We start from the raw sequence: 55,846 nt of genomic DNA, 5'->3' as shown, positions 1-55,846 counted from the left end.
GGGGACGGCATATTCGCCGGTCGCGGCCGGATCGCCGGGGCCGTTGGAGAGGAACACGCCGTCGGGCTGCTGCTCCATCACCTGCTCGAAAGTCGCGGTGGCGGGGAGAACGGTGACGCGGGCGCCTGCCTTTACAAGGTTGCGGAAGATGTTGTTCTTTGCGCCATAGTCGATGGCGACGACATGGGGGCGGTCGTCGGCCGCTTCATCCTTGCCGTAGCCGAAGCCGAGCTTCCACACGCCGTCTTTCCAGAGGCGGCTTTCCTTGCCCGTCACTTCGATGGCGAGGTCCATGCCTTCGAGGCCGGGCCAGTTCGCAGCTTTTTCCGCGAGGGCGGCGAGGTCGAAATTGCCTTCCGGATCGTGGGCGATGACGACGTTGGGCGCGCCCTTCAGGCGGATCATGCGGGTGAGCGCGCGGGTATCGACGCCGGAGAGGCCAATGCGGCCATTTTCCTTCATCCACTGGTCGAAGGGTTCGACGTTGCGGAAGTTGCTGGGCTCCGTCACGTCCTGCCGCACGACGCAGCCAAGGGCGAAGGGGTTGTCCGCTTCGACGTCATCCAGGTTCGTGCCGACATTGCCGATGTGGGGGAAGGTGAAGGTGACGATCTGCCCGGCATAGCTGGGGTCGGTCATCACTTCCTGATAGCCGGTCATGGCGGTGTTGAAACAGAGTTCGCCTACCGCTTCACCGACGGCGCCAAAGCCGCGCCCGAAAACCGCGGATCCATCAGCGAAAACCAATACCCCTGTCGCTCCTTTGGGCACGGTGAGGGTCTTGGCATCAGCCATGGTCGTAACGTCCTTCATGCTTTTTGCGGGAACCCGTCTGCAGCGGGTTAAACGGCCGGTCACCTATGCCTGTGAGCCCCCGCGGTCAACCACTGTAAAAAATCTCTTTTGGCGTTATATCTGGTCTTTTCCGTCAGAACAGGATTCGTATCGCCATGATTCGCGAGCAGGTTAAGAGCGCCCAGGTCGAAGCCATGAAGGCGGGGGACAAGGAACGCCTGGCCGCCGTGCGTTTGATCATGGCAAAGCTGAAGGATCGCGATATCGAACTGCGTACGGCTTCGAACGTGCCGGACGACGATACGGTCGTTGTCGAGGTGCTGCAGAAGATGGTGAAGCAGCGGCGCGAATCGATCGAGATGTTTCGCAATGGCGGACGCGATGAACTGGCGGCGAAGGAAGAGGCCGAGCTGCGTGTGATCGAGAGCTTCCTGCCGCAGCAGATGAGCGAGGATGAGACGCGCGCTGCGATCGAGGGGATCAAGGCGGAAGTCGGGGCCGCGAGCGTCAAGGATATGGGCAAGGTCATGGCCGTCCTGAAGGAACGGCATGGGTCGGTGATTGATATGAGCAAGGCCAGTGGGCTGGTGAAGGCGGCGCTTAGCTGACATTTAGGGGCAATGAGCCTCTCGCCCGCCTTTCTTGACGAACTGCGCATGCGGACTTCGCTGTCCACGCTGATCGGGCGGACGGTGAAGGTGCAGAAGGCTGGGCGCGAGTATAAGGCGTGTTGCCCTTTTCATAATGAGAAGACGCCCAGCTTCACCATCAATGACGAAAAGGGCTTCTACCACTGCTTTGGCTGTGGGGCGCATGGGGACGCGATCCGGTGGATGACGGACCAGCGTGGGCTACCCTTCATGGAGGCGGTGAAGGAGTTGGCGGCGACGGCTGGCATGGATGTACCTGCGCCCGATCCACGAGCGGCGAAGCGGGGGGAGCAGGCTAAGGGTCTGCATGACGTCATGGCGGCGGCTCAGGCTTTGTTCGAGGCGCAGCTTGGCGGGATCGAGGGTGCGGAGGCGCGGGATTATCTTGTCCGGCGTGGGATCAGTGAGGCTACGCGGCGGGCTTTTGGTTTTGGCTATTCGGCGGATTCGAAGGGGAAGCTAAAGGGCGCGCTGGCGGAATTTGGCGATCCGATGCTGATCGAGGCGGGGTTGCTGATTGATCCGGACGGCGCCGAGCCGGACGGCGGAAAAAGTAAGAAACGCGAGAGCTATGATCGCTTCCGGGGGCGGCTGATGCTGCCGATCCGGGATATTCGCGGGCGGGTGATCGCTTTTGGCGGGCGGATTCTTGGCACTGGCGAGCCTAAATATCTGAACTCGCCCGACACGCCGCTCTTCGACAAGGGGCGGACGCTTTACAATATCGATCGCGCCTCCCCTGCCAGCCGCCAGAGCGGGCGGGTGATCGTGGTCGAAGGTTATATGGACGTGATCGCGCTGGCGCAGGCGGGCTTTGGCGAGGCGGTGGCGCCGCTGGGTACGGCGCTGACGGAGCATCAGATCGAGCGGCTGTGGAAGATGGTGGATGTGCCGGTGCTGTGCTTCGATGGCGACGCGGCGGGGCAGAAGGCGGCGATACGGGCGGCTGTGCGGGCGCTGCCGCTGCTGCGGCCGGGGATGAGTTTGGCCTTTGCGACGCTGCCTGCGGGGCAGGATCCGGACGATCTGATCCGGGCGGAGGGGCCGGGAGCGATGGAGCGGGTGCTGGATGCAGCCGAACCGCTGGTGGAGCGGTTGTGGGCTTATGAGCAGAAGGCGGCGCCATTGGATACGCCCGAGCAGCGGGCGGCGCTGAAGCAGCGGCTGCGCACGATCACGGACGCGATCGCGCATCCCGATGTGCGGGCGCATTATGTGCAGATTTTCCGTGAGCGTTATGATGCGCTGTTCTTTGCGCGGCAGACGCAGGCGAGCGCACCCCGGCATCAGCGTGGGACGGGCGCCCGGCAAGGGTGGCAGCGCGACCGGCGCGGGAACTGGAAGCCTCCCCTGCCCCCGGTCGGTCACGAGGCGCGGGCGATTGGCGTCAGCGGCATGGAGCAGCGGCTGCTGCGCGCGGTTCTGGCGAGTTTGTTGCGGCATCCCGAGCAGATAATGATGCACCGGGAGATGCTTTCGGCGCTGCATATCGGCGATTCGGCGCTGGCCGAATTGATGCGGGCGATGATTGCCGCATCGTTCCGACAAGAAACAGTTGAAACAGAGGGCCTCCTTACCATATTGGGCCAAGGTGAAGTGTATAATATGGCGAAGGGGATGCTCCGGGCCGACACGTTCACATTCACCCCCAGCAGGATGAAGACCGATCCCGGTCGCGTTCAGCGCGATCTGGAAGAGGCTATCCGGGTGATGGCGCAGGGACCGGAGTTGGAGACGGCGCTGGCGGAGGCGACGAGGCGGGCAAGGGAAGACCTTAACGAGGAAACCTTTGCCGAGCAGCAGCGGATCCAGCGGTTGAAAATGGATCATGACCAGCGCCTGGCGGAACTGGCGCAGTCCGAAGATATTGTTTGATAGATCGTCCCCCGGCGGGATGATGGAGCTAAGGCGAATAAATGGCGAGCAAGGCGACAGGCAAGGGTGCGGGCGAGGATGTTGATAGCGGCGATGCACCGCTGCTCGATCTGAATGAGGCTTCGGTCAAGAAGCTGATCGCGCGCGCCAAGAAGCGCGGCTACATCACCTATGACGAGTTGAACGACGCCCTGCCGCAGGACCAGATGTCCTCCGAGCAGATCGAGGACATCATGGCCGCGCTCAACGAAATGGGCGTGAACATCGTCGAGAATGAAGAAGCCAGCGAGGACGGCGACGAGCAGCGCGAGCGCGAAGATGCCGAAGACGCCGAAGATGATTCGGGCGATGAAGAAGGCGCGCCCAAGCTCGTCACCGAGAAGAAGAAGGAAACGGTCGACCGCACCGACGACCCGGTGCGCATGTATCTGCGCGAAATGGGCGCGGTGGAACTGCTCAGCCGCGAGGGCGAAATCGCCATCGCCAAGCGCATTGAGGCTGGCCGCGACACGATGATCCTGGGGCTGTGCGAAAGCCCGACGACCTTCAACGCGATCATCGAATGGTCGACCGCCCTCAACAATGGCGAGATGCAGCTGCGCGAGATCCTGGACCTCGACGCGATGCTTTCCAAGGACCCGGCGCCCGAGAATCTGGAGGAAGGCGCCGAGGACGATGACGGCGAGATCAGCGAGAAAACCGCTGGCCCCAGCTTCAAGGAAGAGGAGGAGCCCGAGGAAGAGGCAGCCGATTCCGACGAGGATGAGGACGGCCTGACCGAACGCCGTGCCCGGCGCGTGGAAGAGGAAGAAGAGGAAGACAACACCCTTTCCCTCGCCCAGATGGAAGAAACGCTCAAGCCGATGGCGCTTGAGAAATTCGCGACCATTACGGAGATTTTCCGCGCCTTCTCGCGTGCGCAGGAATCGCGCATGGCCGCGATGGCCAATGGCGAAACGCTAAGCCAGAAGGCCGAGGACGATTATCAGGAGCTGCGCGAGCGGCTGACTGCCGAGGTCGAGAGCGTCCAGTTCCACCAGCAGAAGATCGAATATCTGGTCGATCAGCTCTATGCCTATAACCGTCGCCTGACCGCGCTGGGCGGGCAGATGCTGCGTTTGGCGGAACGGCACAAGGTCAGCCGCAAGGACTTCCTCGACCGCTATGTGAACCATGAACTGGACGACGCCTGGCTGGACAAGGTTCAGGGCCTCGACAAGAAATGGGCCGCTTTTGCGGCAGCCGAAGCACGCGCCGTCGAGCGTATCCGTACCGAGGTGAGCGAAATCGCGCAGGCGACCGGCATGTCGCTGGGCGAGTTCCGCCGGATCGTCAACATGGTGCAGAAGGGCGAACGCGAAGCGCGTATCGCGAAGAAGGAAATGGTCGAGGCGAACCTGCGGCTCGTCATCTCCATTGCTAAAAAATATACGAACCGTGGCCTGCAATTCCTTGATCTTATTCAGGAAGGCAATATCGGCCTGATGAAGGCGGTGGATAAGTTCGAATATCGCCGCGGCTACAAGTTCAGCACCTATGCAACTTGGTGGATCAGGCAGGCGATCACCCGGTCGATCGCGGATCAGGCGCGGACCATCCGTATTCCGGTCCACATGATCGAGACGATCAACAAGCTGGTGCGCACGTCCCGCCAATTCCTGCATGAGCAGGGCCGCGAACCGACTCCGGAGGAAATGGCCGAGCGCCTTTCCATGCCGCTGGAGAAGGTGCGCAAGGTGATGAAGATCGCCAAGGAGCCGATCAGCCTCGAAACGCCGATCGGCGACGAGGAGGATTCGCACCTGGGCGATTTCATCGAGGACAAGAATGCGGTTATTCCGGTGGACGCGGCAATTCAGGCAAACCTGAAAGAAACGGTCACCCGCGTTCTGGCTTCGCTGACGCCGCGTGAGGAACGCGTGCTGCGCATGCGTTTCGGTATCGGCATGAACACCGATCACACGCTGGAGGAAGTAGGCCAGCAGTTCAGCGTGACCCGCGAACGTATCCGCCAGATCGAGGCGAAGGCGCTCCGCAAGTTGAAGCACCCGAGCCGCAGCCGGAAAATGCGGAGCTTCCTCGACCAATAGGGTCCTGGATACGGTGAATTGATCAGGAAGGGCGGCTTTAGGGCCGCCCTTTTTTTCGTCTCATAAACCGCTCTTTTACCTCAACTTCCTATGGTCGTGGCAACAGACACACTGGCGCGGCGGCCGCAGGGGTTATCATGAACGAAGCAGCTACACGCTTGGCGACAGGCGACATATCTCAGGTGATCGAGGCGCTGGTGGCGGCTGATGGAACGGCCGCTCATGCTCATGCGAGCAGCGCAAGGACCATCATGAGCCGTGATGCTGTCCTGACATTGCCGGACCTCGCCGATGCCGCGCATTATCTTTGCCTGCTGCACGGACGTCATCCCGGCGTCATCGATCACGCGGCGAACCGATCGGCAGACAGCGCGGCTCGGAGCTGGCTAGTCCAGGCGGGGCAGGCGTTTGCGCGTGAGCGGGCCTATCTGACTCAAGTTGCGGTGGCGCTGGGCCCGATACCCAGCACGGCGGGGCAGAGCGATTGTGAGACGATCGTCAGCCAGCAACGTCATGCGCTGGATATGCTGGCTCAATCGGACAGGCGCGGATGTGCCATGGGGGCAGCCATGGCGCTGGTGCTGGACTGGCAGGCGGTACGCGACGTGCTCGACATGGCGGCGATTCGCGTGGGCCTTGAACCCACTCCATCCGATCTCCCCGACCGGGCGCAGACCTTTGCTGTAGCGCGAGCGATCGGCAGCGACGGAGCGGCCGATCGGGCCATACAATTTGGCGCGCGGCAGTTGCTCAGCCAGCAGCGTGGCCTTTGGGACCTGCTGAAGGCGCGTGCCGAGGTTCGGCGGCAGAAACCGTAGGAATAACCGATTGCGGCGCTGGATCGCTTTCCCTACTCGGGTGGCAGTAGAGGAAAGCGAAGATTCATGCGGTTTGAAGGTACGGAAGATTATGTCGCCACCGACGACCTGAAGGTCGCGGTGAACGCTGCGGTGCTGCTGCGCCGCCCGCTGCTAGTGAAGGGTGAGCCGGGGACCGGTAAGACCGTGCTGGCGCAAGAAATCGCCAAGGCACTCGACGCGCCGCTGATCGAATGGAACGTCAAATCGACGACCAAGGCGCATCAAGGCCTGTATGAATATGATGCCGTGGCGCGGCTCCGCGATGGCCAGCTTGGCGACCCGCGCGTGCACGACATCGGCAACTATATCCGCAAGGGCAAGCTGTGGGAGGCGTTCACCTCCCCCACCCTGCCCGTGCTGCTGATCGACGAAATTGACAAGGCCGACATCGAATTTCCCAACGACTTGTTGCAGGAACTCGATCGCATGGCTTTCCACGTTTACGAAACGGGCGAGACGGTCGCGGCGCAGGAACGGCCGGTGGTGGTCATCACGTCCAACAATGAAAAGGAGCTGCCCGACGCTTTCCTGCGGCGCTGCTTCTTCCACTATATCAAGTTCCCCGACCGGGAGACGATGCAGGCCATTGTCGATGTCCATTTCCCGGGCATCCAGAAGATTTTGGTCAGCCGCGCGCTCGACCTCTTCTACGAGATACGCGATGTGCCGGGCCTGAAGAAGAAGCCGTCCACCAGCGAGTTGCTCGATTGGCTGAAGCTGCTACTCAATGAAGACATGCCGCTGGAGGTGTTGCAGGATCGCGATCCGACCAAGGCCATTCCGCCGCTTCATGGCGCCCTGCTTAAGAATGAGCAGGATATCATGATGTTCGAACGTCTGGCATTCATGGCGCGACGGCAGGGGCGCTAAAGGCTGGGATTGCCCTGCCCGGCGCAATGACGGAGGCGCGCATGACGCATGAAGCGGGATGTCTGTGCGGAGCGGTGCGCATCAAGATCGATGCGGAACCTATGGCGGCGCGCATGTGCTGGTGCAGGCTGTGCCAATATCTCGGCGGGGGATCAGGCACGGTCAATGTCTGCTTTTCGACGGAGAAGGTGCAAAGCGAGGGCGAGGTTCGTTGGCATGAGAGCATTGCCGACAGCGGCAACAGGATGCGCCGTGGCTTTTGCCCCCAATGCGGAACACCCCTGTTCAGCATTGCCGAGTCGCGGCCGCACCTGACCTTCATCAGGGCTGGCGCGCTGGATGATCCGGACCTGCTGGGGCCGCAGGCGGTGATCTGGACGGATGCTGCCCCGCACTGGGCGCATCTGGACCCGGAACTGCCGCATTATCCGGCGCAGATTCCGCCGGTCGCATAAAAGGCCGCTTGCCTTAGCCTTGCGGTTTCGCTCAACCTTCCCCCATAAATTTCAGAGCCGCGACAAGACGGCGTGAAATGGGAAGGATGCCTATGCCGAAATTCTCCTTGTCGCTGTTGCCGATCCTCTTGGCTTTGCCGGTGCCCGCACTGGCGCAGGGTGCCGATGTGCAGGAAGCGTGGGTAGCGAGCGATGGGAGCCTTCGCGCCCGCGCCTCGGGGATCAGCCTGCCGCAGACCATCGCGGGGCTTTCCCTGTCCAAAAGTGGAGAGGTTACGAACGGCGGCAAGGGCATCGACAATTATGCCCAATATCTGTCGGAGGATGGGGCGGTGCAGGCGACTTTGTACGTCTATCTGCCCAGCTATGCCGACGCGTCGATCGCCGCTTACATGACCGACCGCGCGGTGACGGATCGTTTTGGACCGAAGACACGCCGCACTGCTTATGAAGGCGTTCCGTTGCAGGGCAAAGATGGCCGCGCGATCCGTGCTGTTTATGATGATGCGGCCGACGGGGCGCTGACCACGGCAGCAGCTTTTGCGCAGGCCGGACGCTGGCTCGTGAAGCTGCGCGTCACAGGTCCGAGTGAACGGCGCAAGGAGGTATTGGCAGGGCTGGACGGGTTGCTCGGCGGCTTGCATTTCGATGATGCGGCTGCGGTACGGCCAGTCTCTCCGGTGCGGTTCGCCGACTGCCCGGCGGGTGATGACCGGGATGCGCAACTTACCGCTTCCCTTCCTGTCGCAGCGGCTGATGTCCGCGCCGTTCGGGAGGTGGCCGGGTCCTTCTGCGTCCGGGGACAGGTGCAGACTAGCGAAGGCAGCTATGATGTTCTGGCGCAGCAGGGTGCGTCTGGCGGATCGGTCATCGTGCCGATCGACGATGCGGGCACGGTGCTTGCCTTCGATCCAGCAGTTGACGGCAAGGGCTATCAGCTATCGATACATTCGGTCGGCGAGACGAAGCTTTACGGCGTTTATGACCGCGTACCGAGTTCTCGGCAGATCGCAAAGATTCTCGATGGCAAGGACCCTCAGACGGCGCAGGCGCGGACGACTGCTGCCTACGCCGCCAATGGGGAGGTCATAGTGCGCCAGGGCGCGGCGAACTGACGGGATCAGATGAGGTAGCCGACCTCATACAGGCCCCAGCGGCGGCCTTCGAAGATTAGCGGAACGAACACGCTGCGAAGCGCGCGATAGCGGCCTTCGCCAAGGTCCTGACGATAGGTGAAAAGGAAAAAGTCTCCCTCACCATCGAGCGCGCGGCGGGTCTGGCTGTCCATGAAAATCTGCCGGTTACGGGCATATTCCATGTTCCATTCCGGCATGCCCGGCCGCTGAGGCTGGCTTCGCGACGTGATGTGCGTGGGCAGATAGCCGTTCATATCGATCAGGCAGCAACCGACGATGGCATTATCCTGCCCGGTCTGGCGATCCAGAATTGGGCGGAGGACGCGGTCGGCAAAGACCATGAAGCCATTTTCATATTGCGGCGGGTGGGAGCCTTGGATCGGGCGGTAATTGCTGTCGAATAGCGCCGATGGCGTCAGTTCACCCGCTGCCAGGGCGTCATTGATCAGGCGCGACACTTCTGCCGCGCCATCTTCGGCATAGGCAATGTAGCGACTGTTGCGCGTCTGATGCCCGCCATGAGCGGCGGTGTTGAGCATGTCGTTTGCCATGCCCTCAAGCTGCTCAAGCTGGGCCTTGGCCATTTCGACGCGCTGGGTGCTTTCGGCAGCGGAGTCGCTGAAGTTGGTAAGGCCCGCACGTAGCGCACCTACGTCGGCGTCGGCTTCATCGGTGCAGGTGACGATGGCGTGGGAACGCTCGCCAAATTGCGTCACGAGCGAGGCGATTTCCGCCATGGTGACGCTCAATGTGTCGATATGGGCGCTGACGTCCCGGCCACGTCCGATATTGGCTTCGACGCCGCTGATCAGATGGCGCGCGTCGCGGTCGAGCTGGCCGAGCTTGTCACCGACCGATGCCGCGGACTCGCCCGCTTGCCCGGCGAGGCGGCGGATTTCGTCGGCCACGACAGCAAAGCCCTGCGTCGCCTCCCCACCGCGCGCCGCTTCGATCGCGGCGTTGACGCCCAGCAGCCGCGTTTGGCGTGCGATCGCGCCGAGTTGATCGGATATGCCGCCGACGGCTTCGATGACCCCGAGAAACTGACGAAGCCTTCCCTCCAGCCCCGTGACATGGTCGACCAGCCCTGCAACCTGGGCGAGAGACTGGGTGATCGCTTCATGCCCTTCGGCAATGATGCGGGCAGCACGCCGGGACGTGAGGCTGAGTTCCTGAGCCGCCACCACGCTTTCATTCTGGCTGACCGCCAGAGCCTCCATATTGGTTTGCAACTGTGAGAGGCGGAGCGAGTCGGATTGAATGCGCCGAGTAAGTTCCCCGAGGAAGCCCGCCGTCTCGCTGCATTGCAGCGCAACGTCGCCGGAACGCTCACCCAGATCGGTCAATAAATGCTCATTTTTCAAGGAGTGCCACCCCAAACCGCCCGCCTGTGAATAGTGCCTTATTAACGATGCGATGCAACACTTAACATTTGATCAACCATGCGCAGCCCCTTGCATCCATGGCAGGGCTGTCAGACAAGGCGGTCATCATGATGCTGAACTTTCTCGACGCGCTCAGGGCTGCGGGCATTCCCGCTGGCATCAAGGAGCATCTGCTTTTGCTGGAGGCGCTGGACCGTGACGTGATCGGTCAACGGCCTGAAGAATTCTATTATCTCGCGCGGGCGACCTATGTGAAGGATGAAGGGCTGATCGACCGGTTCGATCAGGTCTTCGCCAAGGTCTTCAAGGGCGTGCTGGTTGCGAGCGGCGTCGAGGCCGAAATTCCCGAGGAGTGGCTGCGCCTCGTCGCGGAGAAATATCTGAGCGCTGAGGAGATGGAGAAGATCAAGTCTCTCGGCAGCTGGGACGAGATCATGGAGACGCTGAAGAAGCGTCTGGAGGAGCAGAAGGGACGCCATCAAGGCGGAAACAAGTGGATCGGCACAGGCGGGACTTCGCCCTTTGGCAATGGCGGTTATAATCCCGAAGGCGTGCGGATCGGCGGCGAGAGCAGGCACAAGCGCGCGATCAAGGTCTGGGAAAAGCGTGAGTTCCAGAACCTCGACAGCAGCAAGGAACTGGGCACGCGCAACATCAAGGTGGCGTTGCGGCGGCTGCGACGCTTTGCGCGCGAGGGGGCAGCGGATGAGCTGGACCTGGAAGGGACTATCCGGGGCACAGCTCGGCAAGGTTGGCTCGACATACGGATGCGGCCCGAGCGGCACAATGCGGTCAAGCTGCTGCTATTCCTGGACGTTGGCGGATCAATGGACCCGTTCATCCGGCTTTGCGAGGAACTGTTTTCCGCCGCGACGACCGAGTTCAAGAACATGGAGTTCTTCTATTTCCACAACTGCCTCTATGAAGGCGTGTGGAAGGACAATCGGCGCCGCTTTTCAGAGCGTATTCCAACATGGGATATCCTGCATAAATATGGGCATGACTATAAGGTCATCTTCGTTGGCGATGCGGCGATGAGCCCTTATGAGATCAGCTATCCCGGCGGTTCCGTCGAACATATGAACGAGGAACCCGGCGCGGTGTGGATGAGCCGGTTGCTGCATACCTATCCGGCTGCCGTGTGGCTGAACCCGACCCCGCGCGACCATTGGGACTATAGCCAATCGACGCGAATGATCCGGGAGATCATGAGCCAGCGCATGTATCCGCTGACCCTTGAGGGCATCGATGACGGGATGCGGGAACTGACGCGAAAGCGGTAAGCTGCGTCAGGCAGGATCGAAGAGGACGCCGCCCGTCATTGGGACGGGAACGCCGGTGGTGCCGGGAAAGCTGATCGGCAAGGATTTGAGATGGCGCACCGCCATATAGGCGAAGCCCTGCGCCTCAAGGGCGTCGCCATCCCAGCCGAGATCATCGACCGGGCGTACCTCTGCGCTGGTGAAAGCGGCCAGCATCCCCATCAGGGTCGCGTTGTGGCGGCCACCTCCGCCGACATAGATGGAGGACGGCCGGGACGGGAGATGGTCAAGCGCGCGGGCAACCGCCCTGGCGGTGAACGCGGTCAACGTCGCTGCACCATCCTCAAGCGACAAGCCATGCATCGCATCGAGGGTGAAGGCTTCACGGTCGATGCTCTTGGGAGGCAGCGTGTCGAACCAGGGGTCTGCCATCAAACTGTCGAGCCGCGCTTCATCGATTTGGCCGCGAGCAGCAGTGGCGCCATTTTCGTCGAAGGGCCGATCGCTATGCGTCTGCATCCAATTGTCGATCAGACCGCTCGCCATGCCGGTGTCGAAGGCGAGGAGTTCGCCATCATTTCCGATGGCGGTGATGTTGGCCACGCCGCCCAGGTTCAAGATAGCCGTCGGTTTGCGCAAATCGTTCGCCAAGGCCCGGTGATAGATAGGCATTAGCGGCGCGCCCTGCCCCCCTGCAGCAACATCGGCGCTGCGCAGGTCACCTACCACGGGAATTCCGAACGCTCCCGCCAACGCGGGGCCATCGCCGATCTGCCATGTCCAGCGCCATTCCGGCCGATGCGCAACCGTGTGACCGTGGAAACCGATAACGGCGATATCCTGCGCTATATGCCCGCTGCGCGCGAGGAGATCGGTGACGGCCTCGACATGAAGCTCGGTGAGTTCGGCTTCCACGGACTGAATGAGAGGCTCAAAGTCCGGCTTGTCCATCGCCATGGCGCGCTGGCACGCTTCGGCCAGGCGAATGCGAAAGCCCTCCCGATAGGGCATGGCATGGAAGGTGACGGGATTGCTGAAGCCCTCTCCGTCGGTTTCGATGAGCGCGGCGTCGATGCCGTCGCGCGAAGTGCCCGACATGAGGCCGATCGCCAGCATGGGTTGGCTGTGTGTCACCGCTTCGATCCTTTTGCTCTCCTCTATTCTGTGTAGCGGAATGGATCGAGACACAAGTTCAGGATGACGGGGAGTGACGTTGTTGTGTCGTGATGCTAGAGGGCGCCGCATTATGACCAGCTACTCGTCCGATCTGCTCCGCCTCCTGGAGGCACGTGGCTACATCCATCAACTGACCGATGCGGAGGGGCTCGACGGCCTTGCCGCCAAGCAGATCGTGCCGGGCTATATCGGCTTTGATCCGACGGCCCCGTCCCTGCATGTCGGGCACCTCGTTTCGATCATGATGCTGCGGCAGTTGCAGAAGGCGGGGCATAAGCCGATCGTCCTGATGGGCGGCGGCACGGGGAAGATCGGCGATCCGAGCTTCAAGGACGAGGCGCGCAAGCTGCTCACCACCGAGACGATCGCGGAGAATGTCGCGAGCATCAAGCGCGTGTTCGAACGGTTCCTGACCTTCGGCGACGGGCCGACCGACGCGATCATGCTCGACAATGCCGAATGGCTCGACCGGCTGGAATATATCCCGTTCCTGCGGGAAATCGGTCAACATTTCTCGATCAATCGCATGTTGAGCTTCGATTCGGTGAAGCTGCGACTGGATCGTGAGCAGTCGCTGTCCTTCCTTGAATTCAACTATATGATCCTTCAGGCCTATGACTTTCTGGAGCTGTCGCGGCGGTCGAGCTGCCGGTTGCAGATGGGCGGATCAGACCAGTGGGGGAATATCGTCAACGGCGTCGAACTGGCGCGCCGGGTGGATGGGACGCAGGTGTTCGGGCTGACCACGCCGCTGCTCACCAATGCCGATGGCACGAAGATGGGCAAGACGGTGGGTGGTGCGGTCTGGCTGAACGAAGATCAGCTTTCCACCTATGATTATTGGCAGTTCTGGCGGAACACGGCAGACGCGGACGTCGCCAACCGGCTGCGGCTGTTCACCGACCTGCCGATGGACGAGGTCGCACGGTTGGCCGCGCTTCAGGGCGCGGAGATCAATGAGGCGAAGAAGGTTCTGGCCAATGAGGCGACGGCGCTGTGCCGGGGCACTGATGCTGCGCTTGCTGCCGCAGAAACGTCGCGCAAGACCTTTGAAGAGGGCGCTTCGGACGCCAATCTGCCGACGATCAGTGTGGGGGCCGACGGGCTAACCATTGTTCAGGGCACCTCAGCACTAGGCTTTGCCGCTTCCAACAAAGAGGTCCGGCGCAAGCTGGCCGAAGGCGCCATTCGCGTCAATGGCGAGGTCGTGAGCGACCCCATGCTGGCGCTGAAACCCGGAGACAAGGTGAGCTTCGGCGCTAAGAAACATGGGCTGGTAACTGCTTGAAACTTTAGAGAGTTAAAGGCGGATTAAGTAAAGCTGGTAAGGAAGGCGCCACCTTCCTCACCTTAAGCTCCGGTCATGTCTTCGGTGCTCGCCAGCCTCGCCCAGGTCGCCCGTTCACGGGACCCTTCCATCAATCAGCGCCGCACGCCCCGCGTGCTGGTGGATATGGTCAGCCATATCTCTGCCCGAGGCCGAACCCATGGCGTCCGGGTCATCAACATCTCTGAACTCGGCTTGATGTGCCGAACCGATGCAGAGATCACGATTGGCGAACGGGTCGCCATCTGGCTGCCCGTCGTCAAGGACGTTCAGGCCGATGTTCGATGGTCAGAGGATGGCCGGGTCGGGGTGGAGTTTTGCCAACCCATTGATCCGCAAGTCTATGAGGCCATGCTGTCGCTCATCCCGCCACGGCAGACCGCCTGGTAAGGAGCTGCTCAAAGCCCTGATCCGCTTCGATCCGTTGACGTGACCGGACTAGCGCCTCCGGCATTTCGGTGCGCAGGAAGTACATCATTGCCTCGCGCAGGTCGAAGGCGATCCCCGCATTGCGCGCGCTGAGCAGGCCGCGCGAATTAGCCGCTTCGGAGCAATCCCACCGCAGCATCTCGTTCGAACAGGTAAAGGCAGGTTCTGGCCGCTTGACCGCGCGCTTCGTTCAGTCCGCCGTCCCGGTCAATCAAGAGGTGTGCGTCATCGCGTGCGCTGTCGAGCAGGGCGGACAGATGTTCCGGCGTCGCGATCTTCAGCTGCGCTTCGCCTGATTGCCGCGTACCGAGGATTTCGCCTGCGCCACGGAGGCGGAGGTCCTCTTCGGCGATGCGAAAGCCGTCATTGGTTTCGCGCATGAGCGCTAGCCGAGCACGGCTGGTTTCGCTCAAGGCTCCGCCTCGCAGCAGGATGCAGACGCTGTGGTTCTGGCCGCGCCCTACCCGGCCGCGCAGCTGGTGGAGCTGCGCGAGGCCGAAGCGGTCGGCGCCTTCGATGATGATGAGATTGGAATTGGGGACATCGACGCCGACTTCGATGACGGTGGTGGCGACGAGGATTTTTGTGCAGGCGGTGGAAAAAGCCTCCATCGCGGCGTCCTTTTCCGGGCCTTTCATGCGGCCGTGGACAAGGCCGACGAGATCGCCAAAGCGCATTTTCAGCATTTCGGCGCGGGCTTCGGCGGCGGCCTGATCGCTGGTTTCGCTTTCCTCGACCAAGGGGCAGACCCAATAGGCTTGGCCGCCGGTTTCGATGTGGCGGGCGAGTGCTTCGACCACTTCATCGAGACGGTTCGCGGACATGACGACGGTCTGGATCGGCTGGCGGCCGGGAGGCATTTCGTCCAGGCGGGAGACGTCCATTTCGCCATAATAGGTGAGCGTCAGCGTGCGGGGGATCGGGGTGGCGGTCATCACCAGCAGGTGCGGCGTGCGCTCGGCCTTGGCGGCCAGCATCATGCGCTGGGCGACGCCGAAGCGGTGCTGTTCGTCGATCACCGCGAGGGCGAGATTTTTGTAGCGGACGGCGTCCTGGAAGATGGCGTGGGTGCCGACGAGGATGTCTATGCTGCCATCGGCGAGACCCATCAGGGTGGATTCGCGCACCCTGCCCTTTTCGCGGCCGGTGAGAATGGCGATGCTGACCGGGAGGCCGGACGCCATCTTGCGCAGCGTTTCATAATGTTGGCGCGCGAGGATTTCTGTCGGAGCGAGGAGTGCGCCTTGAGCGCCTGCCTCAACCGTGTTGAGGAGGGCCATGAGGGCGACAAGGGTTTTGCCCGAACCGACGTCGCCTTGCAGGAGGCGGAGCATGGGGACGGGCTGCGCCATGTCGCCTTCAATCTCTCCGAAGGCGCGGCGTTGCGCGCCGGTCGGGGCGAAGGGGAGTTCGAGCATGGCGCGAAGACGGCCGTCCCCCTCGATGGGGATGCCCCGGCGCTTGCGGGAGGATTGGCGGACCAGCATGAGCGCGAGTTGGCCTGCGAAAATTTCATCATAGGCGAGGCGCTCGCGGGCCTTGGCATCGCTGGGGTCGGCGTGGATGCGGGTGAGCGCCTCGTGCCATGTCGGCCAGCCCTTTTGGGCGAGCAGGCTGGGTTCGATCCATTCGGGGAGATCTGGGGCGCGGCTCAGTGATTGCCCTACGAGGTCGCGCAGGCGGTTATTGGTGAGCCCTTCGGAAAGGCCATAGACTGGCTCTCGCGCCGGGATGGTGGAGGCTTCCTCAGGCGGAAGGACATAGTCGGGGTGGACGATCTGGAGATTTTCGCCATAGGCCTCCAGCTTGCCGGAGATGAATTTGGGTTCGTTCAAGGGCAGCAGCTTGCGGGGCCAGGCGCTGTTGCGGCCGAAATAGACCAGCGCGACCGTATTGCCGTCCCTGTCCTGCGCGATGACGCGGAAAGGCGCGCGGGCGCTGCCGGAGGCGCGGTAGTCGGTAGGCGTGAGTTCTATGCCGATGACCCGGCCTGAGTCGGACAGGATCAACTCGTCCACCATGCGGCGATCGACAAAGCTGACCGGCAGGTGGAATAGGACATCGACGGCGCGGGCCAGCCCCAAGCGCTCCAGCGGCTTGGCAAGCGCGGGGCCGACGCCCTTCAGGGCTTCGATTTCGGTGAAGAGTGGGTTGAGGATATCGGGTCGCATGGCTATCTGACGCCATCTAGCCCAGCCGGGACGATGCGCAAACATCTGATCGGTGTATTCGGCATGTCCGCGCAAGGAACAAATTGTGAACGAAGATCCCCGCATCCGCCGCCTGCAATTCCGTGCCTGGCATCGCGGCATCAAGGAAGCGGACTTGGCGGTGGGTGGATTTTTCGATCGCTACCATGCCGAGTGGGGCGCGGAGGAGATCGACTGGTTCGAGCGGTTTATCGAGGAACAGGATGCCGACATCATGGCTTGGGCCTTGGGGACGTTGCCGTTGCCCGAGCAATGGCGCGGACCAATGTGGGACAAGTTTGTGAAGATGGATTTTGTGGAGATTGGGAGGAAGTGACTTCTTCTCCCCTCCCGCAAGCGGGAGGGGCAGTGAGACTTGCCGGGCCACAGGTTCGGCTAGTCGCAGCGGGGTGGGCCTGCGCCGCCTCTGCTGGATTGCCCACCCCTAGCCCCTCCCGCTTGCGGGAGGGGGACTGAGATGTAGATGACCGACCTTCTGAAAATCCTCAAAGCCTCCTCCCCCATCACCCTTTCCGGGGTTCCGGCGGGATTCCAGCCATGGTTGCTCGCGGACATCGCTCGGGCAGCGCCTTCGCGCGCCTTGTTCGTCGCGCCGGATGAGCAACTCATGCGAGCGGTGGCAGATACGGCGCATTATTTTGCGCCGGAGATCGAGATTGTCGAAATCCCGGCTTGGGACTGCCTTCCCTATGACCGGGCCAGTCCTTCGCTGCGGACGGCTTCGGCGCGTCTGGCGGGGCTTTATGCGTTGCAGGGGAAGCCCAAGGGGCCGCAGCTTGTCCTGACAACGCTCAATGCGTTGACGCAGCGGACGCTGACGCCTTTCCGCGTGCGGCAGTTGGTGGCGAAGCTCGCGCCCAAGGAGCGGATAGCGATTTCGCGGCTCGCAGAGATGTTGCAGGCCAATGGCTACGTCCGCACCGATACTGTGCATGACCGGGGCGAGTTCGCCATTCGCGGGGGCATAGTCGATCTGTTTCCCGGTGGTGAGGAACAGCCCCTGCGGCTCGATTTCTTTGGCGACGAGATCGAGACTGTGCGGCGCTTCGACCCGGCGGACCAGCGGACCAGCGGGAGTGTGGAGGGCTTCACCCTTCTTCCCGCTTCCGAAGCTTTGCTGGATGAAGAGACGATCAAGCGGTTTCGCGGGCGCTATCGCGAGACGTTCGGGGCCACGGCGACCGGCGATCCGCTCTATCAGGCGGTGAGCGACGGGCGGCGCTTGGCAGGGATGGAGCATTGGCTGCCGCTGTTCGAGGAACGGCTGGTGCCGATGACCGAGCATCTGGGCGACGATACCGTGGTCGTGCTGGATCATGGCGTGGCGGGCGCGGCGGAGGCTCGGTTCGAGGCGATCCGGGACTATCACGCCAATCGGGTGCAGGCGAAGTCGTCCGATCCGGGGGCTTATCGGCCGCTGGAGCCGAAGGCGCTGTATCTGGAGCAGCAAGAATGGGACGGCATCGTGCGCGAATGGCCGATGCATGCGACCACGCCGTTTCATGAACCGGAAAGCGCCTCCGTCATCGATTTCGCCGTCGATGGGCCTCGCGATTTCGCGCCGGAGCGGGCGCAGAACGCCAATGTCTATGAGGCGGTGGGGAAGCATATCGCTTCCCTCCAGCGGGCGAAGAAGAAAGTCGTCATCGCCAGCTACTCCGGGGGCGCGCGGGAGCGGCTTTCGGGGCTGCTGGTCGATCATGGGCTGAAACGGGTCGCGGCGGCGGATAGCTGGCAAGAGGCGCTGGGGATCGCTGCGGGGGGCAGCACGGTGCTGACCGTCCTGCCGCTGGACCATGGCTTTACCGCGCCCGATGTGGCGGTGCTGACCGAGCAGGACATGCTGGGCGACCGGCTGGTGCGGCGGGCCAAGCGGAAGAAGAATGCCGACGCCTTTTTGCAGGAACTGGCGACGCTCTCGCCGGGCGATCTGGTGGTGCATATGGACCATGGGATCGGGCGCTATGAGGGGCTGACGCAGATACCGGTGGCCAAGGCCGCGCATGACTGCGTGGCGCTGGAATATGCGGGCGGGGACAAACTGTATGTGCCGGTGGAGAATCTGGAGGTTCTCTCCCGCTATGGCTCCGACAGCGAGGGGGTGAGCCTCGACAGGCTGGGCGGCGAGGCGTGGCAGCGACGCAAGGCCAAGATGAAGGAGCGCATCCGCGAGATTGCGGGTGAGTTACTCAAGACGGCGGCCGAGCGCGCGCTCCGGGCGGCGACGGTGGCGGAGCCGGATAGCGCGGGCTATCCGGCCTTTGTCGATCGCTTCCCCTATCAGGAGACCGAAGATCAGGACCGCGCGATCATGGACGTGGTCGAGGATTTGGGCGCCGGGCGGCCGATGGACCGGCTGGTGTGCGGCGATGTGGGCTTCGGCAAGACCGAGGTGGCTTTGCGGGCCGCTTTCGTGGCGGCGATGGCGGGGATGCAGGTGGTGGTGATCTGCCCGACCACCCTGCTCGCCCGGCAGCATCATATGAATTTCGAGGAGCGGTTCAGAGGCTTTCCGGTGAATATCGGACGGCTGTCGCGGCTGGTGCCGGACAAGGAAGCGAAGGCGGTGAAGGCCGGGCTGGCCGATGGGACGATCGATATTGTCGTAGGCACCCATGCGCTGTTGGCGAAGGGGCTAGAGTTCAAACGGCTGGGCCTCGTCATCGTGGACGAGGAACAGCGGTTTGGCGTCACGCACAAGGAGCGGTTGAAGAGCCTGAAGACCGATGTTCATGTGCTCACGCTGACGGCAACGCCGATCCCCCGGACATTGCAAATGGCGATGTCGGGCTTGCGGGAACTGTCCGTGATCCAGACACCGCCGGTCGATCGTCTGGCGGTGCGGACGTACATCATGCCCTGGGACGGGGTTGTCATCCGCGAGGCCTTGCTGCGCGAACATTATCGCGGGGGGCAGAGCTTCTTCGTCGTGCCGCGCATTGCCGACCTGACCGAGGTGGAGGAGTTCCTGCGAACAGAAGTGCCGGAGGTGAAGCCGATCGTCGCCCATGGCCAAATGAGCGCTACTGAGGTTGAGGAGCGCATGTCGGCCTTCTACGACAAGCGTTATGATGTGCTGCTGTCGACGACGATCGTTGAGAGCGGCCTTGATATTCCCTCGGCCAATACGTTGATCATTCACCGCGCGGATCGGTTTGGGCTGGCGCAGCTTTACCAGCTTCGCGGGCGCGTGGGGCGGTCGAAGGCGCGGGCCTATGCCTATTTCACGACGCCCGCGAACAAGGTGATTACCGAAACGGCGGAAAAGCGGCTGAAGGTGCTGTCCGACCTCGATACGCTGGGCGCCGGGTTCCAGCTGGCGAGCCACGACCTCGACATTCGCGGCGCGGGCAATCTGGTGGGTGACGAGCAATCGGGCCATATCAAGGAAGTCGGGTTCGAACTCTACCAGTCGATGCTAGAGGACGCGATCCTTGAGGCCAAGGCAGGCGGCGCCGGGATCGAGAAACGGGAAAGCTTCTCGCCGCAGATCAGCGTCGATGCGCCGATCCTCATTCCCGAAGATTATGTGCCCGATCTCGACCTGCGCATGGGGCTGTATCGCCGCCTGAACGAGGTTGAGGATCGGCAGGGGCTGGAGGCTTTTGCCGCGGAACTCATCGACCGGTTCGGCAAGCTGCCGACGCCGACGCAGAACCTGTTCAAGATCATCGAGATCAAGCAGAATTGCGTGACGGCCAATATCTCGAAGATCGATGTGGGACCGAAGGGCGCGCTGGTCAGCTTCTTCGAAGACCGCTTCCCCAAGCCGGAAGGACTGGTCGCCTATATCCAGCGGCTTAATGGCGTGGCGCGGTTGCGGCCGGATAGCAAGGTCGTGGTCAATCGCGCCTGGGCAGACCCGGCGGCGCGGCTGAACGGAGTGCTGCAATTGTCAAAGGGGTTGGCGAAGTCGGCTAGCTGACAGTGGATGGCCGTGAGATTGCGCCTCTCGCCAGCACCGCTTTGTCGTGCGTCAGCAAAGTAACAGCAACATCAGCCATCTAAATGCTCCGTCGATGACTGGACAGCAAAGTCCGGCATCGAGCAGGAGATTGACATGATTTCGACCTTCGTAGCGATGGCAGCAGTTGCCGCCACGCACAGCGTGCAGATCGACCATGGCGGAACGCCGGTGCAAGCCAATTATTCGGCTCGCTTAGAGTTCACGACCAAGACGGTCGGTGCGAAAACGCCCAACCGCATGGATATGCAACGGTGCCATTGGACCGCGACGGTCATAGTGGACCGCGCACTCAATCATAGTCCGGCGCTGGCCCGCACGGTTTCCCATGACAAGCGTTTTTCCGGCAGCGAGCATGGGGCATGTACCCCCGGCCGCAAATCGGGTGAACGCAATATGGCAGAGCATGACGCGGCGATCCGCGAACATCTGGTGGCGGTGGCCGAGAAGGATCGCGCGCCGTTGATCGCTGAACTTGATGCGGTTCGCAATCTTGCCTCAAACTGACGCACGCTTGATGGTGGCGGCGGCAATCATGCTGGCCGCCACTTCTTCCCCCGCCTTCGCGCAATATGCTGACCGGTTTTCGGCTACCGCCGAGGTTGCAAGTGATGAACGCAGGCGGGGGTTGAGCTGGAGCGATGGCGACCCGGTCGTGCGGGGAACAATCGCCATACAGGCGACGGAGGGATTGAGCTTCGATGCCACCGCGACATCCTTATGGAACAGCAGCCGTCACCGTGGAGCCGATGCCGTGGTGGACCTTGGCACATCTTATGCCCGGCAAATGGGCGCATGGCGGCTTTCTGCGAAGGGGGTTTATCACCTGTTTCCCGGCGCGTCGGGACAGGGATATGGCGAGGTTGGCGCTGGTGCAGGATTCCTGATCGGCCCGGCAAATATCGACGTCAACGCCAGCTATGCACCACCGCAAAGCTCGATTGGCGGAGATAATCTTTACCTCTCGGCTTCGGCATCTGCGGGTATCCCCGGCACGCCGTTCACCGTCTCGGCGCATGTCGGTCGTTCGAGCGGCCGGACCCGAGATGTGGACGATGCCGCCCGCCTGCGGCCTGATGGCACATATTGGGACCACGGGATCAGCATCGATTATCTGAAGCGGCAATGGTTTGCGGGCGTGCGTTATGCGAACAGCAGCATCGATGGCGAGGCGCGTCACTCAGGAGCAACCCTGATCGGCCGGGCGGGAATCGCCTTTTAGGCTGCCTCAGCCCTTCAGCGCCATCGCGGCCAGTTCAGCGGAGGATATCCCGGCGGATCGCAGAAAGCCCTGATAATAGTCGCAACCTTCGCGCGCCAGCAGGTCGAGTTGCTGCTGGGTCTCGACCCCCTCGGCGATGACGCTCATACCGAGGGACTTGGCCATGTGGATGACCCCCCGCACCACGATCCGGTCGCGGGCAGTGCCCGCAATGTCCTGGGCCAGGCCACTATCGATCTTGAGATAGTCGAGCGGGAGGCTCTTCAGATAGGCAAGGCTGGAATAGCCGGTGCCAAAGTCATCGACCGCTACCGCCAGACCCTCCGCGCGAAGAGCGGTAAGGAGCGCGGTGGCCGCAGCGATATTTTCGATAAGGCCACTTTCGGTGATCTCAACTGTCAGGCGTGAACGGGGAAAGCCGCTTTCGTCAACGAGGTTGAGGAACTGCGACATGAAGCCCGGCTGCGCGATGTCGGCGGCGGTCACGTTGATCGACAAACGAAGGTGCGAGAGCGTCCGGGGCCAGGCCGCCGCCTGACGCAGCGCTTCGGCCTGAATGTGGGCCGAAAGCGGAAGCATATAATCAGATCGTTCGGCAGTCGCGAAAAGCATGCCCGCGCCGAGTGGGCCATATTGAGGGTGGTTCCAGCGGGCGAGCGCCTCCACCCCCGTCATGTGATCGCCCCCTACCGGATATTGCGGCTGGAAGACGATGCCGATTTCTCCCCGGTGGAGCGCAAGGCGCAGGTCGGTTTCCAATTGGTCGGCATCGACCTGACGGCTGCGCTTTTCGGCCGAGAAGATACGGATACCCTCTCCGCCCCCTGCCCGCGCGTCCGCCAGAGCGGTTCCCGCCCGCCGGAGCAGTCGGGTTGCATCATCGTCTGCTCGCGACTGAGCGATGCCGCAGCGGGCCGTCAGGCGGATTAGGTGGTCCCCCGCGCTGAAAGGCCGGACGATGACGCCGATTAACTGGCGCGCGAGGAAGGTTGCTCGGTCACTGGCAGCTGCCTCGCCCGTGAGGCCGACGAGAAATTCGGTCCCGGCGATGCGGGCCACGATAGCGCCGGGCGCGGCGTCTGCCGCCATCCGCTCGATCCTCCTCGCAATCCGGCCGAGCAGGGCGTCGCCGACCACCTGACCATAGGCGGCGTTCATGCGGTCGAACTGACTGATCGAGAGCAGGAGGATCGTGGTGGCAAGGCCGGAACGCTTTTCCAACCACTCAAGCGCCGCCTGCCGCGAGCGAAGGCCGGTCAGGTCGTCCCGGCCCGTCGCATCGTCCCCATGCATATCAGACAACCACTCGACATCGGCAGCCACGACGCCGTCGATCAGGCGGAGATGATGAACGAGCCGGTCGCCCGGTCTCCCCGGCGCCGCATGGGCAAAGGATTCTGGCCGACCCGATCGCATCATGCCGCGCAAGCCCGCAATAACCGACCGCCGTTCTGCGCGCGGCAGGCAGCGAGCAAACTGCGCAGGGCTGATCGTCTGGCGATCGAGGTTGAGGTGCCGGGCAAGATTGTCGCTGAGACGCAGGGATCGCCCTCCCCGCTCCAATTCCCAGAATAGCGCGTCGCCACGGCGAATACGCTGGGCGCGCTGGCTAGGCACCGTTCCGCCGCCCAGACGGTCCACGAGCCGTTGTGCCGAAGCGAGCGTCGCCCGCAACTGATCGGTTGAAAATGGAGCGGCGAGAAAATGGGTCGCCCCCGCTTCCAGCAGCGCCGTGACAGACCCCAGCGTCTGCGCGTCGATCAGGGCGATGAGCGCTCCACCGCCCGCCTCTAAGGCCGGGGAAAAGGCATCAATGAGGCCGCTGGCTCCGTCCGCCGCATCGCGCATGTCGACAAGGGCGATCTGCGCATCGCTATGCAGGAACCGTTGCGCCGCATCCTTCGTGCGCCGGGCCGCGATGGCACGCCAGCCAGCCAGACCAGCCGCACGCGACAAGCCATCCCTGTCACCGGGCGACAGAATGAAAAGGCTGCGCTGTCCATGCAGTGCGGATTCACCGCTCACATCAAAACTCCCGGGGTACAGCGCATGGCGGGCATATAGCAGACAGGCGTTAGCGACCCGTTCACGCTCCTGCAACCGGCAGTGCTTGCACCGGACTTTGCCATGGCCTAGCTAGTCGAGCATGAACAAGCCCGATCTTCGGCGCACGGGCATGACCGATGCGTTGGGTCGCCGGATCAGCTATTTGCGGATTTCGGTCACGGATCGGTGCGACCTGCGCTGCCGCTATTGCATGGCGGAGCGCATGACCTTCCTGCCCAAGGATCAGGTGCTGACGCTGGAGGAGATCGCGCTGCTTGCCGACCTCTTCATCGCTCGTGGCGTTCGCAAGATCCGGCTGACTGGTGGCGAACCGCTGGTCAGACGGGACATTATCGATCTCGTGCGGCGCGTTGGACGCCATTTGGGCGACGGGCTGGACGAACTGACGTTGACCAGCAACGGCACGCGGCTGGCCCAGCATGCGGAGGCGCTTTTCGACGCGGGCGTGCGGCGGATCAATGTCAGCCTCGACAGCCGCGATCCCCAGCGGTTCGCCCATGTCACGCGCAATGGGGACATCCGGCCGGTTCTTGAGGGGCTGGCGGCGGCGAAGGCGGCGGGTCTCGCGGTCAAGATCAACATGGTGGCGCTGAAGGGCATCAATGATGATGAAATCCTGCCGATGCTCCACTGGTGCAACCAGCAGGGATTCGACCTGACATTGATCGAGACGATGCCGCTGGGCGAGACTGGCGAGGATCGCACTGATCATTATCTGCCGCTGACGGAAGTAGTGGAACAACTGCGGCAGCAGCGTGAATTGCGGCCCATCGAGCATCGCACGGGCGGGCCTTCGCGCTATCATGCGGTTGACGGGATGCGTGTGAAATTGGGGCTTATTACGCCCCTGACCAACAATTTCTGTGCAGATTGCAACCGTATGCGCATGACCTGCGAAGGGAAGATATTCATGTGCCTGGGACATGAGGATCATGTCGACCTTAAGACCGCCTTCCGTGAAGGTGGCATCGGGGCGGTCGAACCACTGATCGATCGTGCGCTGCGTTTGAAGCCAGCCAAGCATGATTTTCGCATCGGCGGCGATGCGCCGACCGCAGCGGTTAGCCGCCACATGAGTGTAACGGGCGGATGACCGAGGAACCGCGGCGCGCCCTTCTGGCGTCCCCCACCCAAGCTGCGAAGGCCGCCGAAGAACGGCTTCGCGCCGCCTATGAGTTCGTCCCTGTGGAACAGGCGAACATGATCATCGCGCTGGGTGGCGACGGGTTCATGCTGCAAACGTTGCATTCCATGCTGGAGAACCGCCGGATCATGCCTGTGTTCGGAATGAACCTTGGCACGGTCGGCTTCCTGATGAACGAATGGCGGCTGGAACGGCTGGAACAGCGGATCGAGGCGGCCAAGCTTTTCAAGGTCAATCCGTTGCGCATGACGGTCGATACCGTCGATGGCGAACGCTTTTCGATTCCCGCCATCAATGAAGTGTCGCTGCTGCGTGAGACGCGCCAGACGGCGAAGCTGGAAGTCCATGTAAATGGCCGAACAGCGCTCACTGAACTGGTATGCGACGGCGTGCTGGTCGCAACGCCTGCTGGCTCTACGGCCTATAATCTGTCCGCGCATGGTCCTATCCTGCCGCTGGGTTCGGGCCTGGTCGCGTTGACGCCGATCAGCCCCTTTCGTCCCCGCCGCTGGCGTGGGGCGATCCTGCCTGAAAGCACGGCGATCCGTTTCACCGTGCTTGATCCGGTGAAGCGCCCCGTTAGCGCGGTCGCGGATCAGCGCGAAGTCCGTGACGTCGCCGAGGTCGAGGTGCAGATCGATCGAGGGACGCCTCTCACCCTCCTTTTCGACCCCGAACATACGTTGGATGACCGGATCGCAGCGGAACAATTCATCGCCTGAAAAAATTCGCAATTCTGTCCTTGCCATCCGAAGAATCTCGCTGCTATAGGCGCGGCCTGCCCAGCGAGAGCCGGGCTGCTCCCCGATAGCTCAGCGGTAGAGCATTCGACTGTTAATCGAATGGCCGTAGGTTCGAATCCTACTCGGGGAGCCACTTTCGCCCAATTGGGCGGCTCCAGAAATTTGCGGAAAGTAGCGGAATTCGTCCGAGCGGGCGGACAAGGCGCGCGCATATTCGCTTGCCGGAATATCGCTGCGTCGCTTCTTATGTTGAGACTGTAGAGATGAATTGCTCGCCGCCGAAGCGACGCCCTTTGCTGTCTCGAAAGAGCGCAAACACGACAAACCCCATCCCCATGAGGGGATGAGGTCATCGATCTGAAAGACGTTAAGTCAGCGCGAAGCGAACTGGCGCGGCTTGGATGCCAGCGCCCACCGCTGCGGCGCCGCGCCGGGGGCTTTTTCCCGAACGAAGCATTGGCCACGGCGAGCGCGGATTGCGTGGCATAGCGCCGTCGCTTCCCCGCGATCGTCAAAGCCGCTGACCGCAAGACGGGCATAGCTGACGCCGTTCACGGTAATCTGGCTGGTGAGGACCGGCAACGCGGCTATCGCGCTGTTCCGGCGGGCGATGTCGTACCATTTCTCCTTGGCGATCGCAGCGTTTGCATAGGCGCCAAGTTGAACGACCCACGGGCTGTTCCCATTGCCATCGAAACGAAGTGCTGGGCGAGCCGCGAGCGGAGCGCGAGCGACTGCCTGCCGGCGGAGCCCTGCGGCCTTTGCCGGAGCATGAGATACTTTCAAGGGCACCGCCGGAGCGACATAAGGCGTGAAGGCGACCGCCTGCTGAACCGGTTCCTGCTGCGTCGCTTCGGGGGCAACCTCCTCGGCGACGGAAGCGGTCGGCGTTTCGGCCGCACTGGCCTCTGCCATCTGAACGGGCGCGGCTTCGGTCGCGAGGGCGAGCGCGACGGGCTGGCCCGCGTCGCTGCCATCAACGGCTATGCCCATCAGACCGGCAATGCGCTGCTGCGCGAAATCGGGAGCAGCGGTCTGCGCCCACTGAGCGATGCGCTGATTGGCGGCGAGCGGTTCGAGGTCGAGGCCCGCCATCACGCGCGCATCCTTCCACCGTCCCGCCAGCGCATAGGCATAGGCGAGATTTTGGCGCGTGCGCGCGGTGGCTGAGGGATCGTGAATGGCTTCGGACAGGATGCGAACACCCTCTGCCGCGTCGCCAGCCATTGCCATGGCGAGTCCATAGTCGCTCGCGGGAACGACGTCTGAATTGGTTGCGAGCAGCTCGCGCGCAGCATCATTCTTCCCAAGCGCTACCTTCACCAGGGCGAGGCTGACGATCGTGCGGGAATCGCGATTGCCAAGGGTCATGGCGTCGGTGAGCGCGGTTTCGGCGGAAATGAGACGGCCACTCGCGATATAGGCGCGGCCCAGCAACTGCCGATAATTTGCGTCTTGTGGAGCAGCTTGGACCGCCGCCTCTGCCGCCGCGACTGCGCGAACGCCATCCCGGCTGAGCAGGGCCTTGTCGATGGCTGCTGTCGCACGGCTGGGATCCTCCTTGGCCGCTGCGATGGCAGACGGACGGAATGCCGCGCCGGTGCAGCCGACCATCGTGGTTCCAACGATCAGCGACGAAAGTGCCGCCTTGGAAAGAGCGCTGCGCTTCATGGCTTGATCCTTCTTACTCTGCTTCGTCGCGCGGCAGTTGCTGCGCGAGCCGGTCGATTTCCGGCAGGCTGGCGAGGAAAATATCGAGTGCTTCGGTCACCATCTGTTGGGCAGAACGGCCCGCGACGGCGCTCGCAAGGCGAAGCTTCAGATGCCGATCCGCGTCCAGCCGCAGCGTGAAGGCGGCCTTGCGGCCTTTGGTTCCGGTGCGGATGGCGGGAGCGATCGTCTTGACCGCTTCTTCCATGCGCTCGGCCAATTCCTCTCGCTCGACAACGACGGAAGGGATGGGCGCGGCTACCGGCGGCAGCGTCATCGGGGTAAGTCCGACAACGGCGCGAGGTTCAGCAGGGACCGGTTCAGGCTCGGTCACATCGAAGCCCATGTCGTTCCAGCCCAGATCATCCTGGAGCAGCGCTGCCGTTGCCTGATGGCCAAAGCCCATTATCGGGCGGCGCATGGCGGGCTGGGCAGCGCCCTTGCGGGCGAGAAGTCCGGAGGTCAGCGAAGCGAGTGGCTTGGGTTCGGCCATGATGTCTTCCCTCCCTTTACTGACCTACGACGCGGCGGCCGAAGCCACCCGTCGCTGGACGAACCGCACCGCTGGTGCCCGCCGTGCCGTTGGGCACCGAGAAGACCGTGCGACGGAAATTCTTTTCCAGACGGTCGGAGACATAGGTCCACAATTGCGTGACCTCGCCCGCCGAACGGCCGTTGGGATCAACCTCCATCACCGTGCGGCCGTCGATCATCGATGCGGCGAAATCGGTGCGATGATGCAGTGTTACCGGCGCAACTGTGCCATGCTGGGAAAGCGCCACAGCAGCTTCCGATGTGATCCGCGCCTTCGGCGTAGCGGCGTTGACCACGAAGATCAGCGGCTTGCCTGCCCGTTCGCACAGGTCCACCGTCGCACCAACAGCGCGCAGGTCATGAGGGCTGGGACGGGTCGGCACCACGATCAGTTCGGCGACGGAGATGACGCTTTGAATGGCCATGGTGATCGCCGGGGGCGTATCTATCACCGCAAGTTTGAAGCCCTGCTGACGCAGAATTTCAAGATCGGCTGCAAGACGCGCGACCGTCGTCTGGGCGAAGGCGGGAAATTCGGCCTCACGTTCATTCCACCAGTCGGCAAGAGACCCCTGGGGATCGATGTCGATCAGGACGACCGGGCCAGCGCCTGCCCTTTGCGCCTGAACGGCCAAGTGACCGGACAAGGTGGTCTTCCCCGATCCGCCTTTTTGCGATGCCAATGCGAGTATGCGCACGCGCGTTTCCCCCAGAAAATCCAATTGCCTATTGGACTGCCACGGCGGCACCTAAAAATTGGTTAACTTCGGCGCATCCTTCAAAAGGAAGCATGGTATGAAGAATGCGCCTTCTAATGCTAAGCGAGCGTTAACCTTGTTCGCTCATAGGCTGGGGCTACGCTGTTCTTTCAGGAGCACATGCACATGAAGTACATCTGGGGCATCTTGGCCGCCGCAACGATGCTGAGTCTGGCGCCGCCTGCCCTTGCCGATGTAAAAGCCGGGGTCGATGCCTGGCAGCAGGGTGATTATGAAAAAGCCGTCAGCGTCTGGCGGCCGCTTGCGCAGGCAGGCGATCCTGATGCGCAATTCAACATGGGCCAGGCGAACAAGCTTGGACGCGGTGTCAAAGCCGACATGGCCGTCGCGCTCGATTGGTATCGGAAGGCCGCCGCGCAGGGGCACGTTCGGGCCGAGGACAATCTCGGCCTGCTGATGTTTCAGCAAGGGGAGCGTGCGAGCGCCCTTCCCTATCTGCAGCGATCCGCGGCGCGGGGCGAACCGCGCGCCCAATATATCGTCGGCACGGCCCTTTTTAACGGAGATCTGACGACCAAGAACTGGCCCCGCGCCTATGCCCTGATGAGCCGGGCGGCGGCGGCGGGCCTGGCGCAGGCGACGGCCAGCCTGAAGCAGATGGATAAATATATCCCTGATGATCAACGTCAGCAGGGGCTCGCGCTGGCGCGGGAGATGGGCCAGAACGAGGTAGCGGCGCTGGCGGAAGCCAATGGCCGCCTGTCCGCCATGCCCATTCTGCGCGAAGAAGCGCCGTCGATGGCGAGCGCCGATCTGCGACCTGCGCGCACTCCGGAAAAGCCTGCGCCCGTCAAGCCATTGCCGAAGCCGAAATCTGATGCGCCCAAGGCCGCCGTGGCCGCCGCCCAAACGCCGAAGCCAGTCGTTGAAAAGGCGAAGGCCAGCAAGACGCCAGAGCCCAAGGTGGCAGCCAGCGGACCCTGGCGCGTACAGCTGGGAGCATTTAGCGAAGAAGCCCGCGCCCGCGCGCTTTGGACCAGTCTGCGCGGCAAAGTGGCTGGCCTGTCGGCCTATCAGCTTTTTCTGGTGAAAGGCGGAGCAATGACCAGGTTGCAGGCTGGGCCGTTGGCGAACAACGCGGAAGCGTCTCGGCTATGCAGTGCCATCAAGGCTGCTGGTGCCGATTGCATGCCCCGGAAAATGTGACGAGGCGTAATACTGGCTCTTGGAAGTCCGGGGTCGGCGCGCGATAACAGCCATATCCGATATGGAGCGCGCCATGGCCGTCGATCGCGAACAGGAAAATGTACCAGCGTTGGTCAGGGCCACGCTGGGAGATAGTGCTGCGGAGCAAGTGCTTGCAGCACTTACGATCGCATCGCCTTTGCTGGCCGAACGCGGTCCTCATGTCTCTCGGGCGGCGCTCGCCATCGCCTTGAACGTCATTCTGTTTCACGGCCTACTGCAACGGGTTCCGAGCGGCGCTGCTTATGTGGCGGACAGGTTGGCCAGCGGTGGCAAAGTGGTGTTCGATCATGGAGCACTAAGAACGATCCGCCTGCCCCAAGGCCCCACGGGAGCTTTGCCCGCCGGAGAGGACGCCTTCACCCGTATCCTAAAGCCATTGGGCTACACGCTGGCTGGGGTTTATCCTCTGGGTCGGCTGAAGATGACCGGCCGCGCCTATGCGCATGCCGACGCTCCCCAAGACATTCCTCAATTCTTCGTTTCGGAACTCCATGTGGATCGTTTTGATGCCGAGTTTGCTACAGTCGCGACGCGCGTGTTTGGCACGTCGCGCGATCCGCTCGATCCGGAAACGCTGGCAGTATTGCACGCCTATGACGCTGGACAGCTTGTCCCATTCGAGCATGCGCGGACGGCCTTGCCGGTTCTGGTGTCTGCCTTCGATCGGCAGCATGATCCTGCCACGTTGGAAGATTATGAGCTGTTGCTATCGCGGTCGCCTGAAGCCGCGTGGATCGCGACGGAGGGTAACGCGTTCAATCATGCCACCGACCGGGTGGCGGACGTCGCGGCCTTGGCCGAATGGCTGAAAGCTGAAGGATGGCCGATCAAGGATGAGGTTGAAATTTCCCGCAATGGCCGCGTGAAGCAGACCGCCCTTCGCGCGGACCCGGTCGAACGGCTATTTGCCGGAAACAAGGTGCGGCAAGTACCCGGTTCTTTCTACGAATTCATCAGCCGGGATGTCGATCCCGCAAACGGGTTGCTGGACCTGTCATTCGACGCGGGGAATGCCACCGGAATTTTCGCGATGACGAGCGCCAATGACTGAGTTCCTTTAACGGCTTGATCATGGGGGCGGCATAAGGCAACGGCTTTCCCGATCATTCGCGGAGTCTCCCTTTGAACAATCCGGTTATCCCATCATGGGTGCTGACGCTTGTCTGCTCCGACCGTGTGGGAATCGTTGCAGCGGTCAGCCAGTTCCTGGCGGAACGCGGATGCTTCATCACGGACAGCCAGCAATATGCCGACAGGGAAGCGGGGCGCTTCTTCATGCGGGTGGCTTTTGAGGCAACCGATGGCCGGATCGCGGATACCGAGCAGCTGCAAGGCGAGTTCGATGCCGTAGGCGCGCGCTTCGGCATGGACTGGCGTATCACCGCTGCGCAGGAAAGGCCGCGGATGCTGCTCGCCGTTTCCAAGGGCTCGCACTGTCTGGCCGACCTCCTGCATCGTTGGCAGACAGGGACGTTGGCCATCGACATCATGGGGGTGGTGTCGAACCATCCGGACATGCGCCGGATTACCGAATGGCATGGCATCCCCTATCATGAGCTTCCGCCGAACGGAGATAAGGCAACGCAGGAAGCCGCTTTGCTGGACGTTTTCAGCCGATCACGATCGGATTATCTGATCCTTGCACGCTACATGCAGGTATTGTCCGAACAGCTTGTTGAACAGCTCGAAGGACGTTGCGTCAACATCCATCACAGCTTCCTGCCGGGGTTCAAGGGCGCGCGGCCCTACCACCGGGCGCATGAGCGCGGGGTCAAACTGATCGGCGCGACGGCGCATTTCGTGACCGCCGACCTTGATGAAGGGCCGATCATCGAACAAGCCGTGGAGCGCGTCGACCATCGTGCCACGGCCGAAGACATGATCCGCATCGGCCGCGACATCGAGGCGCAGGTTCTGGCGCGGGCGGTCGGCTGGATCGCTGACCGCCGGGTGCTCCTGAATGGTGGAAAGACCGTCGTTTTCCGCTGATCAGATGCCGAGTTTCGCCCAAAAATCTTCGGGCGCGATCACAGCATCAGCAGTGGCTCTGGGCTTCCGCGACCAGGATGAGTGTGGAATGTAGATGTCGCGCCCTGTTTCGCGAGGGCGTTTACGGCGTGCAAGAATGGGTCGAGGGCTCATCGTCTTCTCCTTATGCGGAGGAACACGAAACCTTGCGTGGTCGCATGGGGGCCGTGCGCTTTAGCCGTTGTTGACGCGGAGCAAGCTGTCATCCTTCAAAAGCCGCGGAGCCTTAAGCTCGAGGCCTTTCTACAATGCCGCTTTTGAAAGGAAACATAGCTTTGCTTTAACGGCAGTCACTTACGCTTGCCGCTGTGCCGAGGTTCGATCAAAATAGAATGTCGTAAATAAACCAGCCCACAATGAGGAAGCTGGTGACGACACATATCCGATCGCCATAGATATCAATTCGCGACATCGCCGACATCCTTCCGCACGCGGCGATCTTTGTCGCCTGCGTGGACAGGATAACGCATCAAACCAGGAAAGGGAACAAAAAGTGCGGCGCCGGTCAGGCCGTCACTAAGCCGCGATGACGCAGGAAGGACTGGGTCGCCTCAACGGGACCCCGATAAGCCTCCTGAAACTCGGCGCTCCAATATTTAAGGTCGTCAAGATCGATACGTGCGCCCGAAACCGCACAAAGGACGAACTGGCCCGGGCGCACTATGTCGAAATGTGGCGTGTGATATTCCAGCACCGCCAATCCCTGAATTTCAGCCATCAGTCGCCCGTCAAAATACGGTCTACGAGCTGCTTCACCGTCGGCACGAAACCGTTGGAATAGAAAGGATCCTGCTTGAACTTGTAAGCGCCGTGTCCGGCAAACAGGAGGTTCTTGTCCAGGTCCCCGCCATGCACCGCCTCTTGCAAGGATTTCTGGATGCAGAAGCTCCTTGGATCGGCAAGACGGCCGGTGGAGTTCGTCTCACTGTCCATCCAGCTTGAGAATGCGCATTGGCTGAGGCAGCCCATGCAGTCGGTCTGATCCTTCCGGATCTCCGCCCTTTCCTCTTCGGTGACGAATACCAGCGTGTTGTCCGGCGTCTTGAGAGCGGAGGTGAGGCCCTGCCCCACCCACTCGCGCGCCCGCAACAGGTCGCCTCGCGTTACCCAGAAATTCTTGCCCTTCACGCCCGCGTCAAGCTGATGCGTGTGATCGCCCGCCTGCTCCGTGCTGAACGGGATCTGGCGTTCCGACCGCGCCTCAAGCTGGCGCAGGAAAGGGTTGCGGATCGCCGAGCTGTAGAAGCCGGTCGGCGAGAAGCGATGAAGCAGTACGTCGCCCGGTTCCAGCTGGGTCAGGCGTTCCTTCCAAAGCTGGGGGATAGGGCTTTCCTGCGTCAGCAGCGGGCGTGTGCCGAACTGGAACGCGATGGTGCCCAGTTCCGGATTGTCGATCCAGTCGTTCCAATCTTTGAGGTGCCAGACCCCGCCTGCCATGACGATTGGCACTTCGTCGGATATGCCGCCTTCGCGCATGGTTTCCCGAAGCGCCTTGACGCGCGGATAAGGATCCTGAGGCTCCCGCGGATCCTCGGCATTGGAAAGGCCGTTATGACCGCCCGCCAGCCACGGGTCCTCATACACCACGGCCGCCAGCCATTCAGACGCCTTTGAGTAAGCCCGCTTCCACAAGGCGCGAAAGGCACGGCCCGAACTGACGATAGGGAGGTAGCTCACGCCATAAGAGGCCGCGATTTCGCTGAGCTTGTAGGGCATGCCCGCGCCGCAAGTGACGCCCGCCACCATGCCCCTGGTCTTTTCCAGAACGCCGTGCAGCACGCGCTGCGCACCGCCCATTTCCCAGAGGACGTTGATGTTGATCGCGCCTTTACCGCCGGCGATTTCGAAGGCGCGCTTCACCTGTTCCACCGCACCATCGACGGCATAGGCGATCAATTCTTCGTGACGATCGCGGCGAGTACGACCGTGGTAGATCTGGGGAATGACATTGCCCATGCTATCATAGCTATCGGCATTGACCGCCGACACGGTGCCAATGCCGCCCGCAGCGGCCCATGCACCGGAACTGGCGTGATTGGAGACGGCCACGCCTTTCCCGCCCTCGACCAGCGGCCATACTTCACGACCACCATAGATGATGGGCTTCAAACCCTTGAACAACCTAATCTCCCGCGCAACAGCTGCTGGGTCACCCGCCGACTAAGGGCCGCTCTATAGCAGCTTTCACGACCGATGACGAATTTACGGCCGCGCCCTACCGCAAAATATGGGGGCTGGATAGTACCTGTCCATAAAGCGACGCATAAGCGTCCACCATTGCGGCTTCTTCAAAATCGCGCTGAGCCCGGTGCAGGTTCGCGTCACCCAGACGGTTGCGAATCTCGGAACTCGCGGCCAGCCGCCCTAGCGCGTCGGACAGCGCCGCCTCATCAGAGGCGATGAATGGCTGGTTTTCCGGCGCGACCATCTGAGCGACATCTCCGACATCGGTTGACGCCACCGGCAGGCGCGCGGCCATCGCCTCCACCAGCGAGATGGGGAATTGTTCACTGTCCGAGGAAAGGGCGAAAATGTCGAGCAAGCCCATGAAACGCGAAGGATTGGGCAGGAAACCGGGCATGCAGATGTCATCGAGCCCGTGCCGCGCCGCTTCCGCCATGATCGCGTCGCGCTCAGGCCCTTCTCCGATGACTACCAGTTGCAGCTTATCACGGTGCGGCGCGACGGCGCGGACCAGCCGGGGGATATTCTTCACCGGGCGCAAACCGGCCAGCGTGCCGACAAGCAGCTTGCCCGGTGAGCGCACCAACCCTGGAATGGCTCCGGGAACGGGTTGGAGATATTGCGCGACGTCGATCCCGTTGCGGATCAGATGAACTTTCCGCGCAGGCTGATGCCACATCGCGCGGGCAATCTGATCGAGCCGGATGGACGGCACGACGACGGCCTGGGCGCGCTGGAGCGCCAGTCGGCGGTAGAGGTTGCGCCCTGTCTTGAGACGCTCAGCCTCCTCGATGTTGAAGCCGTCCTCATGATGGATGAGCGGGGGCATCGGGAAAAAGGATGAGCAGAAACGATGGGCCATGACAGCATCCATCGCGCCCCAATTATAGGTGAGAACGAGGTCAAAACTGGACATGAACCGTCCTAAAGCCCGGAAGCGGCCTGGGCCGGGACGGCCGGTGAGCCGTGGAGGATCGGGGAAGCTGACATCTATTCCCGGCGCGATCGCCGATCGGGCGCCCATTGCTTCGGGCGCCGCGCTGACAATCGTGTGGCTGGCGCGATTGCCCCACAGGTTCATCAGGCGGACGGCGCGCGCTTCCTTGCCGCCGAGGGAAAAACTGCCGTGAACATGAAGAAGGCGGGGCGGCCGCTGATGAGCGTCAGCCATACAGGACTCGAGCGAGTAGGCGGTCGATGGCGGCGGCGGCTTCCGGCTCGTCCAAAATCGGCGCGTGGCCGACATCGGGAACGGTCACCAGTTCAGCGCTCGAGCCCATATCTGACAACATGCGTTCAGCTGTTGAGGCGCTGATAACGTCGGAGTGTTCGCCGCGGAGGATCAGTGAAGGAATGCCATGGAAGGAAGACATCACGGGCCATAGGTCGACCCCGGCCTCACCTCCGGCCAAGCGGAGGGGTTCGGCTATCCGCATGTCATAGTCCAGCACTACGCGGCCTCCGCTGTTGAGTCGGTACAGGCGCTTGGCCATGGCTAGCCATTGTTCGAGGCCATAGCGGGGATAGATATCTCGGTTCGCCTCTTCGAGGGCGCGAGCGGCCTGAACCCAGCTTTGGTGCGATTGGCCAACGCCCACATAGGTGCGAATGCGGTCCAGGCCCGCCTGTTCGAGCTTCGGCCCAACGTCGTTCAAAAGCGCCCCTGCCAGCCACTCGCGATGAGTCGCGGCGATCAACATGGTGATGAGGCCACCGAGCGAGGTGCCGATCGCGACGAAGCGAGTGATGGCGAGGTCAGCCAACAGGCGGCTGATGTCCTGCAAATAGGTCAGCGGGACATAGGTCATCGGGTCCTTGGCCTGCGCGCTTTCGGCCCGGCCGCGCATGTCGGGGCAGATGAGGCGCCAATCGCCCGCCAGACGATCGGCCAAGGGTTCAAAATCGCGGGCGTTGCGGGTCAGGCCCGGCAGGCACAGTAGCGGCGGGCGACCGTCTTCGCCCCCGCCATAATCGCGATAATGGAGCCTGAGGCCGTCGGGAGACCACCAATAGCCGTCGGTGAAGCTGGTCAACGGTCGTGCGCCCTCAAATAAATGTCCAGCGGTTGCAACTTCCTGCCCCGCTCCCCCATATCGCCGCATGGACAAATCCTCGCAAGCAAACAGATACAATCCGGCAAAGGAAATCTTCGGATTACAGCCGGATTTCGCAGATGAGGTCGCCCCGGCAGACTTCCCGCAGACGATTTTACGATACCGTAACGACCGCGCCGCAGCCAGCGTGGGGTTGGAAACGCTGAGCGATGACGAGTGGATTCGTCATTTCGGGCGATTCGCCTCCCTGCCCGGCAACCTGCCGCAGCCCTTGGCGCTGCGTTATCATGGACATCAGTTCCGGACCTACAATCCCGACATAGGCGACGGGCGCGGTTTCCTTTTCGCGCAGCTGCGCGACGATGCGGGACGGCTTTTGGACCTGGGAACGAAGGGGTCGGGCCAGACGCCCTATAGCCGCTTCGGCGATGGCCGCCTGACGCTGAAAGGCGGGGTTCGTGAGATATTGGCGACCGAAATGCTCGAAGCGCTGGGCGTCAACACGTCAAAGACCTTCTCGCTGATCGAGACTGGCGAGGCGCTGGAGCGCAATGACGAACCCTCCCCCACCCGCGCGGCGGTGATGGTGCGGCTTAGCCATTCGCACATCCGTATTGGATCGTTCCAGCGCGCCGCCTATTTCGACGACAAACCGCTGCTGGAGCGGCTGACCGAGTATGCGCTGCGGACGCTCTATGACGAGAAGCCGGGGAATAACGCGCCCGCACAGTTGCTGGGTCGCGTGGTCGAACGGACGGCCGATCTGGCGGCGAGCTACATGGTCGCGGGGTTCGTGCATGGCGTGCTGAACAGCGACAATATCAATGTGACCGGCGAGAGCTTCGATTATGGGCCTTGGCGCTTCACGCCGCTGTGGGAGCCGAGCTTTACGGCGGCCTATTTCGATCATGCCGGACTTTATGCCTTTGGGCGACAAGCAGAGGCGATCCATTGGGACGTGGCGCAGTTGGCTGTTTCGTTGAGGCCGTTGGTGGAGGCGCAGCCGTTGATCGAGCAGTTGGAGCGGTTTCCCGAGCTGTTCGGGCAAGCGATGGTTCGGCGCTTTTGCTGGCGGCTGGGCGTGGTCCCTTCAGGAGAGGCGAACGCCATGATCCAGGCGGCCGTCAATGGCATGGCCGCGAGCGGGACGCCGATCGACCTTTTTTTCCATGACTGGCGCGGTGGAGAGCCGCGTGACGGGGCGGACTATTCGGGTGAGGCGTGGACTCCGTTCCGTGATGTTGTCGCGGAGATGGAGGCGAGTGGCGACAGAGGGCATGGCTATTGGAGCGATGAGGTGCCCTGTTCGATGCATATCGATGAGGTTGAGGCGATCTGGAGCGCCATTGCCGAGCGGGATGACTGGTCGCTGTTACACGAGAAAGTGGCGGCGGTTCGGCGGATGGGTGAGGCTATGGGGGATCGTCCGGACGTGCCTTGAGGCGGTGAGCTTCCTCGCTGCGCTCGCCCCCCTCTCCCCCGCCTCGATGAGAGTCACGTGCCTCTCATCGACCCCTGAAGGGGAGAGGGAGTTTTAGTTGCTTTGCGCCGCTTCCCTAATGGGCTGTTATCCGCCATATCGGCTGCATGTCCGCGACGCTGACTTCGATTGAACCCGCCACTGGCGCACTGTTGTGGCAGGGGACTGCCAGCGATGTAGAAGCGGAGGTCGCAAGGGTCAGGGCGGCTTGGCCGTCATGGGCGGCACAACCGATTTCCTATCGCATCGAGACGCTGCGTCGCTTCGTCAATGTCGTGCGCGCCAATGAAGAGGCGTTGACCGACCTGATCGCGCGGGAGACGGGAAAGCCGCTTTGGGACGCGCGAACCGAAGTCACGGCCGTGATGAACAAGGTCGACATTTCGGTGGCCGCCTATTCGGAGCGGACAGGGCAGCGGCGACTGGAATCGGCGATGGGCGCCCGCCAGTCGGTGCGGCACAAACCGCATGGCGTCATGGCGGTGCTAGGCCCCTATAATTTCCCCGCTCATCTGCCCAATGGCCATATCATTCCTGCCCTGCTGGCCGGGAACGGCGTGCTGTTCAAACCGTCCGAAAAAACGCCAGCGGTGGGCGAAATGCTGGTACGCTTCTACCATGAGGCGGGCGTGCCGCAGGATGTGGTTCGTCTGGTGCTGGGCGGGCCGGATGAGGGCAAGGCGCTTGCAGCCCATGCCGACGTGAACGGCATTCTATTCACTGGTTCGGCATCGACGGGCCTGGCGATCAATCGGCAGTTCGCCAGCAATCCGGGCAAGATATTGGCGCTGGAAATGGGCGGGAATAATCCGATCGTCGTCTGGGACACCGGCGATATCGCCAGCGCCGCCGTCCTGGTGGTGCAGTCGGCTCTCCTGTCCAGCGGCCAGCGTTGCACGGCGGCGAGCCGGTTGATCGTCAAGGAAGAGCTGGCCGACATGCTGATCGGCGAGGTCAAGAAGATCGCCGACCGGCTGATCGTCGATCATCCGCATGCCGACCCTGCCCCCTTCATGGGACCGGTCATCGACAATCATGCGGCGGACCAGCTAACCGAAAGCTTCCTTTATCTGATGAGCCATGGCGGGCGGCCGATAAAGCATCTCGTGCGCCTGTCGGAAGACAGGCCGTTGTTGAGCCCAGCTATTATCGACGTGACCGCGATGACGGAACGGCCCGACGTAGAGCTGTTCGGGCCGTTGCTACAGGTAATCCGCGTTCCCGATTTCCCAGCGGCGATCGCGGAGGCGAACAATAGCCGTTATGGCCTGTCGGCTTCCCTGATCGGCGGGTCGCCCGAGCAATATAATCAGTTTTGGGCGAATATCCGGGCAGGCATTGTCAACTGGAACCGGCCGACCAACGGCGCTTCGTCCTCCGCGCCGTTCGGAGGCCTAGGCATTTCCGGCAATCATCGGCCGAGCGCTTTTTATGCGGCCGATTATTGCGCCTATCCGGTTTCATCGGCGGAAATCGAGCAGCCACGGGCATCGATCGGGATTGGGCTGAAGGAAGTGGATGTCAGTGGGATGGGGGATTGAGCGGAGTTCTCCCGGCGTCCTTCCAGCCATTTTCTGAGGTCATGCCAATAAAAGCCGTAGGCTTGCAGCGCAGACGCAAGGTGTCGAACGAGCATCGCGTTATCCCAGCTTCCGCTGGGATAACGCGATGCTGCTGTTCATTTCGCCAACCGAAGTCGGCTCATTTTATCAGAACACAGGCTGATTAGCCGGGTCTTCCGGATCAACCACGGGCGCGGGGACAGGCGTCACGGGCGAGTGAATGCCGCATTCCACCTTGTCCCAACCGCGCCAGCGCCCGGCGCGGGGGTCTTCGCCCGGCAACACCTTCGAGGTGCACGGTTCGCAGCCTACCGACAGATAACCCTGCGCCTCCAGAGGATGGCGCGGCAGATCATACTCGGTGAAATAGGCTTCCAGATCGTCCTTCGTCCAATCGCCGAGCGGGTTGATCTTCAGGCGGCCATCTTCCACCTCGAAACGCGGCATATTCTGGCGCGTGGTAGACTGAAACGCCTTGCGCCCAGAAATCCAAGCGTCCAGCCCGTCCTTGGCGCGCTGCATCGGCTCGACCTTGCGGATGTCGCAGCATCCATCAGGATCATAGGACCAGCGCAGGCCCGTCTCGTCCTTCTTCGCCAGCACTTCCGCATTGGGCGTGACCGACCGGCTGTCGGAAAAACCCATCCGGCTGATGAGGGTGTCGCGATAGTTCAGCGTTTCCGTGAACATCTTGAGCGTATCTACGAAGATCACCGGCACGTTCTTGTCCGCCCGCGCCACCAGGTCGAGCAGCACGGCGCTTTCCGTGCCGAAGGAAGACACAACCGCCACCTTGCCTGCCAGACCTTCGGCAAAGACGGTCTTGAGCATCGTCAATGCATCCACGCCTTCGAAGCGCGAATTCAGCGCGTCCGCGTCAGCCTGTGTGAAGGCAGGCCGGGCGTCGATTACGTCAAGCTGGCGGGCAGGTTCAGCCATCTATACTCTCCGGGTGCCGCTTCGCCCAAACCGGGCTGCGGCCATCGACGGTCTTTTGATAGACGTCGGCATAACGATTAAGGGCGCGATCGACGGCGGCATCGTCCAGCGCCTTGTCGGGGCGGAAGCTGTCGAAACCGCAGCGGCGCATGGCATTGATCTGATCGACCAGCACATCGCCCACCGCGCGCAGTTCACCCGAATATCCAGCCTCGCGCAGGATACGGGCGGCCGAATAACCGCGCCCGTCGCCATAGGCGGGGAAGTTCACCTCAACCAGCGACAGCCGGTCGAGATAGGGCAGCAACTCGCGCGCATCCTCGCCCGCCTCGATCCGCACGGCGGTCGAATTGGACTGGCCGGTGAAAGACTCGACCGTAACAGCGGGTTCCTGCGCGGCTTCACCGTCGCGGAAAGTCAGGAACTCAACCATAGATCGCCTCCTTGAAGGGCTTCATGCCAAGACGGCGATAGGTGTCGAGGAAGCGCTCGCCTTCCTGACGTTCAGCGAGATAGAGGTCGGTGACCTTCTCAATGGCATCCACGACGCCATCCTCCGAGAAGCCCGGCCCCGTGATCTGGCCGACGGCAGCATCCTGCGCGCCCGATCCGCCGAGCGAGAGCTGGAAATTCTCCACGCCCTTACGGTCCACGCCCAGCACGCCAATATGCCCGGCATGATGATGCCCGCACGCGTTGATGCAGCCGGAGATCTTGACCTTAAGCTCGCCCAGATCCTTCTGACGGCCAGCGTCCGCGAACCGTTCCGAAAGCTTCTGCGCCAGCGGGATCGACCGCGCATTGGCAAGGCTGCAATAGTCGAGGCCTGGGCAGGCGATGATGTCGCCGATCAGGTCCAGATTGGCCTCCGCCAGCCCAGCCTCGTCCAGCTTCTGCCAGATGGCATAAAGGTCCGCCTTTTTCACATGCGGCAGGACAAGGTTCTGCGCATGGGTCACGCGCAGTTCGTCCAGCGAATGGCGTTCGGCGAGGTCCGCCACCAACTCGATCTGCTCGGCCGAAGCATCGCCCGGAATGCCGCCGCGCGGCTTCAGGCTGATGTTGACGATCGCATAGCCGGGCTGCTTGTGCGCCGCGACCTGCCGGTCCACCCACAGGGCGAAGGCGGGGTCGCTACGGTCGATCTCGTCGCTCAGACCCTGATCATAAGTCGGATTGGCGAAGAAGGGCCGGATGCGGTCCAGTTCCTCACGTGGCGGGTTGAGGCCCAGCTCCCGCATATGCGCAAACTCTTCCTCGACCTGACGCTTATATTCCTCGACGCCCAGCTCATGGACCAGGATCTTGATCCGGGCCTTGTACTTGTTGTCGCGGCGGCCGTAGCGATTGTAGACGCGCAGGCACGCTTCCAAGTAAGGTACGATCTCATCTTCGGCCACGAAGTCCTTGATAAGAGGGGCGACCATCGGCGTGCGGCCCATGCCGCCACCGGCATAAACTTCCGCGCCGATCTGCCCATCGCGCGACACCAGCTTCAGGCCGATGTCGTGCAGCCGCATCGCCGCGCGATCCTCTTCGCTGGCGATCACCGCGATCTTGAACTTGCGCGGCAGATAGGTGAATTCGGGATGGAAGGTCGACCACTGGCGCAGCAGCTCGGCCCAAGGGCGCGGGTCCGTCACCTCATCGGCGGCGACGCCAGCATATTGGTCGGACGAGATATTGCGGATGCAATTGCCGCTGGTCTGGATGGCGTGCATCTCGACCGTCGCCAGTTCGGCGAGGATGTCGGGCGCATCGGCCAGTTTGATCCAATTATATTGCAGGTTCGTGCGCGTGGTGAAGTGGCCATAGCCCTTGTCATATTTGCGCGCGATCTCGCCCAGCTTGCGCATTTGCGGCGCGTTCAACGTGCCATAGGGGATGGCGACGCGCAGCATATAGGCGTGCAGCTGGAGATAGAGGCCGTTCATCAAGCGCAGCGGCTTGAACTGATCCTCGGTCAGTTGCCCGGCCAGGCGACGTTGCACCTGATCGCGAAATTCCTCGACGCGGGCGTCCACAATGGACTGGTCATAGCTGTCATAACGATACATGGTCAGATCACCCAGTTGCCGGCATCGGCGTCATTCGGTTTAAGCGTCAGGTCGGGACGCACGGTTGGTCCCAGAGCGCGGATGCGGTCCTTGATATGGGCCGGGCGCACGCCTTCGTCGGTCAGGGTGGCGTCGATCACATAAGGAGCGACCACCCGCAGCGCGGCTTCCTCGGCACGGGCAAGCTCGTCGCCCTTGTCGCCCACATCGACGGATTCGCCGACCTGCCGCGACCAGCCGTCGCCCGCCCACCAGATCACGTCCCCGGTGCCAAGGTCATTGCCGGTCAAAATCTTCACGAATGCATCTCCGCCCCATTATTCACCTGTGCGGCCCAGCCAGCCAGCACGTCCTGCGCCAGCGCATAGGCCGCCACTTCACCGACCACAATCAGGGCCGGACTTTTTACTTTTTCACGCGCCACCATGTCACCCAGATCGGCGAGCAGGGTGCGCAGCGTGCGCATATCAGTGCGCGTGCCATTTTCCAGCACCGCAACCGGAATCGCAGGCGACACGCCATCGGCGATGAGCTTGTCGGCTATATCCGCCGCCGTCGCCACGCCCATATAGATCACCAGTGTGCGGCCATGGCCAGCAAGCCCGAACCAGTCCTGATCCGTCAGCCCCTTGCACTGGCCCGCGACGAAGGTCACCGCGCTCGCCGCATCGCGATGGGTGAGAGGAAGCTGCGCCTGCGCCGCGCAGCCGATCGCCGCGCTGATCCCCGGCACGATCTCGACCGGCACGCCAGCGGCGCGGCATGCTTCCATTTCCTCGCCCCCGCGCCCGAAGACGAAAGGATCGCCGCCCTTCAGCCGCACGACACTGCGTCCGGCAAGCGCCAGTTCCACGAGCAAGGCGTTGATGCCCTCTTGCGGCATCGAATGACGGCTGCGTTGCTTGGCGACTGAAATCAATTCAGCGTCAACCGAAGCCATGGCCAATATCTCGGCCGAAACCAATCCGTCATGCACGACAACATCCGCCTGCGCGATCAGACGCGCAGCGCGCAACGTCAGCAGTTCCGGATCACCCGGACCCGCGCCGACGAGAAAGACGGTAGCAGGGAGTTGTTCGGCCATGCTGGCCAGATGGCGGAAGCGCTCAACCGTTTCAATTCAGAATGCTTTGCCCATGGCGAAGGAAAATTTGGGGGATGGGTGTCTAGGTCCGACACCCGCCCCCTTGATCCCCGCAAAATCAGTAGCATTCGGCCCGGAGGAACTCGACCGCTTCACTTATACTAACGTGGGGAAATGACACCGTTCGCCGTCAGCTTGAGTGGCGCGATCCTGCCGTCGCGCAGATAGTGGACGTCGAAGATCACGCTCTGGCGGAACAGCGGGGTCGTGCCTTCCTGCGATTGGTCGTTGCATGCGAAAAACCAGCGACCGCGCCATTTGAAGAAGGAGCCATGGCGGTCGAAGTTCAGCCAGTTCTTCGGCTTGAAGCCCGGCGGCGGTGCATAGCGGCCCCGCATGGAGCTGTCATTGAGGAAGGACGGCTCCACATTTTCGGGCAGCAGCAAGGGGCCTTTGCACTGGAAGGGGCCATAGGGCGAGGTGCCGATCCCGTAATAGGTCCCCCATGACAGATAATAATATTTGCCCCGGCGGTGCAGGAATGGTTTGTCATCCGTCTTGCCCGGACCATAAGGCCCTTCGGGATCGGCAATCGTGATCTTGCGCGGCGTTTCGGCAAGAGAGATCATATCGTCGGACAGGCGCGCGATATAATAGTCGAAGGTGCCGAACACGATGTAGCTGGTGCCATCGGCTTCCTGAAAGATACCGGGATCGCGGGTTTCCGTAGGAACCTGACCCTTGGCGATCAGCGCCTTGCCCAGCGGATCGCGCCACGGGCCTGCGGGCGCGTCGCTGACGACAACGCCGATATCCTCAGGACCCATGGAGAAATAGAGATAATATTTGCCATTGCGCCGGATCGCGTCAGTGGCCCAGCATCGGCTGCTTGGCTTGGCGAAATAGGTCTGTTCAGGGAGTAGCGTACCCTCATGGGACCAGTTCACAAGATTGTCGCTCCGCCAGATCTGCCAATCCTTCATCGTGAAGGTGCGGCTCCTCGGGCTGGCGTCGTGGGTGGCATAGAGCCAGGCGACATCATCGAAGATGCGGATCTGCGGATCGCATACGCCCATCGGCAGGCGCAACGGATTGCCCGTATATTGCAGCCTTGAGCCTTTGCCGAGTTCGCGTGCGACGGCGGGAGCCGCAGACCAGGCGCTAGCGAGAAGCGGCAAAGCCAGGGCGCGGCGCCGGGAGATGATCACGTCGTTATCCTCGCTCAGATCAGTTGTCAGTATTAACCAATCATAATCGAACGGTATCGTTCTGTCGAGCAAGGCTCATGGCGCGAGCGCAGGAATGGCGATAACGTAGCCCTCTTACCTGTGGAAAGGGGATACCGCATGGCGATCGAGCTCAAGATATTGGCGTGGAGCTGTGTGCTCCTGTTGGTGCATATTTTTGCGGCGGCGCATTTTAAGACGAAGCAATATGGACCGAAATGGAATATGGGCGCGCGGGACGAGACCTTGCCGCCGCTGGAGCCTGTCGCAGGACGGTTGGTGCGCGCGCAGGCGAATTTCCTTGAGACCTACCCCATCGCAATCGTCGCGCTGCTCGGCGTGGTGGTTGCGGGACGGACGAGTGACCTGACGGCGATCGGCGCATGGCTATGGCTGGGCGCGCGGATCGTCTATCTTCCGCTTTACGCGATGGGCGTGCCGGTGGTGCGGACGCTGGTCTATATGGTTGGGCTGATTGGGCTGATATTGGTGTTGCAGGCGCTCATGACGGGTTGAGCGCCCTCGCCCCTTAGTTCGAGCAGAGCCGAACTCGGTCGATCACTCATAATCGCCCATATAGCCGCCGTCCGCGAGGTCGGAGAAGCGGGTGATCTTCGCGTCGAACTTCATACGGATACGGCCGGTCGAACCGTGACGCTGCTTGGCGACGATCAGTTCGGCAAGGCCGTAGATCCGCTCCATCTCCTGCGCCCATTCAAGATGCTCGCTACTTTCCTTGTTGCCCGGCTCCTTCGCGGCGACATAATAATCCTCGCGAAAGACGAACCAGACCATGTCGGCGTCCTGCTCGATCGAGCCGGATTCGCGAAGGTCGGATAGCTGAGGGCGCTTGTCCTCGCGCTGCTCGACCGCGCGGCTAAGCTGGGAAAGCGCCAGCACCGGAACGTTAAGTTCCTTCGCCAAGGTCTTGAGACCACGAGAAATTTCTGAAATTTCCTGCACGCGATTATCGCTGCCCCGGCCGCTACCCTGTAGCAGTTGGAGATAGTCGACGATGACGAGGCCAATGTCATGACGCCGCTTCAGCCGCCGCGCACGCGTTCGCAGCGCCGCGATGGTCAGACCTGGCGTATCGTCGATGAAAAGCGGCAGTTCCTGAAGGTCGCGCGCGGCGCGGGAAAGGTTCTGGAAATCGGCGCGGCTGATCTTACCCATGCGCAGCGCCTCCCCGCTGATGCCCGACTGCTCGGCGAGCACGCGGGTAGCCAGCTGATCGGCGGACATTTCGAGGGAGAAGAAGGCTGTCTTGGCGCCCATATTCTTTTCGGGCGGAATGCCATCGACATGGTCGCGCATCCAGCGGGACGCGGCGTTATAGGCGATGTTGGTCGCGAGCGATGTCTTGCCCATGCCCGGACGGCCCGCAAGGATCATGAGATCCGAATTGTGGAGGCCACCGATCTTTTCATTCAGGCTATTGAGGCCAGTGGTGATGCCCGAAACATGGCCCCCACTGTTAAGCGCGCGTTCGGCCACCTGCACGGCCATGGTGGTGGCGGTGGCGAAGCTTTTGACGGAGCCGGTTTCACCCTCGCCCTCGGACACTTTATAGAGCGCGACTTCGGCCATCTCTATCTGTTCGCGCGGGTTAACATCCTCGCTCGTATCAAGAGCATTTTCAACCAGTTCTCGCCCTACATTCACAAGTTGACGCAGAAGTGCGAGGTCATAAATCTGGCTGGCGAAATCGCGCGCGCCGAGCAGGGCGGCACCGTTCCCCGTGAGCTGCGCGAGGTAGCCGACACCGCCCAATTCCTTGAGCGCCGGGTCCTGCTCCAGCATCGGCTTGAGCGTGACCGGATTGGCTACCATGTCGCGCTCAACCAGCTTCATCACGGCTTCATAGATGCGGCCATGCAGAGGCTCGAAGAAATGCTCCGCCTTGAGCTTGAGCTGAACATCCTCGGCAATGCGATTGTCGATCATCAGCGCGCCCAGCAGCGCGGCTTCCGCCTCCACGTTGCGCGGGAGTTCGGGGATGCCTGCTTCTGCGGCGGGATTAATCTGCACCAGTTCGACCATGCGCCTCTCATCGCGCTCGCCGGGGTTCTGCGCAAGGGGCAAGCTGTGTCCCGACAGGCAAAGCTGTGGAGAACTCCCCCTTGCTTTTCATCGTCGGCAGAAGCAGGGACTATGGACCCATGACCGACCCGCGCATCATCGACATCACGCTTGACGAGCGGACGATCCTTTGGCGCAACGCGGATGTCGAGCAGGAGCGGCGGATCGCCATATTCGACCTGCTGGAAGATAATTATTTCGCGCCCCAGCGCACCCATGCCGATGATTATGCAGGCCCCTACCGCGTGCTGCTGCGCGTCGAAGATGGGCGGCTGGTGATCGAGATCAAGCGGGAGGATGGCGAGCCGCTGGAGGCGATCATCCTCGGCCTGGGCCGGTTCCGGCGTCCGATCCGGGAATATTTCGCGATCTGCGACAGCTATTATCAGGCGATCAGCAATGCCTCCCCGCAACAGATTGAAACGGTGGACATGGCGCGCAGGGCCATCCACAATGACGCGGCGGAAATGCTGATCGAGCGGCTGGATGGCAAGATCAAGGTCGATTTCGACACGGCACGACGCCTGTTCACGCTCATCTGCGTGCTGCATATCAAGGGGTAAGGGGACATTCGCCAGCATTCTTCCGGCCGGTTTCTGGTCCGCATCCTTGCGGGCGCGCTGGTCATTGGCCTGTTGGCATTGGGGGCGTGGAGCTATGCCTGCCGCTGGGCGCCGGGGCGCGACGTCTATCCGGTTCAGGGGGTGGCCGTTTCCGCCGATGGAGGCGCGATCGATTGGGGTACGCTCGCGGCCAATGGCGTCGATTTCGCCTATATAAGAGCGGCCAAGGGCACAGAGGGCCGCGATCCCGCCTTTGCGCGGAACTGGTCTGCGGCGCGGTCATCGGGACTGCGTTACGGCGCTGTGCTGGATTTTAGCCTATGCGGCCGCGCGGCCGGTCAGGCGACACGCTTCGTCACGACAGTGCCACGGGACAATGCCGCCCTGCCCCCAGTGATCCGGCTCGACTTTGATCCTGGCTGCACTGCGCGGCCGGGGCGGGACGCGGTGCTGTCTGAACTCAACACGCTGGTGAACCTGGTCGAGAGCAATGCGGGCAAGCCGGTGCTCCTCAACATCTCGAAGGCTTTCGAGGAGGAATATGACATTGCGTCGGGCATAAACCGGACGCTCTGGCTGGATGGAAACTTCTTCCCGCCTGATTATGCCACCCGTCGATGGGTGATGTGGACGGCGAATGACATGCGTCATATCGATGGCATCGATGGCCCGGTGAGATGGGGCGTGGTTGCGCCATGAACACGAGTGAAGACGTCAGAACGCTGGTCGAGGCAGCGCGCGCGGCGAGGGCAAGTGCCTATGCCCCTTACAGCCGCTTTGCGGTCGGAGCGGCCGTGCGCTTGTCCGATGGTGAGATGATCGTGGGCGCGAACTTCGAAAATGCGAGCTTTGGCCTGTCGCTCTGCGCTGAAACCGTGGCACTGGCGGCGGCCAATGCGCAGGGGCGGTTTGGCGACGTCGAGGCGATTGCGGTCGTCGGGGGTGGCGTTAACCCAGTCACCCCCTGCGGAAGATGCCGCCAGATACTGAACGAAGCAGAGCAGGTGGCGGGACGGCCCATCGCTATTTATTGTGCGGCGGGCGATGGCGACTCCGTGGTCCAGCATAGCGTCGCCGAACTTTTGCCTTTCTCTTTTGGACCCAATGATTTGGGTCATGATCCTTCCAGAAAGAGTTAAGAACAATCATGTCGATTTTGTCGGATAAGTGGATTCGCGAGCAGGCCATTTCCCAAGGGATGATCGAGCCATTCGTGGAAAATCAGCGGCGGGACGGCTGCATCAGTTATGGCCTGTCCTCCTATGGCTATGACGCGCGCGTGGCAGACGAGTTCAAGATCTTCACCAATGTCGACAGCGCGGTGGTGGACCCGAAGGATTTCGCGGCGAACAGCTTTGTCGATCGCAAGACCGACTGCTGCATCATTCCGCCCAACAGCTTTGCGCTCGCCCGGACGGTCGAATATTTCCGGGTGCCTCGCGATGTGCTGGTGATCTGCCTTGGCAAATCCACCTATGCACGGTGCGGCATCATCGTGAATGTGACGCCGCTGGAGCCGGGCTGGGAAGGCCATGTGACGCTGGAGTTTTCCAACACCACGCCCCTCCCCGCCAAAATCTACGCCAATGAGGGGGCCTGCCAGTTCCTTTTCCTCAAGGGTAATGAGCCGTGCGAGGTCAGCTACGCCGACCGGGCGGGGAAATATATGGGGCAGCAAGGCGTCACATTGCCTCGACTCTAGGGGACGTGCGACAAGGGCGAGGATGAATATCGATCGGCGCCAGTCATGCTGAAGTTTTTCCGCCGCGGTGCATCGCCACCGCCCTCTTTCGTGCCCGACATAGGCGAGGACCGGCGCGTTTATGCCATCGGGGACATTCACGGGCGGCTCGACCTGTTCGAACAACTGCTGCGGTTGATCGATCAGGATGACTCGGCCCGCACGACCCTACCCTGCCATCTCGTCCTGCTGGGTGATCTGATGGATCGCGGGCCGCAATCGGCCGCCGTCATTGAGCATGCAATATCCTTGTGGCGGGCATCCCCGAATGTGCACCTGATCAAAGGCAATCATGAGGAGGTCTTTGTCGGCGCCGCGAAGGGCGATGCGCAATATGCGGGCTATTGCCGCCGCATCGGGGGCATGGCCGCGCTTGAAAGCTATGGGCTGGAATCCGGCGTCGGCACAGCGATGACGGACAAGGACATCGCGTCATGGATGCTGGAAAATGTGCCCCGCGAGCATGTCGATTTCCTGAACGGTTTTCCGGATAGTCTTGTGATGGGCGACTATCTGTTCGTTCATGCCGGGATCAGGCCCGGTCTGCCGCTAGAGAAGCAGGATGCAGCCGACCTGCGCTGGATCAGGGGTGAGTTCCTGCATGACCGGCAAGCCCATCCCTATATGGTGGTCCATGGGCACAGCATCACCAGCGAAGTCGATGAGCAGGCCAACCGGATCGGGATAGACACGGGCGCCTGGAACAGCGGCAAACTGACGGCGATCGGCCTTGAGGGCACAGATCGCTGGTATTTGCAGACTTAGCCAGAACGGAAAGACGTCCGAAGTTCAGCGCCAGCCCTTCTCCTTCGCGGCAGCCTCCTGGGTCGCGTCGGCGGGGGAGCCTTCGATCAGGGCGCTTACCGTCGCCATGATGCGGGCGTCGGTGGAGGATGCCTGACGGTAATCGGTCGATTGGGCGGCGCCGGGAATCAGTTGCTGAACCTGCCAGCCTTCCCCTTCCCGGCAGGCCACTCCCGACAGGGCACTGCCGTCGAAGCTGCGGCACCACCCTCCGCCCTTGCGCTGAAAACTCAGGCCGATGCGGATTGATGTGTCCTTTTGGGCCGAGGCAAGTTGTGTTTCGAGGGCGGAGGCGAGTTCACCCCTCGCCACCATAACGCCATCGCTGACTGCAACAGGTCCAGCGGGGCCGCTCGACAAACGGCCGATGCCGAGACCCAGGACAAGGCTGGCAGCGATCGCGCCGCCAATGCCCCAACTGCGCCATTTGGGAGCCGCGGGACGGGTGATGGGCGTGACCTTCGGCCGTTCCTCCAGCAGCGCACGCATAGCCTGTGGCACAGGTTCAGCTTCAACCGGCGCATAGTGACCGGAAAGACGCTGCCGCAAATGCCGGTGCATTTCCAGGCGCTGGGCCAAAGCAGGATCGTCCGCAACGGCGCGATCGACGCGGCGGCGAGTGATTTCGTCCAGCTCGCCATCGACCCAGGCGATCAGCATGGCTTCATCAATGTCGGTCATGCTGCTTCTCCCAGCAATTCGATAAGGGCGCCGCGTCCACGAACCAAGCGCGAGGTCAACGTACCCATGGGCACGCCCAGAATTTCGGCGGCTTCCTTGTAGGACAGGCCCTCTACCAGAACGAGCGCGATGGCTTCGCGCTGCTCATCCGGCAAAGCCTGCATCGCGCGATCGACGTCGGAGAGCATGACGTGCGCCTCTACATGCTGGTCGCCAGCATAGCCGACATGCTCACCTGCCTCTTCGGGTGCGAAAGTCCGCACGGCGCGCTGCCGCGAACGGCCTTCATCGATCCACAGATTGCGCATGATACGATACATCCAGCTGTCCAACCTAGTCCCCGGCTGCCATTGTTCGCGCGCCCGCAGCCCTCGCTCCAGCGCCGCCTGGCAAAGGTCGTCCGCATCGGCGCGGTCCCTCGACACGCTGACGGCGAAGCGGCGCAGCCGGGGGAGGATCGCCAACAGATCGTTTTCGAACGACATCCGGTCTCCATCACTTGTTCAAGGATGAAACGGCTGTGCCCGTTCGTTTCATCCCCGAAGAGGTATATCTACCGGAAATAAATTCGCGATGACTCATTATGGATGCGAAAGGAGCGGAAAATTCGCCTCCGCGCCAGTCGAGGATGAAGAGACAGAGATGAAGGCCCTACGTTCCTGGATCGTTGCGGGACTGCTGCTGACAGGTCCGGCGGCACAAGCACAATTGTTGCCGTCCCCCAATGGGGCCTTGGGGCAGGTAGGAGGGATGGTTCCGGACTTGCTCAACGACGCGGAAGGCGCGCTGAATCGGGTTCCTCCCACCCGCTTGGCAGAACGCCTCGTGGCGGCGAGAGCGGCACGGATTGGTGATCTGCTGCGACGGCATGGCGACAGCGTGGAACTGGACGATCGGAAAGAGGCCGCGCGGCGTGGCGTCATCCTGCTGACGGGTGCAAAGCAGACCAGCATCGAAGCGTTGCGTCGCGCGGGCTATGCGGTGGCAAGCGAGGCCATTGAGGGGATCGACCTGCTCCTAACGCGCCTCACGGTGCCGCCCGGCCGGAGCCTCTCCCGCGCGTTGAAGCAGGTGCGCTCGATCGCACCAGAGGCGGAGGTGAGCGCGGATAATCTCTATTCCCCGGCGGTGCGGCGCCCAAGTCGGGGAGTGCAGCCTTGGCGGGGACAGGGCCTGTCCGATCTCGAGCGGCGGGAATGATCGATGGTGGCGTCGCCCGTCACGCGTCACTCACTGGCGCGGTCGAGCAGCGCGGCTTCGTTCGCGGCGCGCCTCGTGCCAGTTCGCACGGCACGGCGGTGGCGTCCTTGATCAGTGGAACCGGGTCCATTCGGGGCGCGGCGCCGGGTACGCCGCTGCTGGTCGCAGATGTTTATGGTGATGATCCAGCGGGCGGCAGTGCCTTCGCGATCGTGCGGGCGCTGGGATGGATGGCGGCGCGCGGGGTCAACGTCGTCACCTTAAGCCTGGTCGGACCCGATAATCCTCTGCTGGCAGGAGCCATCCGGCTGGCGCGTGAAAAGGGCGTTACGGTGGTAGCGGCGGTCGGCAATGACGGTCCGGCTGCGCCACCCGCCTATCCCGCATCCTATCCTGATGTCGTGGCGGTGACGGGCGTAGATGGCCGCGGGCGCTTGCTTCCCGAAGCGGGGCGCGCCCGGCATGTGGATTTCGCGGCGCCCGGCGCGGACATGAATGCCGCGCGCACCGATGGCGGCAAGGGCCGCGTGCGAGGCACCTCTTTCGCCGCGCCGCTTGTCGCGGGGCGGCTGTTTGTGAACGGTAGCCTGAGCGGGCTGATCGAGGAGGCCAAGCCGGAAAGCAGCAAGGCATTCGGGCATGGTATTATCTGCGGCAATTGCAGAAATATGGATTGAATATCAGCATCTTGTCAAAAATATTTCGGCGCCAGGAATTAAATCGCATCGCCATCCCGTTGTCCTTGCATCGGATCGACAACGAACAAGGAGACGATCGATGAAGAAGACAATCATTCTTGCCACTGCCTGCCTTGCCGTCCTGACTGCGGTTCCTGCGTCTGCCCAGCTTCTGGGCGGCGGTGGCGGCCTGGGCGGTGGCCTTGGTGGCGCTTTGGGCGGCGCTGGCGGATCGCTCGGCGGCACATTGAGCGGTTCGGGCGGCATCGGCCTCGACCGCAGCATCGATCTGGGCAATGGCCGGGTTGCGGCGAAAGGTTCTGGTTCTGGCCGGGCTGACGGCGCCGCCACTGGTTCTGTCAGCCGCAAGGGCAAGAGCCATGGCGCAAATGCCTCGGGTTCAGCCAGCGGATCGGCAAGCGGTGGCCTGACCGCCGACACGCTGGGCACCAATGATGTCGCCAATGCAGTAGGCGGCGTTCGGGATCAGGCCAGCCAGACGGCGGGCGCAGCGCGAGATCGCGCGGTCACGGCAGGTGCAGCGGCGCAAGGGCAAGCCAGCGCTACCGCACAAGCGGCACGCAACCGGGCCGGTGGCGCACTGAGCGGTGCTGGATCGGCGGCCGGTAACGCGTCTGGCGCGGCTCAGTCCGGCGCGGCAAACTCAGCCGGTAGCGCCAGCAACGCTCTCAATGGAGGCGCGGCGCTTAATGCCACCGGCACGCTATCGGGAAGCGGCCACGCATCAGGCTCCAGCGACAGCACGTCGTCCAGTCAGGCGGACAATTGACCCCACTCGGGCGGATTCCCCACTTCGGGCTTTAAGCCCGCTCCCTTTCCGCCCCTCCGCCTGACAAGACAGGGCCGGTGATCCAAGAGGTCACCGGCCCTTTTCCATATCAGGAGAGATTGATCGAGCACGGTCGCATCAACGACAAAGGCCGATGATCCCATGGGATCACCGGCCTTTTGGCACCCGCGCAAGGTTGCAGGGTCAGGCGACCTTAGTCGCGACCTCTTCCGCTTCATCAGGATCGCGCAGCACATAGCCACGACCCCAGACGGTTTCGATATAATTGTCGCCACTGCACGCCAGAGCCAGTTTCTTTCGCAGCTTGCAGATGAAGACGTCGATTATCTTGAGTTCAGGCTCGTCCATGCCGCCATAGAGATGGTTAAGGAACATCTCCTTGGTCAGGGTAGTGCCTTTGCGGAGCGACAGCAGCTCCAGCATCGCATATTCCTTGCCGGTCAGGTGGACGCGGTTGCCGTCCACTTCCACGGTCTTGGCGTCGAGATTGACGGCCAGCTTGCCCGTGCGGATGACAGACTGCGAATGGCCCTTAGACCGGCGAACCACGGCGTGAATGCGCGCGATCAGCTCTTCGCGATGGAAAGGCTTGGTCACATAATCATCGGCGCCAAAGCCGAAGGAACGAACCTTGCTGTCCATCTCCGCAATGCCGGAAAGGATAAGCACCGGCGTCTGCACCTTGGCGGCGCGGAGCTTCTTCAGCACGTCATAGCCGTGCATGTCCGGCAGGTTCAAATCCAGACAGATGATGTCGTAGTCATACAACTTACCCAGGTCGAGCCCTTCCTCGCCAAGGTCCGTAGTGTAGACGTTGAAGCCTTCGGTCGTGAGCATAAGCTCGATCGCCTTGGCCGTTGTCGGTTCATCTTCTATTAGCAGAACGCGCATATTGAAGCCCCTGTCCTTGCAGATCCCGTCAACCCCTAAGAACGGCGTCTGCCCCAATTCATTAACCAAAAAACTTCTGAAGGACAAAGGTTAATTTTTCGCTAACCCGCAGAAATGCGCGAGTCGCGGGAATTTGAATCTGTTTGAAAAGATTTATTGTCGAAGTGATTCATTTTGAGTCAAGATAGATTCACCTGCGCAACGAAGCTTCAGCAACCGTGGTTGCGAGCGATGAAGTCGAGCAGCGCCTCGACCCGCGCAGGCCGCAATCGCGAGGGCGGCGTGACCAGATGCAAGCCAAGTGGCGGCGGCCTCCAGTCGATCAGGACCTCCTCCAGTTCACCTGAAGCGAGCGCTTCGCCCACTATGAAATCGGGCAGCCGAGCAACGCCTATGCCTGCCCGGAGCGCGGGCAGCATCGCTTCACCACTATTGACGGTTAGGCGCGCCCTAACCTGTATCACGACATTCTGCTGCCCCGGCCCCGAGAAGCGCCATACGTCAGGCGTCGGCGCATTGGCATAGCAAAGACAGTCGTGGGCGCCGAGGTCGGACGGATGCTTGGGCCTGCCCCGCTCCTCCAAATAGGCGGGAGAAGCGATGACATGCATCTTGACGTCACCCAACCGCCTCGCACGAAGCGAGCTGTCGGGCATGTCGGCAATGCGGAGGGTGGCGTCGAGCCCCATCTCGATCATGTCTATCCGCGCGTCAGAGAGATGAAGATTGATGTCGACGGCGGGATGAAGCTTGGCGAACTGCGCGACCAGCGGCGCGATGCGGAGTAATCCGAACGTCATCGGCGCGCCTAGCCGAATGGTTCCGGACAGTTCGTCGGTATCCTGGCGAGCAGCTTCCTCCGCCGCCTGCCCTTCCTCGAAAATCCGGGCGGCGTGACTGGCGAGACGCTTGCCGCTTTCGGTCAGGGCAAGGCGGCGACTGGTGCGGTTGAACAGGCTGGTTTCAAGATGCTGCTCAAGGCGTGTGACGGCCTTTGAAACCGTCGCTTTCGATACACTGAGCGCCTTGGCGGCATCGGTGAAGCTGCGATGCTCCACGACGGCGGCGAACATGGCCCATGCTTCAAGGTCGGGAAGGCGCATAAAGGAAACAATCCGTTTCAATGCTGCTGGTTTAAGAAACGATCCTGATCGCTAAATCAGTCGGAAGCAAGCGGGAACGCTTTTCCCGCAGCAACGAAAGGCACAAATATGATCACCGCCGCAGGAAACCGCATCGAGCGTCGCCCCTTCGAGACGCTTGGTCATGCCGACCATGGCTGGCTCAACGCCCGCCATCATTTCTCCTTCGCCGATTATCATGACCCTGACCGCATGGGTTGGGGCGCGATCCGCGTGTGGAATGACGATGAAATCGCGGCGAACACCGGATTTCCTCCGCACCCCCACCGCGACATGGAAATCGTCACTTATGTTCGCAAGGGCGCGATCACGCATCAGGACAGCCTGGGCAACAAGGGCCGGACCGAGGCAGGCGACGTACAGGTGATGAGCGCAGGGACCGGCATCCGTCACTCCGAATATAATCTGGAGGATGAGACAAGCACGCTGTTCCAAATCTGGATCATTCCCAAGGCGCAGGGCGACGCGCCAAGCTGGGGCGCCAAGCCCTTTCCCAAGGACGATCGCGCCGGACGTCTGGTGGTGCTGGCCAGCGGCTATGCGGAAGATCAGGACGCGCTGCGCATCCGCGCCGACGCGCGGTTGCTGGGCGGCACCATAAAGGCTGGCACCAGCGTGACCTATGAAAGCGCGGAGGGACGGCACCTGTATCTCGTGCCCGCGACTGGGCGGGTCGAGATCAACGGCCAGACCTTTGAAGCGCGCGACGGCGCTGCGATCCTGGGCGGCCAGCCCATCACGATCACCGCGATCGAGGATAGCGAAATCG

At 62.1% G+C, this 55,846-nt stretch carries 52 protein-coding genes, 1 tRNA gene and 2 pseudogenes (2 of these 55 only partly in view); 31 read left to right on the top strand and 24 right to left on the bottom strand.

Translation table 11 applies throughout. The annotated features are described in order from the left end of the window. Positions 1-795 carry the 5' portion of a glutamine-hydrolyzing carbamoyl-phosphate synthase small subunit gene (carA, locus tag ACZ5TH_RS04250; RefSeq protein WP_464794726.1) on the bottom strand. Its footprint begins 369 nt before the window's first position, so the window shows 795 of its 1,164 coding nt (coding positions 1-795); the start codon lies at positions 793-795; the stop codon falls past the left edge of the window. A 155-nt stretch (positions 796-950) separates the two neighbouring features. Here carA and ACZ5TH_RS04245 point away from each other — a divergent pair, with 155 nt between their 5' ends. The 7 genes from ACZ5TH_RS04245 (at position 951) to ACZ5TH_RS04215 (ending at position 8,710) form a co-directional block, all read left to right on the top strand. Continuing rightward, entirely contained in the window at positions 951-1,403 is a 453-nt protein-coding gene (locus ACZ5TH_RS04245) for a GatB/YqeY domain-containing protein (protein ID WP_464794725.1), read from the top strand. A 12-nt stretch (positions 1,404-1,415) separates the two neighbouring features. After that, positions 1,416-3,320 carry a DNA primase gene (gene dnaG / locus ACZ5TH_RS04240; protein WP_464794724.1) on the top strand — a complete coding sequence of 635 codons (1,905 nt, stop codon included), beginning with the start codon at positions 1,416-1,418 and terminating at the stop codon, positions 3,318-3,320. Between the two features lie 41 nt (positions 3,321-3,361). Then, on the top strand, positions 3,362-5,410 hold the full coding sequence (gene rpoD, locus ACZ5TH_RS04235) for an RNA polymerase sigma factor RpoD (RefSeq protein WP_449472144.1): 2,049 nt from the start codon (positions 3,362-3,364) through the stop codon (positions 5,408-5,410). 137 nt (positions 5,411-5,547) lie between these two features. Beyond that, positions 5,548-6,228 carry a DUF6975 family protein gene (locus ACZ5TH_RS04230; protein ID WP_464794723.1) on the top strand — a complete coding sequence of 227 codons (681 nt, stop codon included), beginning with the start codon at positions 5,548-5,550 and terminating at the stop codon, positions 6,226-6,228. 66 nt (positions 6,229-6,294) lie between these two features. Continuing rightward, positions 6,295-7,140, top strand: coding sequence for an AAA family ATPase (locus ACZ5TH_RS04225; RefSeq protein WP_464794722.1), 846 nt, complete (start codon positions 6,295-6,297; stop codon positions 7,138-7,140). 41 nt (positions 7,141-7,181) lie between these two features. Next, a complete protein-coding gene (locus ACZ5TH_RS04220) occupies positions 7,182-7,595 on the top strand; it encodes a GFA family protein (protein ID WP_464794721.1) in 414 nt (137 codons plus the stop codon). 92 nt (positions 7,596-7,687) lie between these two features. Continuing rightward, complete coding sequence (locus ACZ5TH_RS04215; RefSeq protein WP_464794720.1) at positions 7,688-8,710, top strand: hypothetical protein; 1,023 nt, start codon at positions 7,688-7,690, stop codon at positions 8,708-8,710. Between the two features lie 5 nt (positions 8,711-8,715). Here the strand turns inward: ACZ5TH_RS04215 and ACZ5TH_RS04210 are convergent, their stop codons facing one another. Continuing rightward, positions 8,716-10,095, bottom strand: a complete 1,380-nt coding sequence (locus ACZ5TH_RS04210; RefSeq protein WP_464794719.1) for a methyl-accepting chemotaxis protein — start codon at positions 10,093-10,095, stop codon at positions 8,716-8,718. Between the two features lie 128 nt (positions 10,096-10,223). On the opposite strand from ACZ5TH_RS04210, the gene ACZ5TH_RS04205 reads away from it, so the two are divergent. Further along, positions 10,224-11,399 (top strand): vWA domain-containing protein, encoded by a 1,176-nt coding sequence (locus tag ACZ5TH_RS04205; RefSeq protein WP_464795053.1) that lies wholly within the window; start codon positions 10,224-10,226, stop codon positions 11,397-11,399. A 6-nt stretch (positions 11,400-11,405) separates the two neighbouring features. Here the strand turns inward: ACZ5TH_RS04205 and ACZ5TH_RS04200 are convergent, their stop codons facing one another. Beyond that, entirely contained in the window at positions 11,406-12,494 is a 1,089-nt protein-coding gene (locus ACZ5TH_RS04200) for an anhydro-N-acetylmuramic acid kinase (RefSeq protein ID WP_464795052.1), read from the bottom strand. A 130-nt stretch (positions 12,495-12,624) separates the two neighbouring features. Here ACZ5TH_RS04200 and tyrS point away from each other — a divergent pair, with 130 nt between their 5' ends. Further along, a complete protein-coding gene (gene tyrS, locus ACZ5TH_RS04195) occupies positions 12,625-13,842 on the top strand; it encodes a tyrosine--tRNA ligase (protein WP_464794718.1) in 1,218 nt (405 codons plus the stop codon). 75 nt (positions 13,843-13,917) lie between these two features. Continuing rightward, the gene (locus ACZ5TH_RS04190; protein WP_449472133.1) at positions 13,918-14,271 is read left to right on the top strand and encodes a PilZ domain-containing protein; all 354 of its coding nucleotides are present in this window, start codon (positions 13,918-13,920) and stop codon (positions 14,269-14,271) included. Here the strand turns inward: ACZ5TH_RS04190 and ACZ5TH_RS04185 are convergent. Both ACZ5TH_RS04185 and recG read right to left on the bottom strand, forming a co-directional pair. Then, positions 14,243-14,431: pseudogene (locus tag ACZ5TH_RS04185) on the bottom strand (mechanosensitive ion channel family protein); the annotation flags it as partial. The gene ACZ5TH_RS04190 and the pseudogene ACZ5TH_RS04185 overlap by 29 nt on opposite strands. Beyond that, the gene (gene recG / locus ACZ5TH_RS04180; protein WP_464794717.1) at positions 14,418-16,481 is read right to left on the bottom strand and encodes an ATP-dependent DNA helicase RecG; all 2,064 of its coding nucleotides are present in this window, start codon (positions 16,479-16,481) and stop codon (positions 14,418-14,420) included. The gene recG and the pseudogene ACZ5TH_RS04185, both read right to left, overlap by 14 nt. A gap of 85 nt (positions 16,482-16,566) precedes the next feature. Here recG and ACZ5TH_RS04175 point away from each other — a divergent pair, with 85 nt between their 5' ends. From ACZ5TH_RS04175 to ACZ5TH_RS04160, 4 genes are all read left to right on the top strand, one after another. Beyond that, positions 16,567-16,836 (top strand): FAD assembly factor SdhE, encoded by a 270-nt coding sequence (locus ACZ5TH_RS04175; RefSeq protein WP_460987952.1) that lies wholly within the window; start codon positions 16,567-16,569, stop codon positions 16,834-16,836. Between the two features lie 147 nt (positions 16,837-16,983). Further along, positions 16,984-20,445, top strand: coding sequence for a transcription-repair coupling factor (gene mfd, locus ACZ5TH_RS04170; protein ID WP_464794716.1), 3,462 nt, complete (start codon positions 16,984-16,986; stop codon positions 20,443-20,445). A gap of 135 nt (positions 20,446-20,580) precedes the next feature. Then, positions 20,581-20,991, top strand: coding sequence for a hypothetical protein (locus ACZ5TH_RS04165; protein WP_464794715.1), 411 nt, complete (start codon positions 20,581-20,583; stop codon positions 20,989-20,991). Then, the gene (locus tag ACZ5TH_RS04160; RefSeq protein WP_464794714.1) at positions 20,963-21,706 is read left to right on the top strand and encodes a TorF family putative porin; all 744 of its coding nucleotides are present in this window, start codon (positions 20,963-20,965) and stop codon (positions 21,704-21,706) included. Before ACZ5TH_RS04165 ends, ACZ5TH_RS04160 begins: the two co-directional genes overlap by 29 nt. Before the next feature lie 6 nt (positions 21,707-21,712). On the opposite strand, the gene ACZ5TH_RS04155 is transcribed toward ACZ5TH_RS04160, so the two are convergent. Next, a complete protein-coding gene (locus ACZ5TH_RS04155; protein ID WP_464794713.1) occupies positions 21,713-23,731 on the bottom strand; it encodes a putative bifunctional diguanylate cyclase/phosphodiesterase in 2,019 nt (672 codons plus the stop codon). Between the two features lie 121 nt (positions 23,732-23,852). Between ACZ5TH_RS04155 and moaA the strand changes: the two genes are divergently transcribed. The 3 genes from moaA to ACZ5TH_RS04140 all read left to right on the top strand — a co-directional run bounded on the left by moaA (position 23,853) and on the right by ACZ5TH_RS04140 (position 25,793). Next, positions 23,853-24,866 (top strand): GTP 3',8-cyclase MoaA, encoded by a 1,014-nt coding sequence (moaA, locus tag ACZ5TH_RS04150; protein WP_464794712.1) that lies wholly within the window; start codon positions 23,853-23,855, stop codon positions 24,864-24,866. Next, positions 24,863-25,639 carry an NAD kinase gene (locus ACZ5TH_RS04145; RefSeq protein WP_196226276.1) on the top strand — a complete coding sequence of 259 codons (777 nt, stop codon included), beginning with the start codon at positions 24,863-24,865 and terminating at the stop codon, positions 25,637-25,639. Before moaA ends, ACZ5TH_RS04145 begins: the two co-directional genes overlap by 4 nt. A 79-nt stretch (positions 25,640-25,718) precedes the next feature. After that, positions 25,719-25,793 (top strand) — tRNA-Asn (locus ACZ5TH_RS04140). 239 nt (positions 25,794-26,032) lie between these two features. Here the strand turns inward: ACZ5TH_RS04140 and ACZ5TH_RS04135 are convergent. From ACZ5TH_RS04135 to ACZ5TH_RS04125, 3 genes are read right to left on the bottom strand one after another with little or no spacing between them, the layout of a single operon-like run. Beyond that, complete coding sequence (locus tag ACZ5TH_RS04135) at positions 26,033-27,331, bottom strand: SPOR domain-containing protein (protein WP_464794711.1); 1,299 nt, start codon at positions 27,329-27,331, stop codon at positions 26,033-26,035. 13 nt (positions 27,332-27,344) lie between these two features. Then, positions 27,345-27,863 carry a hypothetical protein gene (locus ACZ5TH_RS04130; RefSeq protein ID WP_196226278.1) on the bottom strand — a complete coding sequence of 173 codons (519 nt, stop codon included), beginning with the start codon at positions 27,861-27,863 and terminating at the stop codon, positions 27,345-27,347. A gap of 16 nt (positions 27,864-27,879) precedes the next feature. Next, a complete protein-coding gene (locus tag ACZ5TH_RS04125; RefSeq protein ID WP_449472118.1) occupies positions 27,880-28,602 on the bottom strand; it encodes an AAA family ATPase in 723 nt (240 codons plus the stop codon). 180 nt (positions 28,603-28,782) lie between these two features. On the opposite strand from ACZ5TH_RS04125, the gene ACZ5TH_RS04120 reads away from it, so the two are divergent. The 3 genes from ACZ5TH_RS04120 (at position 28,783) to purU (ending at position 31,860) form a co-directional block, all read left to right on the top strand. Next, complete coding sequence (locus ACZ5TH_RS04120; protein WP_464794710.1) at positions 28,783-29,829, top strand: SPOR domain-containing protein; 1,047 nt, start codon at positions 28,783-28,785, stop codon at positions 29,827-29,829. Positions 29,830-29,902: 73 nt separating this feature from the next. Continuing rightward, positions 29,903-30,922 (top strand): 2-oxoadipate dioxygenase/decarboxylase family protein, encoded by a 1,020-nt coding sequence (locus ACZ5TH_RS04115; protein WP_464794709.1) that lies wholly within the window; start codon positions 29,903-29,905, stop codon positions 30,920-30,922. 71 nt (positions 30,923-30,993) lie between these two features. Further along, entirely contained in the window at positions 30,994-31,860 is an 867-nt protein-coding gene (purU, locus tag ACZ5TH_RS04110; protein ID WP_464794708.1) for a formyltetrahydrofolate deformylase, read from the top strand. A 544-nt stretch (positions 31,861-32,404) separates the two neighbouring features. On the opposite strand, the gene ACZ5TH_RS04105 is transcribed toward purU, so the two are convergent. The 4 genes from ACZ5TH_RS04105 to ACZ5TH_RS04090 all read right to left on the bottom strand — a co-directional run bounded on the left by ACZ5TH_RS04105 (position 32,405) and on the right by ACZ5TH_RS04090 (position 36,116). Next, a complete protein-coding gene (locus ACZ5TH_RS04105; RefSeq protein ID WP_196226283.1) occupies positions 32,405-32,617 on the bottom strand; it encodes a DUF2093 domain-containing protein in 213 nt (70 codons plus the stop codon). Further along, positions 32,617-34,020, bottom strand: coding sequence for an NAD(P)H-dependent flavin oxidoreductase (locus ACZ5TH_RS04100; protein WP_460987942.1), 1,404 nt, complete (start codon positions 34,018-34,020; stop codon positions 32,617-32,619). Before ACZ5TH_RS04100 ends, ACZ5TH_RS04105 begins: the two co-directional genes overlap by 1 nt. Positions 34,021-34,114: 94 nt before the next feature. After that, positions 34,115-35,254, bottom strand: a complete 1,140-nt coding sequence (locus ACZ5TH_RS04095; protein ID WP_464794707.1) for a glycosyltransferase family 4 protein — start codon at positions 35,252-35,254, stop codon at positions 34,115-34,117. Next, positions 35,247-36,116, bottom strand: a complete 870-nt coding sequence (locus ACZ5TH_RS04090) for an alpha/beta fold hydrolase (RefSeq protein WP_464794706.1) — start codon at positions 36,114-36,116, stop codon at positions 35,247-35,249. Before ACZ5TH_RS04090 ends, ACZ5TH_RS04095 begins: the two co-directional genes overlap by 8 nt. A 67-nt stretch (positions 36,117-36,183) precedes the next feature. On the opposite strand from ACZ5TH_RS04090, the gene ACZ5TH_RS04085 reads away from it, so the two are divergent. Both ACZ5TH_RS04085 and astD read left to right on the top strand, forming a co-directional pair. After that, complete coding sequence (locus tag ACZ5TH_RS04085; protein WP_464794705.1) at positions 36,184-37,578, top strand: protein adenylyltransferase SelO; 1,395 nt, start codon at positions 36,184-36,186, stop codon at positions 37,576-37,578. 146 nt (positions 37,579-37,724) lie between these two features. Then, entirely contained in the window at positions 37,725-39,158 is a 1,434-nt protein-coding gene (gene astD, locus ACZ5TH_RS04080; RefSeq protein WP_464794704.1) for a succinylglutamate-semialdehyde dehydrogenase, read from the top strand. Positions 39,159-39,326: 168 nt separating this feature from the next. Here astD and ACZ5TH_RS04075 read toward each other — a convergent pair whose 3' ends face one another. The 6 genes from ACZ5TH_RS04075 to ACZ5TH_RS04050 form a co-directional block, all read right to left on the bottom strand. Continuing rightward, entirely contained in the window at positions 39,327-40,118 is a 792-nt protein-coding gene (locus tag ACZ5TH_RS04075; RefSeq protein WP_464794703.1) for a phosphoadenylyl-sulfate reductase, read from the bottom strand. Beyond that, positions 40,111-40,551: a DUF934 domain-containing protein gene (locus ACZ5TH_RS04070; RefSeq protein WP_464772232.1), complete on the bottom strand. Its 441-nt coding sequence runs from the start codon at positions 40,549-40,551 to the stop codon at positions 40,111-40,113. Before ACZ5TH_RS04070 ends, ACZ5TH_RS04075 begins: the two co-directional genes overlap by 8 nt. After that, positions 40,544-42,175 (bottom strand): nitrite/sulfite reductase, encoded by a 1,632-nt coding sequence (locus tag ACZ5TH_RS04065; protein WP_464794702.1) that lies wholly within the window; start codon positions 42,173-42,175, stop codon positions 40,544-40,546. The genes ACZ5TH_RS04070 and ACZ5TH_RS04065 overlap by 8 nt, the downstream gene beginning before the upstream one ends. Positions 42,176-42,177: 2 nt before the next feature. Continuing rightward, the gene (locus ACZ5TH_RS04060; protein ID WP_449472101.1) at positions 42,178-42,474 is read right to left on the bottom strand and encodes a DUF2849 domain-containing protein; all 297 of its coding nucleotides are present in this window, start codon (positions 42,472-42,474) and stop codon (positions 42,178-42,180) included. Further along, on the bottom strand, positions 42,471-43,259 hold the full coding sequence (gene cobA / locus ACZ5TH_RS04055; protein WP_464794701.1) for a uroporphyrinogen-III C-methyltransferase: 789 nt from the start codon (positions 43,257-43,259) through the stop codon (positions 42,471-42,473). The genes ACZ5TH_RS04060 and cobA overlap by 4 nt, the downstream gene beginning before the upstream one ends. 161 nt (positions 43,260-43,420) lie before the next feature. Then, a complete protein-coding gene (locus tag ACZ5TH_RS04050) occupies positions 43,421-44,467 on the bottom strand; it encodes a family 43 glycosylhydrolase (protein WP_464794700.1) in 1,047 nt (348 codons plus the stop codon). Between the two features lie 138 nt (positions 44,468-44,605). Here ACZ5TH_RS04050 and ACZ5TH_RS04045 point away from each other — a divergent pair, with 138 nt between their 5' ends. After that, positions 44,606-45,001, top strand: coding sequence for an MAPEG family protein (locus ACZ5TH_RS04045; RefSeq protein ID WP_464794699.1), 396 nt, complete (start codon positions 44,606-44,608; stop codon positions 44,999-45,001). A 42-nt stretch (positions 45,002-45,043) separates the two neighbouring features. Here the strand turns inward: ACZ5TH_RS04045 and ACZ5TH_RS04040 are convergent, their stop codons facing one another. Continuing rightward, the gene (locus tag ACZ5TH_RS04040) at positions 45,044-46,528 is read right to left on the bottom strand and encodes a replicative DNA helicase (RefSeq protein ID WP_196226296.1); all 1,485 of its coding nucleotides are present in this window, start codon (positions 46,526-46,528) and stop codon (positions 45,044-45,046) included. 119 nt (positions 46,529-46,647) lie between these two features. On the opposite strand from ACZ5TH_RS04040, the gene ACZ5TH_RS04035 reads away from it, so the two are divergent. The 5 genes from ACZ5TH_RS04035 to ACZ5TH_RS04015 all read left to right on the top strand — a co-directional run bounded on the left by ACZ5TH_RS04035 (position 46,648) and on the right by ACZ5TH_RS04015 (position 49,636). Continuing rightward, a complete protein-coding gene (locus ACZ5TH_RS04035; protein WP_196226297.1) occupies positions 46,648-47,130 on the top strand; it encodes a UPF0262 family protein in 483 nt (160 codons plus the stop codon). 72 nt (positions 47,131-47,202) lie between these two features. Next, entirely contained in the window at positions 47,203-47,829 is a 627-nt protein-coding gene (locus ACZ5TH_RS04030; RefSeq protein ID WP_449472094.1) for a glycoside hydrolase family 25 protein, read from the top strand. Then, positions 47,826-48,269, top strand: coding sequence for a cytidine deaminase (cdd, locus tag ACZ5TH_RS04025; protein ID WP_464794698.1), 444 nt, complete (start codon positions 47,826-47,828; stop codon positions 48,267-48,269). Before ACZ5TH_RS04030 ends, cdd begins: the two co-directional genes overlap by 4 nt. Before the next feature lie 8 nt (positions 48,270-48,277). Beyond that, positions 48,278-48,832 (top strand): dCTP deaminase, encoded by a 555-nt coding sequence (gene dcd / locus ACZ5TH_RS04020; protein ID WP_449472091.1) that lies wholly within the window; start codon positions 48,278-48,280, stop codon positions 48,830-48,832. A 45-nt stretch (positions 48,833-48,877) separates the two neighbouring features. Then, positions 48,878-49,636 carry a metallophosphoesterase family protein gene (locus tag ACZ5TH_RS04015; RefSeq protein WP_464794697.1) on the top strand — a complete coding sequence of 253 codons (759 nt, stop codon included), beginning with the start codon at positions 48,878-48,880 and terminating at the stop codon, positions 49,634-49,636. A gap of 24 nt (positions 49,637-49,660) precedes the next feature. Here ACZ5TH_RS04015 and ACZ5TH_RS04010 read toward each other — a convergent pair whose 3' ends face one another. After that, positions 49,661-50,356, bottom strand: a complete 696-nt coding sequence (locus ACZ5TH_RS04010; RefSeq protein ID WP_464794696.1) for an anti-sigma factor family protein — start codon at positions 50,354-50,356, stop codon at positions 49,661-49,663. Then, on the bottom strand, positions 50,353-50,841 hold the full coding sequence (locus ACZ5TH_RS04005; protein ID WP_464794695.1) for an RNA polymerase sigma factor: 489 nt from the start codon (positions 50,839-50,841) through the stop codon (positions 50,353-50,355). The genes ACZ5TH_RS04010 and ACZ5TH_RS04005 overlap by 4 nt, the downstream gene beginning before the upstream one ends. Before the next feature lie 88 nt (positions 50,842-50,929). Between ACZ5TH_RS04005 and ACZ5TH_RS04000 the strand changes: the two are divergent. Further along, positions 50,930-52,233, top strand: a pseudogene (locus ACZ5TH_RS04000) (S8 family serine peptidase). Between the two features lie 100 nt (positions 52,234-52,333). Further along, positions 52,334-53,023, top strand: coding sequence for a hypothetical protein (locus ACZ5TH_RS03995; protein WP_464794694.1), 690 nt, complete (start codon positions 52,334-52,336; stop codon positions 53,021-53,023). A gap of 204 nt (positions 53,024-53,227) precedes the next feature. Here the strand turns inward: ACZ5TH_RS03995 and ctrA are convergent, their stop codons facing one another. Together ctrA and ACZ5TH_RS03985 are read right to left on the bottom strand one after the other, a co-directional pair. After that, positions 53,228-53,935 (bottom strand): response regulator transcription factor CtrA, encoded by a 708-nt coding sequence (gene ctrA, locus ACZ5TH_RS03990; protein WP_196226306.1) that lies wholly within the window; start codon positions 53,933-53,935, stop codon positions 53,228-53,230. A gap of 209 nt (positions 53,936-54,144) precedes the next feature. Next, complete coding sequence (locus ACZ5TH_RS03985; protein ID WP_449472086.1) at positions 54,145-55,038, bottom strand: LysR family transcriptional regulator; 894 nt, start codon at positions 55,036-55,038, stop codon at positions 54,145-54,147. A 108-nt stretch (positions 55,039-55,146) separates the two neighbouring features. Here ACZ5TH_RS03985 and ACZ5TH_RS03980 point away from each other — a divergent pair, with 108 nt between their 5' ends. Next, positions 55,147-55,846: the 5' portion of a pirin family protein gene (locus ACZ5TH_RS03980; RefSeq protein ID WP_464794693.1), read on the top strand. The gene runs 20 nt beyond the window's last position; the window shows 700 of its 720 coding nt (coding positions 1-700); the start codon lies at positions 55,147-55,149; its stop codon lies beyond the right edge, outside the window.

The organism is Sphingobium sp. TomTYG73 (genome assembly GCF_055394245.1).
The sequence above is the reverse complement of the archived record's forward strand: the minus strand, read 5'-3'. Positions and strand labels throughout refer to the sequence as shown.

Excerpts from the sequence above, each read along its gene's own strand:
- ACZ5TH_RS04120 (WP_464794710.1), top strand. The coding sequence starts at position 28,783 with ATGCACATGAAGTACATCTGGGGCATCTTGGCCGCCGCAACGATGCTG.
- moaA (WP_464794712.1), top strand. The coding sequence starts at position 23,853 with ATGAACAAGCCCGATCTTCGGCGCACGGGCATGACCGATGCGTTGGGT.
- ACZ5TH_RS04040 (WP_196226296.1), bottom strand. The coding sequence starts at position 46,528 with ATGGTCGAACTGGTGCAGATTAATCCCGCCGCAGAAGCAGGCATCCCC.
- ACZ5TH_RS04075 (WP_464794703.1), bottom strand. The coding sequence starts at position 40,118 with ATGGCTGAACCTGCCCGCCAGCTTGACGTAATCGACGCCCGGCCTGCC.
- ACZ5TH_RS03995 (WP_464794694.1), top strand. The coding sequence starts at position 52,334 with ATGAAGAAGACAATCATTCTTGCCACTGCCTGCCTTGCCGTCCTGACT.
- ACZ5TH_RS04095 (WP_464794707.1), bottom strand. The coding sequence starts at position 35,254 with ATGGCTGACGCTCATCAGCGGCCGCCCCGCCTTCTTCATGTTCACGGC.
- ACZ5TH_RS04065 (WP_464794702.1), bottom strand. The coding sequence starts at position 42,175 with ATGTATCGTTATGACAGCTATGACCAGTCCATTGTGGACGCCCGCGTC.
- ACZ5TH_RS04045 (WP_464794699.1), top strand. The coding sequence starts at position 44,606 with ATGGCGATCGAGCTCAAGATATTGGCGTGGAGCTGTGTGCTCCTGTTG.
- tyrS (WP_464794718.1), top strand. The coding sequence starts at position 12,625 with ATGACCAGCTACTCGTCCGATCTGCTCCGCCTCCTGGAGGCACGTGGC.
- recG (WP_464794717.1), bottom strand. The coding sequence starts at position 16,481 with ATGCGACCCGATATCCTCAACCCACTCTTCACCGAAATCGAAGCCCTG.
- ACZ5TH_RS04015 (WP_464794697.1), top strand. The coding sequence starts at position 48,878 with ATGCTGAAGTTTTTCCGCCGCGGTGCATCGCCACCGCCCTCTTTCGTG.
- ACZ5TH_RS04190 (WP_449472133.1), top strand. The coding sequence starts at position 13,918 with ATGTCTTCGGTGCTCGCCAGCCTCGCCCAGGTCGCCCGTTCACGGGAC.
- ACZ5TH_RS04085 (WP_464794705.1), top strand. The coding sequence starts at position 36,184 with ATGGACAAATCCTCGCAAGCAAACAGATACAATCCGGCAAAGGAAATC.
- astD (WP_464794704.1), top strand. The coding sequence starts at position 37,725 with ATGTCCGCGACGCTGACTTCGATTGAACCCGCCACTGGCGCACTGTTG.
- ACZ5TH_RS04135 (WP_464794711.1), bottom strand. The coding sequence starts at position 27,331 with ATGAAGCGCAGCGCTCTTTCCAAGGCGGCACTTTCGTCGCTGATCGTT.
- dcd (WP_449472091.1), top strand. The coding sequence starts at position 48,278 with ATGTCGATTTTGTCGGATAAGTGGATTCGCGAGCAGGCCATTTCCCAA.
- ACZ5TH_RS04200 (WP_464795052.1), bottom strand. The coding sequence starts at position 12,494 with ATGCTGGCGATCGGCCTCATGTCGGGCACTTCGCGCGACGGCATCGAC.
- ACZ5TH_RS04145 (WP_196226276.1), top strand. The coding sequence starts at position 24,863 with ATGACCGAGGAACCGCGGCGCGCCCTTCTGGCGTCCCCCACCCAAGCT.
- ACZ5TH_RS04010 (WP_464794696.1), bottom strand. The coding sequence starts at position 50,356 with ATGACCGACATTGATGAAGCCATGCTGATCGCCTGGGTCGATGGCGAG.
- ACZ5TH_RS04225 (WP_464794722.1), top strand. The coding sequence starts at position 6,295 with ATGCGGTTTGAAGGTACGGAAGATTATGTCGCCACCGACGACCTGAAG.
- ACZ5TH_RS04230 (WP_464794723.1), top strand. The coding sequence starts at position 5,548 with ATGAACGAAGCAGCTACACGCTTGGCGACAGGCGACATATCTCAGGTG.
- cobA (WP_464794701.1), bottom strand. The coding sequence starts at position 43,259 with ATGGCCGAACAACTCCCTGCTACCGTCTTTCTCGTCGGCGCGGGTCCG.
- ACZ5TH_RS04005 (WP_464794695.1), bottom strand. The coding sequence starts at position 50,841 with ATGTCGTTCGAAAACGATCTGTTGGCGATCCTCCCCCGGCTGCGCCGC.
- ACZ5TH_RS04070 (WP_464772232.1), bottom strand. The coding sequence starts at position 40,551 with ATGGTTGAGTTCCTGACTTTCCGCGACGGTGAAGCCGCGCAGGAACCC.
- ACZ5TH_RS04130 (WP_196226278.1), bottom strand. The coding sequence starts at position 27,863 with ATGGCCGAACCCAAGCCACTCGCTTCGCTGACCTCCGGACTTCTCGCC.
- ctrA (WP_196226306.1), bottom strand. The coding sequence starts at position 53,935 with ATGCGCGTTCTGCTAATAGAAGATGAACCGACAACGGCCAAGGCGATC.
- ACZ5TH_RS04245 (WP_464794725.1), top strand. The coding sequence starts at position 951 with ATGATTCGCGAGCAGGTTAAGAGCGCCCAGGTCGAAGCCATGAAGGCG.
- mfd (WP_464794716.1), top strand. The coding sequence starts at position 16,984 with ATGACCGACCTTCTGAAAATCCTCAAAGCCTCCTCCCCCATCACCCTT.
- ACZ5TH_RS04160 (WP_464794714.1), top strand. The coding sequence starts at position 20,963 with ATGCGGTTCGCAATCTTGCCTCAAACTGACGCACGCTTGATGGTGGCG.
- ACZ5TH_RS04205 (WP_464795053.1), top strand. The coding sequence starts at position 10,224 with ATGATGCTGAACTTTCTCGACGCGCTCAGGGCTGCGGGCATTCCCGCT.
- ACZ5TH_RS04220 (WP_464794721.1), top strand. The coding sequence starts at position 7,182 with ATGACGCATGAAGCGGGATGTCTGTGCGGAGCGGTGCGCATCAAGATC.
- ACZ5TH_RS04215 (WP_464794720.1), top strand. The coding sequence starts at position 7,688 with ATGCCGAAATTCTCCTTGTCGCTGTTGCCGATCCTCTTGGCTTTGCCG.
- dnaG (WP_464794724.1), top strand. The coding sequence starts at position 1,416 with ATGAGCCTCTCGCCCGCCTTTCTTGACGAACTGCGCATGCGGACTTCG.
- ACZ5TH_RS04115 (WP_464794709.1), top strand. The coding sequence starts at position 29,903 with ATGGCCGTCGATCGCGAACAGGAAAATGTACCAGCGTTGGTCAGGGCC.
- rpoD (WP_449472144.1), top strand. The coding sequence starts at position 3,362 with ATGGCGAGCAAGGCGACAGGCAAGGGTGCGGGCGAGGATGTTGATAGC.
- ACZ5TH_RS04165 (WP_464794715.1), top strand. The coding sequence starts at position 20,581 with ATGATTTCGACCTTCGTAGCGATGGCAGCAGTTGCCGCCACGCACAGC.
- ACZ5TH_RS04035 (WP_196226297.1), top strand. The coding sequence starts at position 46,648 with ATGACCGACCCGCGCATCATCGACATCACGCTTGACGAGCGGACGATC.
- ACZ5TH_RS03985 (WP_449472086.1), bottom strand. The coding sequence starts at position 55,038 with ATGCGCCTTCCCGACCTTGAAGCATGGGCCATGTTCGCCGCCGTCGTG.
- ACZ5TH_RS04105 (WP_196226283.1), bottom strand. The coding sequence starts at position 32,617 with ATGGCTGAAATTCAGGGATTGGCGGTGCTGGAATATCACACGCCACAT.
- cdd (WP_464794698.1), top strand. The coding sequence starts at position 47,826 with ATGAACACGAGTGAAGACGTCAGAACGCTGGTCGAGGCAGCGCGCGCG.